The following is a 55543-nucleotide window of genomic DNA, read 5'->3' as shown; positions in this document are numbered from 1 at the left end:
TGTCGGGGCTGTCGCGGCGGCGGTCGGCGCGGCTGTCGGCGCGGTCGCCGACGGGATCAAACCGGTCGTTCGTGGTGTCGCTGTCGACGACAATCTGACGATCCCGCCGGTCGCCGCCGCGGGTATCGCCGTTGCGTTCTGGCTACTCGGCGTCGACACCGGCTTCGATCCGCTGTGGTTCTGAGGGGCGATTGCACACGAAGCGATCACGTAATGGTTTTGTAGCCGCCCACCAACCACGGGATAATGGCAGTCGCCCGTCGCACCGCGCCAGCGTTCGTCGGCGAGCGGCGGCTGCGGCGACTACCGCGAGCGGGGCCGACCGGCGGCCTCGCCTCGTTTCGACGGTCGGGCCGGTAGGCCTCGGTTCTGGTTCGACCGTCGCTGTTTCGTTCCGCGAAACCCTATTTTTAACCGCGTAGAGCCGTCTATCCGGCTATTTTCGGATTTGTAAATCACTGAATTTAAGGCCCACTCCCCGTTTGGTGGGAGTAATGACAAACCGCGTGGCACTGGCGTTCAGCGGCGGACTCGATACGACCGTCTGCGTGCCGGTTCTCGAAGAGGAGTACGACTACGATGAAGTGATCGGCGTCACCGTTGACGTCGGCCAGCCGGCCGACGAGTTCGAGGAAGCCCGAGAAACCGCCGAGGCGCTCGATCTTGACCACCACGTCGTCGACGCCAAAGCGGAGTTCGCCGACCTCTGTTTCGACGCCGTCCGCGCCAACGCCGACTATCAGGGCTATCCGCTGGGCACCGCCCTCGCCCGGCCGGTGATCGCCAAAGCGATCCTCCGCGTCGCCGAGGAGGAGGACTGCGACGGCATCGCCCACGGCTGTACCGGCAAGGGCAACGACCAACTCCGTTTCGAGGCCGTCTGGCGAGCCTCCGATCTCGACGTCATCGCGCCCGTCCGCGAGATGGGGATGACCCGCGACTGGGAGATCGAGTACGCCGCCGAGCGCAACCTCCCGGTCGAGGCCGGCAACGAGGGTACGTGGTCGATCGACACGAACCTCTGGAGCCGCTCCATCGAGGGCGGCGACCTCGAAGAGCCAGATTACGTGCCGGGCGAGGAGATCTACGAGTGGACGACCGCGCCGAGCGGCTTCGGCGAGGAGATCGAACTCGGCTTCGAGAACGGCTATCCCGTCTCGCTGAACGGCGAGGCAATGAAGCCTATCGAACTCATCGAAGAACTCAACGAACTCGCCGGCTCCTACGGCGTCGGCCGTACCGACATGATGGAAGACCGCATGCTCGGGCTCAAAGTGAGAGAAAACTACGAACACCCGGCGGCGACGACGCTGCTCAACGCTCACGAGGGGCTGGAAGCACTCGTCCTCACGAAAGAGGAACGCGACTTCAAACAGCAGGTCGACGCCGAGTGGAGCCAGAAAGGCTACGAGGGCCTCGTCGATGGCCCGCTCGTCGCCGCACTGGAGGGCTTCATCGAGGAGACGCAGACCAAAGTCACCGGCACGGTGACGATCCGCTTCGAAGGTGGCCAAGCCCGCGTCGTCGGCCGCGACAGCGAGTATGCCGTCTACTCCGCCGACGCCGCCTCCTTCAACACCGAGAAAGTCGGCGACATCACCCAAGCCGACGCGACCGGCGTCGCCAAATATCACGGCTATCAGGATCGCATCGCCGCCGAAGCCAAGCGCGCCGCCGACGCGAAACGCAAGGCGAGCGACGGCGACGACGAGAGCGACGAGTAAGCAATCATGGGCGACGACGCGACAGCCGGCAGCGGCGACGACGCGGACGACGAGACGGTCGTCCGCCGTGACCGCTTCAGCGGCGGCCCCGCCCGCGAGTTCTTATCGAGTCTCGCCGGCGACAGTCGGATTTTCGACGCCGACCTTGCGGTCGACCGCGCCCACGTTGTCATGCTCGCCGAACAAGGGATCATCGACGACGACGTAGCCGGCGAGGTTCTGGGCGCGCTCGATGATGTCGAATCGGCCGGGCACGGCGACCTCCCCGATGGCGAGGATGTCCACGAAGCCATCGAGTCAGCTGTCATCGACTGCGTCGGCCCCGACGGCGGGAAGATGCACACCGCTCGCAGCCGCAACGACGAGGTAGCGACCTGTATTCGCTACCGCCTTCGCGCGGATCTGTTGGAGGCCGTCGAGACGACGCTCGCGCTGCGCGAATCGTTGCTGGAAGCAGCCGCCGAGCACAGCGAGACGGTGATGCCCGGCTACACGCATCTCCAGCCGGCCCAACCGACGACGGTCGGCCACTACCTCTCGTCGTATGCGGCCGCCGTCGGGCGCGACACCGCACGCCTGCTCGATGCCTACGACCGCACGAACGAATCGCCGCTCGGCGGCGCGGCCTTCGCGGGCACGCCGTTCGATATCGACCGCGAGCGCACGGCCGAGTTGCTCGGCTTCGGCCGCGTCGTCGAGAACTCGATGGACGCCGCCTCAGCGCGGGACTTCCTCGCGGAAGCGACCGCCGCGCTGGCGATCCACGCGACCACGCTGTCGGGACTCGCCGAGGACATCGTCGTCTTCGCCAACAAGGGGTATCTCGATCTGTCGGACGACTACAGTTCGACCTCCTCGATCATGCCCCAGAAAAAAAATCCCGATACGCTGGAGTTAACCCGCGCAGTTGCCGGCGATGCGACCGGCGAGTTGACGGGGCTGTTGACGACATTGAAGGGGCTGCCGCGGGCGTACAACCGCGACCTCCAGCGCGCGCACCCACACACGTTCCGCGCGGTCGACGCCGTCGTCGAGGCGTCGTCGATCGCGGCGGGCGCAGTGGCGACCGCCGACTGGAACGCCGAGGTGCTGGCGGCGGAAGCCGACGCCGGCTTTGCGACGGCGACCGGTATCGCCGACCTGTTGGCGATGGCCGGCCTGCCGTTCCGCACGGCCCACGAGGTCGTCGCGCTGGCAGCCGAGGAAGCCGAACACAGCGACGACGGCGTGACGGCCGCCGTACTTGACGCAGCCGCCGAAGACGTGCTGGGCGAATCGCTGTTCGAGTACGTCGACGAGAAGAGCGTCGAATCCGCGCTCGATCCCGCCGCAAGCGTAGCGAGCCGCGACTCCCGCGGCGGGCCAGCAGCCGAACAGGTAGAGGCGTCGATCAAGAGTGCACGCGAAGCCCTCGCTGTCGACGGCGACGAACTCGCTGCGCGCCGCGAGCAGGTGGCCGCAGCCGACGACGCATTACAGGAGGCCGTCGAGGCGTATGTCTGAGCCACTGTACCCAGCGCGTCGATACCGGCGGCGGGGCCGACGGCGGCGACCCCCATCCGGGGGCACACCACCAACATGAAATCGATCCGAGTGTTTCACTACGCCGCAAAAACGCCGCAAATCACGCGAAGTGGCGACGCCATTTAGTGTAAAATTTCATACAAGTTCGATGTGTTTAAGTATATACGTCGGGAACTCCTGCGTACACCCATGTCAGAAGCAGATTGTCCGGAATGCGGTGCAGGCGTCGACCTGCACGACGACCTCGAAGTCGGAGAGATCCTCGACTGCGGCACCTGCGGTGCCGAGTTGGAAGTCCTCGCAGCCGACCCGCCGGAACTCGACACGGCCCCGGAACTCGAAGAGGACTGGGGCGAGTAACGTGGCTGCGACGCCCGCGGCCGCAGCGGGGGCGAACGATCCAAACACAGCACAATGAAGATCGGTATCCTCTACTCGCGGATCAGGCAGGACGAGAAGCTGTTGCTCAACGAGCTGCGCGACCGCGACCACGAAATCGAGAAGATCGACGTGCGGAAACACCAGTTCGGCCTTGACGGCACAACTGCCAACGTCGAGGAGCTCGATCTCGTCGTCGACCGCTGTCTGTCGACGAGCCGGTCACTGTACGCGACGCGCTTTATCGATCACTACGACGTGCCCGTTGTCAACAGCCCTGAAACGGCCGACGTGTGTGCCGACAAGGTGAAAAACAGTCTCGCACTCGACGACGCTGGCGTCCCGACGCCGGATACGAAAGTCACCTTCACCGTCGATGCGGCGATGGAGGCCATCGAGTCCTTCGGCTACCCCTGTGTGCTCAAGCCGGTCGTCGGCTCGTGGGGTCGCCTGATGGCGAAGATCGACTCCGAGAGCGCGGCCGAAGCTATTCTGGAGCACAAGAAAGTCCTCGGCCACTACGAGCACAAGGTGTTCTACGTCCAGGAGTTCGTCGATAAGCCCGGCCGCGACATCCGCGTCGTCGCCACCGACGGCGAGCCTGTCGCGGCGATGACCAGAACCTCGGATCACTGGCTGACCAACGCCGCGAAAGGCGGTGACACCGACGCCTTCGAACTCGACGATACCGCCCGCGACCTCGTCGAAAAAGCGAGCGACGCGGTCGGCGGTGGCCTGCTCGGCGTCGATCTAATGGAAGTCGGCGGCGAGGAAAGCGGCGAGTACACCGTTCACGAGATCAACCACACCGTCGAATTCAAAGCCCTCAACGGCTGTGTCGATACCGACGTGCCGGCCACCGTCGTCGATTGGCTGGAAAGGAAAGCCCAGACCCCGGAGGCACCCCAATGAGCGAGACCTACACCGCCAGCGTCGTCGGCGGTACCGGCTTCACCGGCGGCGAGTTGCTCCGCCTGCTCGCCGGCCATCCCAACTTCGAGATCAAGCAGGCGACCAGCCGCTCGAAGGCGAACAAAACGATCGGCTACTCCCACCCCAATCTCCGCGAACTCGACCTGCGATTCAGTTCGCCCGACGACCTCGAATCGGTGGACGTACTGTTCGCGGCAACCCCGCACGGCGTCTCGATGGAACAGATCGACGAATTTTACGAACACGCCGACACTGTCGTCGATCTCTCGGCGGACTTCCGGCTCAACACGGCCGACCAGTACGAGGAGTGGTACGACGGCCACAGCGCGCCCGAATACCTGGATAAGAGCGTCTACGCCCTCCCCGAATTGACCCGCGACCAGTTGCCGGGCGCTGACCTCATCGCCAGCGGCGGCTGCAACGCCGCCTCGACGATCCTGGGCCTGAAACCGCTTTTCGATTCTGGCATCCTCTCCGGTGACGAGCAGATCGTCGCCGACGTGAAGGTCGGCTCCTCGGAGGGTGGCGCGGGCGGCGGCGACGCCTCCAGTCATCCCGAGCGGTCGGGCGTCGTCCGCCCGTACGCCCCGACGGGCCACCGCCACGAGGCCGAGATCGAGCAGTTCCTCGGCGTCTCGCTGTCGTTCACGGTGCATGCGGTCGATATGACCCGTGGCTCGTCGGCGACCTGCCACGTCTTCCCCGGCGAGCCCGTCTCGAAGGGCGACCTCTGGAGTGCCTACCGCGAGAGCTACGAGGACGAACCGTTCGTCCGGCTGGTCGCCGGCGGCGGTGGCGTCTACCGCTACCCCGAACCGAAGGCGGTCGCCGGCACCAACATGGCTGAGGTCGGCTTCGAACTCGATCCCGGCAACAAGCGACTCGTCGCCTTCTCCGCAATCGACAACATGATGAAGGGCTCGGCCGGCCAGGCGATCCACGGCACGAACATCGCCCTCGGCCTCGATGAGACCGCGGGCCTCGACTTTCAGGGGCTCCACCCGGTCGGCGCGCCATAACACGGAGTGGTTGTTTATGACTGAACACGATTCACAGACACGCGCTCGTCGTCGCCAGCATCGAACAGCCGACCGCACGGCACCGCCGAACCCACAGCGGCGACTCCGAGCCGACGGTGGCCAGCCACCAGTTGTCGTCAAGATTGGCGGCGCGAACGCCGTCGACCCCGAAGGCGCGGTCGACGACATCGCCAGCCTCGTCGACGGCGACCGCGAGGTCGTCGTCGTTCACGGCGGCTCGACCGCCGTCGACGACACGCTCGAACGCATGGACATCGAGCCGACGTACGTCGAAACACCGGGCGGCGTCACCGGCCGCTTTACCGACGCGGAGACGATGGAAGTCTTCGCGATGGTGATGGCCGGCAAACTCAACACGGAGTTGACGACGCTGTTCCGCAACGCCGGCGTCGATGCCGTCGGCCTGTCGGGCGTCGATGGCGGCCTGCTGACCGGCCCCCGCAAGTCGGCGGTTCGCGTGCTCGAAGACGGCAAAAAGAAGATCAAGCGCGGCGACCACTCCGGCAAGATTACCGACGTGAACAGCGATCTGTTGACTACGCTGCTCAATGACGGCTACACGCCGGTCGTGAGCGTGCCGATGCTCGGCGAGGACGACGATGAAGTCCTGCCGGTCAACGCCGACGCCGACCGCTCGGCGGCCGCGGTCGCCGGCGCGCTCGGAGCCGAACTCGTCGTGTTGACCGACGTGGCCGGCATCTACGCTGATCCCGACGATCCCGAGACGCTCATCGATTCGGCAGCGACACCCGCGGAGCTGGAGTCGGTGAAAGCCGCCGCGGAGGGGTTCATGACGAAGAAAGTGATGGCTGCAACCGAGGCACTTGAGGGTGGCGCGACGGCGGTTCACGTCGGCGACGCCAACCGCGACGCGCCGGTCAGTAGCGCGCTCGACGGCGCGGGCACGAAAATCGAGGCAAGCGCGCTGGCAGACAACGGAGAGATCACCCAATGAGTGGCTTTGTCTTCTCGGAGAAACCGATCGAGATCGTCGAGGGTGACGGCGCGTACGTCACCGACAGCAACGGCACCGAGTATCTGGACATGGGCGCGAGCTACGCCTGTGTCCCGCTCGGCCACGGCCACGAGGCCGTCCAAGACGCCATCACCGACCAGCTCTCGCGGGTCACCTACGTCCAGGCGTCCTATCCGGTCGACATCAGGACGAAGCTGTACGAACTCCTCGCCGAAACAGCCCCGAAAACCGTCGACAAGGTGTGGCTCTGCAACTCCGGGACGGAGGCCAACGAAGCCGCCCTCAAATTCGCCCGCTCGGCGACAGGCAACTCGAAGATCATCTCGACGAAACGCGGCTTTCACGGCCGGACGATGGGCGCACTGGCGACCACGTGGAAGGACAAGTACAAGAAGCCCTACGAGCCACTGATCGGCGATGTCGAGTTCGTCGCATACGACGACGCCGAGGAGATGGCCGCCGCCATCGACGACGACACCGCCGCGGTGATCGTCGAACCAGTGCAGGGCGAGGGCGGGATCAACCCCGCTCGCAAGGAGTTCCTCCAGCGGGCTCGCGTCGAAACCGCGACCAGCGGCGCGGCACTGATTTTCGACGAGGTACAGACTGGGATGGGCCGTACCGGGACGCTCTGGGCCTCCGAGTGGGCCGACGTGGTGCCGGATATGATCACGAGCGCGAAGGGCCTCGGCAACGGACTCCCGGTCGGCGCGACGCTCTGCCGTGACTGGATCGCCGACAACTACGGCTCGCACGCCTCGACGTTCAGCGGCGGCCCGGTCATCTCCGCGGCCGCACACGCGACCGTCTCGACCATCGTCGACGAGGAGATTCCACAGCATGCTGCCGAGATGGGCGACTATATGATACGCGAAATCGAGGCCGCCGCCGAGGAACACGACCTTGGCGTCCGCGACGTGCGCGGCAACGGGCTGATGGTCGGCGTCGAGGTGAAACGCGGCGCGAACCGCGTGCTGCGCGATCTGGCGATGAACCACCAGATCCTCGCGCTGCCGGCGGGTCGGACAGTCGTCCGATTTTTGCCCCCGCTCACCATTGAGGAGACACACGTCGATACCGTCGTTGACGCACTTACGGAGGCACTGGACTGATGGCCGTCGAATCAACGCATTCCGCCGTCGAACATCCCGCCATCGGAACCGAAGGCCGCCGACTCCTCACCGAGTTGGTCTCGATTCCTTCGGTGTCGGGCGAAGAGACGGAAGCCGCCGAGGCACTGGCAGCTTTCTTCGAACGCCACGACCGCGAGGTGTGGATCGACGACATCGGCAACGTCCGCGCGCCGGGCGACGACAGCGTCCTGCTGACCTCGCACATCGACACCGTCCCCGGCGAGATTCCCGTCGAGATCAAAGACGGCGATGAGGGCCCCGAACTCTGGGGGCGCGGCAGCGTCGACGCCACGGGCTCGCTGGCGTCGATGGCGATTGCGGCGGTCGAAACCGGAGCCTCGTTCGTCGGCGTCGTCGGCGAGGAGTCGACCTCGCGTGGCGCGTGGTACCTGACTGACCACCGCGAAGCACCCGAGTTGATCATCAACGGCGAGCCATCCGGCTGGGACGGTATCACGCTGGGCTACCGTGGTCTCCTTGAGGGAACCTACGTCGCCGCCAGCGAGTCCGGCCATCACTCCCGGCCCGATCTGAACGCAATCCAGCATGCGATGAGCTGGTGGGATCGTGTCGAAGCGATCTTCGAGCCCGACGAGTGGGTGCCCGTCTTCGAGCAGGTGACGACGAAACCCGTCGATATCGAGGGCGGCGTCTCCGTCGACGGCCTCTCGATGGAGGCGACCATGGAGTTCCAGTTGCGCGTCCCGCCCGAGCGCACGCCCGACGAAGTGCGCGAGCTCTCGGATGCCGAACTCGACATCGGGACGGTCAACTGGACGGAGTCGATCCCGCCGGTGATGACCAACCCCCGTACGGAGTTGGCCCGCGTCTTCCGGGCGGCGATCCGCGAGCAGGGCGGCGATCCGCGCCTGCTCCGGAAGACCGGCACCAGCGACATGAACGTCTTCGCCACCCAGTGGGACTGTGAGATGGTGAGCTACGGCCCCGGCGACTCCAGTCTCGACCACACGCCGAACGAACACCTCCCGCTCGACGCCTTCGACAACGCTATCGACGTGTTGATCGACGTGTGTGAGCGACTCGGCGTTGGCGACAACGCGGTGAGCGTCGACAGCGAGGCGACCGACACGGAGGCAGCACAATGAACGCGGACGACTTCCTCGATATCGACGATGTCTCGGCCGACGAACTCGACGCCCTGCTCGCGCTGGCAGCCGACCTGAAAGCTGGCGACAACGACACTAGACTGACCGACCAGACCCTCGGGATGCTCTTCGAGAAGCCGAGTACGCGCACCCGGATCTCATTCGAGACCGGGATGACGCAACTCGGCGGCCACGCGATCTTCATGGGCCCTGACGACATCCAACTCGGCCACGGCGAGCCGCTGAAAGACACCGCTCGCGCGATGGGCCGCTACGTTGACGGGATCATGGCCCGACTCTTCGACCACGAGGACGCCGAAACCCTCGCGGAGTACGCCGACGTGCCCGTCATCAACGGCCTCACCGACGACGCCCATCCCTGTCAGACCCTCGCTGATCTGTTGACGATTCGCGAGCAGTTCGGCGGCCTCGATGACGTGCGGGTCGCCTGGGTCGGCGACGGCAACAACGTCGGTCAGTCCTTCGCCGTTGGCTGCGCGCTCGCGGGGGTCGATCTCGCGGTCGCGACGCCGGCGAACTACGCGATGGACGACGCCGTCATCGACCGCGCCGACGAACTCGGCGAGGCACCCGAGGTCTACACCGACCCCGCAGCCGCCATCGACGGCGCGGACGTGATCTACACCGACGTGTGGGTCAGCATGGGCGAGGAGGACAAACGCGAGGAGAAATTGGCTGCCTTCGACGGCTTCCAACTCAACGACGAGCTGCTGGCCGACACCGACGCGACGGTGATGCACTGCCTGCCGGCCCACCGCGGCGAGGAGATCACCGACAGCGTCATCGAAAGCGACCGCTCGATTGTGTGGGAGCAGGCCGAAAACCGACTGCACGCCCAGAAGGCCCTGCTGGTCGAGTTGCTCGGCTAATCGCCCCTATGTTTTAATCGGTTGCCGCCAAAGGGCCGGTGTGACAGCCGCGGACGACGACCTCCGGTTCTTCCCCTACGAGACGCCGTACCCGAACCAGCGTGAGGCGATCGACCGGATCGCCAACTCGCTGGGGCAGGCCCGCGACGTGCTCTTCGAGGGCGCGCCCGGCACCGGGAAGACCCTCTCCGCGCTCGTGCCCGCACTCGCCTACGCGCGCGAGAACGACAAAACGGTCGTCATCACCACCAACGTCCACCAGCAGATGCGGCAGTTCGTCGACGACGCCCGCGCGATCACGCGCACCGAGCCGATCCGCGCGGTCGTCTTCAAGGGCAAAGCCGAGATGTGCCACATCGACGTGGGGTATCAGGAGTGCCAGACCCTCCGGGATACCACCCGCGAACTCGTCGACACCGAAACCGACCACGAGGAACTCGCCGCCCGACAGGAGGAACTCCTCGAAGCGAGCCAAGAGGGCGAGTCCGGCGCGGCCGAAGCCCGCAGCGCGGTGATGGACGAACTCGACGACCTAGAGGACGAACTCGACGACCTCCGCGGCGGCAACGTCTGCGATTACTACTACAACAACCTCACCGCCGACACCGACGACTTCTTCGGCTGGCTCTTCGACGACGTGCGAACGCCCGAGGAGATCTACGAGTACGCCGACAAACAGCACCTCTGTGGGTACGAACTCCTGAAAGAGGGGATGGAAGGCGTCGACCTCGTCGTCTGTAACTACCACCATCTGCTTGATCCGATGATCCGCGAGCAGTTCTTCCGCTGGCTCGACTGTGAGCCGAGCGACGTGATCACCGTCTTCGACGAAGCCCACAACATCGAGGGCGCGGCCCGCGATCACGCGACCAAGACGCTCACCGAAAATACGCTCGATTCCGCGCTCGAAGAGCTCGCCGGCGTCGAGGACTCCCGCGCCGACCCCGCGCGCAACGTGATCGAAGCGTTTCGGGACGCGCTCATCGTCGCCTACGAGGACGAACTCAGCGACTATGAGCGGGACAATGTCGGCGACCACTGGGAGGATATCTCAGTCGCCAACCCCGACGCCCGCGATGAGATCACCCTCGCCTTCCTCCGGCTCTACGAGGGCCGCGGCATCGACACCGAAACCGAACTCGCGGTGCAGTTGGGCCGGACGCTCGACGAGGAGTACGAACGCGCCTACAAGGAAGGCGAGGCGACGAGCCGCGCGGAGTGTCAGACCCTCCAGGCCGCCCAGTTCATCAGCACCTGGATGTCGGAGGGCGGTGAACTCGGCCAGCATCCGATGGCTGGCGTCCGGCGGAACGACCAGACCGGCGACGTCTACGGCCGGGCCGAACTTTACACCTGTATTCCACGCGAGGTCACCCGCGACCTCTTCGACGACGTGTACGCCAGCGTGTTGATGAGCGCGACGCTGCGGCCGTTCGACGTGACCGAGGACGTCCTCGGGCTGGACTCGCCGGCGACGATGGCCTACGGGCTCGCCTATCCAGAAGACAATCGCCGGACGTACGCGGCGGAGGTACCTGCCCTCTTCGCCAGCGAGCGCGACGACCCTGCGACACAGGAGACGATCAGCCAACTCCTGCGGGACGTGATCCGATTTACACCGGGCAACACCCTGCTATTCTTTCCCTCCTATGCGGAGGCCGAACGTTACTACAGCCGCCTCGGCGGCGACCGCGACAGCAACGACCTCGGGACGTTCATCCGCGACGAGTCGGGCGTGACGACCGAAGACCTCCGCCAGCGGTTCGTCGCCAGCGACGATGCCACGCTGTTCACGTCGCTGTGGGGCACCCTCGCGGAGGGCGTGAGTTTCGACGGCGAGGAAGCCCGCACCGTCGCCGTCATCGGCGTGCCGTACCCGAAACTCTCCGAGCGGATGGAGGCCGTCCAAGATGCGTACAAACGCGCCTACAAAGGAAAACACCAGAAACGCGATGCGGGCTGGGCCTACGCCGTCGAGATTCCGACGATCCGCAAAACCCGGCAGGCCCTCGGCCGCGTCATCCGCTCGCCGGAGGATTTCGGCGTGCGGATTCTTGCCGACAAGCGATACACCGAGGCCGACATGGGGAAATACAGCGTCCGGCGGAGTTTCCCTGTTGAGGAACGTGAGGAACTGGTCGATATCAACCCTGGGAAACTGAAGTTCGCCATGCTGAATTTCTATACCGATCACGACGCCTACGAGGGTGCGCCGCCGGAGCCATGAGCGGCGGTGTGCCTCAACATTGATTCGCTGCCGTAACGCAGCCGTTGGCGAGTGCTTCCGACCGACAGTCCATCGTCTCGGCCGAGCAGTCCCGCGTCGGCTGCTCGTTGATCTCGACAAGCGACTCCAGTGCTCGAAGCCGTGTGGCGATCTCCGTGCCCGTTGGAGTGAGCGAATAGGTCGTTGTCGGCGGTGTCGTCGCTTCGACCGTTCGCTCAATGAGGCCATGGCAGCGAAGCTCCTTGAGCCGCTGGGAGAGGATCGGCGCGGTTAGCCCATCCAGACTGTCCCGAATGGCGTTGAAGCCGTGTGGCTCCTCGGAGAGCAAGCGCAGAATGTGAAACGTCCACTTCGGCCCGAGTATATCGTGCAAGCCATGCCACGTCGCTTGCCACTGTGATTCGCTCATACGTCACAAACAGCCGCTGTAGCAGCATATACGTTCGTAGTCGGCATGCCATCGACCGAGAGGTGGTTTCGGTACGGAAACCCGGTTCGTGTTTGCTAACTGAACAGTATATGCGCCGGGCGGCCGTAGTGACCACCACAATGCAGACCTTCCCAGACAGCACAGCTGTTTCAGTTGTCGAAATGGCGGCTGCGGAGTACGCACGACGGACAGTTACTATCGATTTTCTCTACCTCGACAACGAATCCTGCGAGCGATGTAGCGGAACCCAGGAGGCACTCGAAACCGCACTCACACAGGTCGAACCGATCCTCGAACCGCTGGATGTCGGCGTCGTTGTGCGCGATATCCACGTCGACACGCTGGCGGCAGCGAAAGCGACGCAGCTGGCCGTGTCGCCGACGATCCGCATCAACGGGCGCGATATCCAGCCGGACTACCGCGAGAACAACTGCGAATCGTGTGGCGACCTCTGTGCGTGTCCGGGCGAGATCGACTGTCGGCTCTGGCATTACCGGGGTGAGGAGTATACGACCCCGCCGGTCGAGTTCCTTGTTGCGGCATTGGTGCGGGCTACGGTTCCTGAGCAGTCACCGTCCGAAATCACACGCGAGAAAGCTTCTGAAGGAGCCTCAGCGAATATCGCGTCGTTTTTCGGCGACGCGGACGCCAGCGGCGCGGGCGGGTGTGACTGTTGAGGCGGGCTGTTCTACCGAGCCGGTGGCCTACTCGCTCGGCGGCCAGTCGATCCCGTAGTCGGCCAGCAGTTCGGCGAAATCACGTTCGGTGAGGATCGGCACGCCGTTGTCGTCGGCGTCGTCCTGTTTTCGCTGGCCGGCGTTGTCGCCGGCGACCAGGTAATCCGTGTTGCCGGAGACGCTGCCGGTCGCGTTCGCGCCGTGAGCTTCGACCAGCGACTGGGCGTCGTCCCGCGCGACCGCCAGCGAGCCAGTGAACACGAACGTGAGGCCGTCGAGTTCGTCGCCAGCGTCGGCTCCTTCGACTGGCTGGGGATCGACACCCGCATCGAGCAGCGCGTCGATGGCTGCGCGGTTCTCCGGATTCTCGAAGAATTCCCGGATCGTCTCGGCGACAATGGGGCCCACGTCGTCGACAGCTTCGAGGGCGTCGGTGTCGGCGTCGATCAGGGCCTCAAGGGAGCCGAACTCGCGGGCGAGCGCGGTCGCAGTCGCGCCGCCGACCTCCGGGATAGAGAGCGCGGTGAGGAACGAATCCAGCGGCGGTTCGCTGGCGGCGTCGATCTCGTCGAGGAGGTTCCCCGCGCTCTTTTCGCCCCACCCCTCCAGTGCGGCCAACTCCTCGCGGTCGAGGCGGTAGAGGTCGTCAAGCGAGTCGAGCAGGTCGGCCTCCCGGAGTTGGGCGATGCGCTCGGGCCCCAGTCCCTTGATATCGAGCCCGCCGCGGCTGACGTAGTGCTCGATAGCGCGTTCGCGCTGGGCCGAGCAGCCAAGCCCGCCCGTACAAAAGGCCAGCGGCCCGTCGCGGTCGACGGGGCTGTCGCAGACTGGACAGGTCTCGGGAAACGCGAAGGTCTCGTCGGTGTCGGCCTCGACGACCTCCTCGATGTAGGGGATCACGTCGCCGGCGCGCAGGACACGCACGCGGTCGCCGACATCGACAGCGAGGGATTCGATCTCGCCGGGGTTGTGGAGGGTGGCTCGGGAGACGGTGACGCCACCGACCTGGACGGGATCGAGCAGCGCGACCGGGGTGAGCCGGGCGGTGCGGCCGACCTGCACGACGATATCGGTGACTGTCGTCACCTCGGTGCGGGCGGGGAACTTGTAGGCGAACGCCGAGCGCGTCTCCCGAGCCGTGTTGCCGAGGGCGTCGGCTGCGGCGGTGTCGTCGACTTTGATCACGACGCCGTCGATCTCGTAGTTCAGGTTCTCGCGGTCGTCGAGCAGCGCGTCGCGGTACTCGATTGCGGCCTCGATGCCAGAGACCTGTTCGGCGAGATCGTCGACATGGAAGCCCCACGCCTCAATGGCATCGCGTTCGGCCCACTGGGTTGCTGGGCGGTCGGCGGCGGTAGCGTCGTTGGCGTCGTCAGGCTCGTCGGCATCGTCGCCGACCTCGTAGGCCATAATGTCGTAGACGAAGCAGTCAAGCGGCCGGTCGGCGACGACACCCGGATCGAGTTGCCGGATCGTCCCCGCGGTCGCGTTTCTGGGGTTGGCGAAGGGTTCCTTTCCGTCTTCGACGCGCTGGCGGTTGTGCTCCCGAAAGCCGTCTTTCGGCATGAACACCTCGCCGCGAACTGCTAGTAGTTCGGGTGCGCCACCGCGGAGTCGCTGCGGAATCGCCCGGATGCGGCGGGCTTGGGCGGTCACGTCGTCGCCTTCCGCGCCGTCGCCGCGGGTCGCCGCACGGACGAGGTGGCCGTTTTCGTAGGCGAGTTCGATAGAGATGCCGTCGAATTTGGGTTCGCAGACGTAGCCGATCTCCTCGGGGTCGAATCCGTCATCGTGGAGCATCCGGGCGGTGCGGTCGGCGAACTCCCGCACGTCGTCGGCGTCGCCGCTCTGAGCGATAGACAACATCGGCGCGGTGTGTTCGACCGTGTCGAGGTCGTCGACCGGCTCGCCGCCGACGCGGCTGGTCGGGCTGTCGGGGGTAGCGAGATCGAACTCGGTTTCGAGCGTTTCGAGGCGGTCGAACAGCTGGTCGTAGATTCGGTCGGCGATCAGGGGATCGTTGTCGACGTAGTAGCGATAGTCGTGTTCGCGGATCGCGGCTCTGAGCTGTTCGACCTGCTGTTCGGCCCCCTCCTGTGAGAGCGCGTCGGCGGGCTCGAAGTTTGTCGCTGGATCGCGGAGGTAGGGGTTGTCGCTGTCGGCGTAGGCCGTCTCGCTGTCAGCGTGACTCATTGGTGATGGTTGCAACCCGAGGGTGAAAAATCCGGGCTGGATGGCCGGATCTGCTGTGAGGATGGTTCTGTCTAAAACCGCTAGTCTATTTACATATGCGCCGAGTAATCGATTCCCATGGTTGATGAGGCCCTCCTGAGCCTCACCGTTATCGCCGCCGTCTTCACCGCAGTGGTGGTGAGTGGCGCGCTGGCGGTGTACTCGTTTACCCGGATCAAACACCCCTTATCCGAGTCCTATGCTGTTCTGATGGCCGTCGACAGTCTCTGGGCTGCCGGCTACTTTTGTATGCTGATCGCTGGAGGGACGCTGCTCGCGGATGTTGGGCTCTTTATCAAGGCGTTGTTCTCGGCGCTCGCTGCCTTCGCCTGGCTCCGGTTTGTCAGCGAGTACACCGGCGACAGCGAGTGGCTCCCGTCGTGGCTCTGGTGGGTTGGGGTTGCCGAATCCATCGTCTGGTCGATTCTCGTCGTCAGCAACCCCGGAAACCTCATGCTCGAAGGCGTCGAGGTCGGTGAGTTCGGTGTGGTGACCGCCGCCGTCGAGACCGCCGGACTCGGTGCGGCTATTCAGCTCCTGATCGGGGCTGTGTTGGTCGGGCTCTCGCTGTTTTTGCTTGGGCGATTTTTTGTGCAGACACAAGGGATCTACCGCTATCAGGCGTTGATCATCTTTGCGATCGGTGCGATCGTGCTCATCTCGACGACGCTGTTTATCACCGATTACCGACCTCATCCCTTGGTCGACCCGACACCGATCCTGTTTAATCTGCAAGCGGTGGGTGTCGGGTGGGCACTCTACCGGTATGATTTCCTGCGTGTTGCCCCCGTGATCGTCACCCGGTTTTTCCGGGAGATGGACGATCCGGTGTTGCTCATCAACGGCGACCGCGTTGTCGCCGACTACAACACGGCTGCCGACGCGCTTGTCGATGATCTCCGAACCCAGGTGCCGATCGATGCGGTCGACGATCAGTCCTTCGGTGAGACGCTCACGGCTGCTGTTACCGACGGCGGCACCGCCACCGAGTTCACCGCCGACACCGACAGCCGCCGTCGAACCTACGACATCGAGGTCACCGGGGTGACCGATCAGTTCGATATCACCCAGGGGTATGTGGTCGTCCTCCGCGATATCACCGATCGCAAACAGCGGGAGCGACAGCTCGAAGAGCAAAACGAGCGGCTCGAAGAGTTTGCCGATGTCGTCTCGCATGATCTCCGCAATCCGCTGTCGACCGCGGAGGGGTGGGTCGCGGCGGTTACAGACGCCCTCGACGGCGAGGAGCCGGATATCGACACCGCCCAGATGGGGCTTGACCACATCACCAACTCCCACGACCGGATGGAGGAGCTCATCGAGGTGCTGCTCACGATGGCTCGGCAGGGCCAGACGGTCGCCGATCCCGAACCCGTCTCCCTGGAAGCGTGTGCGACCGAGGCGTGGGCGACCGCCGAGACCGGTGAGATGGAGCTCCGTGTCGACACCGATCGAACCGTCCCCGCCGATCCCGTCCGCCTCCGGCAGGCCTTCGAGAACCTCTTTCGGAACGCCAACGACCACAGCGAGGCCTCGACGGTCACGGTCATCTCGACAGCCGAGGGGTTTGCGATCGAGGACGATGGAACCGGTATTGATCCCGACGACCGTGAGGATCTCTTCGAGTTCGGGTACACAACCGACGAGGAGGGCACCGGCATCGGACTCGCGGTCGTCGAGCGGATCGTCGAGGCTCACGGCTGGCGGATCGCGGTCGGTGAGAGCGACGACGGCGGAGCCTGTTTCGAGATCACCGGCGTTGCGACCTGAGTTTCTGTGAGGTGGTGTCACACCGCAAACCAGACGCTTTTGCCGTAACTCTCACGCATAAAAGCTTAGAGATATATGCATACTGTACATGACTCGGGGCTTCAACACGCGGAGTCTGCATGCCGGGACAGAGCCCGATCCCGACACCGGCGCGCGGGCTCCACCGATCTATCAGACCTCCTCCTACGTCTTCGATGATGCCGACACCGCCGCGGATCTGTACGCCCTCCAAGAAGAAGGCGACGTGTACTCGCGGGTCTCGAACCCCACCGTCCGCCAGCTCGAAGCCCGGCTGGCCGACTTAGAGGGTGGTGTTGGCGCGGTCGCCACCGCCTCCGGGATGGGCGCGTTCGACGCGCTGACGACGGTGCTCGCACAGAGCGGCGACAACGTCGTCGCCAGCAGCGACATGTACGGCGGCACCGGCAGCTACCTCTCGACGCTCGCACCGCGCCGCGGGATCGAGGCCCGCACGGTGCCGACGCTTGAGTACGACGCCTATGCCGACGCTATCGACGACGACACCGCCTACGTCCACGTCGAGACCATCGCCAACCCCTCGCTGGTGACGCCGGATTTCGAGCGGCTGGCCGAGATCGCCCACGACCACGCCGTCCCGCTGGTCGTCGACAACACCTTCGGCACGCCCTGTCTCTGTCGGCCCATCGAACACGGTGCAGACATCGTCTGGGAGTCGACGACCAAATGGATCCACGGCTCGGGGACAACCGTCGGCGGCGTCGTCGTCGACGGCGGCACGTTCCCATGGGATCACCCCGACGCGGACTACCCCGAACTCTCGGGCGACAACCCCGGATTCGGCTTCGACTTCAGTGAGCGGTTCGGCGACCGCGCGCTGACGCTGGCCGCCCGGCATCGGGCAGTGCGGGCCATCGGCAACCAACAGTCCCCCTTCGACGCCTGGCAGACGATGCAAGGCATCGAAACCCTACCGTTGCGCATGGATCGCCACTGCGAGAACGCGGGTGTCGTCGCCGAGTTCCTGCGAGACGATCCCCGCGTCGCGTGGGTCACCTACCCCGGCTTCGACGATCACGCGACCCACGACAATGCCAGCGACTACTTGTCGGGCTACGGCGGCATGGTCACCTTCGGCGTCGAGGGCGGCTTCGAGGCCGCCAAGGCGTTCTGTGAGGCCGTCGAGTTGACGAGCTTTCTGGCTAATATCGGTGACGCGAAGACGTTGGTCATCCACCCGGCGTCGACGACTCACGCCCAACTCAGCGAGGACGAACAGCGCGCGGCGGGCGTCGCCCCCGACATGCTCCGGCTGTCGGTCGGCATCGAGAACAGCGCGGACATCATCGCCGACCTCGACGCCGGACTGGAGGTGGCCGCCGACCAATGAGTCGAACAGACTATGCGCGACGGCGACACAGGAGGGATAACCAATGAGCGCGACCGAAGTCGACCGTGGGGTCGTCGAACTCGGCGATTTCCGCTTCGAGTGCGGCGAGTCGATCCCGAATCTCGAGATTGCCTACGAAGCCTACGGCGAGTTCACCGGCGACAACGCCGTGTTAGTCTGCCATGCTCTCACGGGGAGCCAGAACGTCGCCAGCTACAACACCCCTGGCACCGCCGGCCAGGCCCGCGCGTGGTGGGGCGACATCGTCGGCCCCGGGAAGGCCATCGACACCACCGACTACTACGTCGTCTGCGCGAACGTCCCCGGCTCCTGTTATGGCTCCTCGGGGCCCGCCTCAACGAATCCCGAGACGGGCGAGCCCTACGGCACCGATTTCCCGCCTGTCACCATCGGTGACTGGACACGAGCCCAGCGTCGCCTGCTCGATCATCTCGGCGTCGGTCGCCTCCGACTCATCATCGGCGGCAGCGTCGGCGGGATGAACGTCCTGGAGTGGGCGAAACAGTACCCCGACGACGCGGAGCTGATCGCGCCGGTCGCGGCGGCGGCGACACTCGATCCGCAGTGTCTCGCTATCGACGCCGTCGCCCGGCGGGCGATCCGCAGCGACCCCAACTGGAACGGCGGCGACTACTACGGCACCGGCGATGATGACGCTAGCCCGCCACAGCAGGGCCTCGCTATCGCGCGCCAGCTCGGCCACATTATGTACCTCTCAAAGGCCTCGATGGAGCGCAAGTTCGGCCGCCGGTCGGCGGGCCGCGACAGCGGTATCGAGGGCAGCGACGCCCTGTTCCCGCCGGATAAGGCAGCCGCCTTCTTCCCCTACCGGGAGGTCGAGTCCTACCTCGATTACAACGCCGAGCAGTTCACCGAGCGATACGACGCCAACAGCTACCTCTACCTGACGCGGGCGATGGACGACTACGATCTCGCGGAGGGCCACGGCACCATCGAACGGGCCATCTCGGCCTTCGAGGGCGAGGCCCTACTGCTGTCCTTTACCGCCGACTGGCATTTCACGGTGAGCCAGTCGGAGACGCTGGCCGAGGCGTTCCGCGCGGCCGAGGTGCCCGTCGCCCACCACGTCGTCGACTCCGATCACGGCCACGACGCCTTCCTCGTCGAGCCCGAAAACGTCGGCCCGCCGGTACGTGATTTCCTCAACAACGGACTTGAGGGTCGGGCGATCACGGATACGGCGGCTGACGACGACGAGCACGTCGAGGATGGCGACGAAGATTTCGCCCCCGTCCACAGCAGCCTGTTTTCGGGGTAAGCGCGGTGGTGGTTTCGGTCGAGCGGCGGCGGCCCGACAGTACGCAGATTTAGATACCCACTCTACGTGTGCGTGAGTGTATGTCCGACGAGACACCCGGCTTCGAGACCCGAAGCCTCCACGCTGGTACCGATCCCGACCCTGCGACCGGCTCGCGCGCACCGCCGATCTACCAAACGACCTCCTACGTCTTCGATGACGCCGAGGACGCAGCCAAACAGTTCGCCCTGGAAAAACCGGGCCACATCTACTCGCGGCTGATGAACCCGACTGTCGGCAGTCTTCAAGAACGGCTGGCCTCCCTTGAGGGCGGCGTCGGCGCGGTCGCCACCGCCTCGGGGATGGCCGCTCTCGACGTGGCGACGTTCCTGCTGGCGGAAGCCGGCGACAACATCGTTTCGGCGTCGTCGCTCTACGGCGGCACCTACACCTACCTCACCCACAGCGTCGAACGCCGCGGGATCACGACCCGCTTCGTCGATACCCTCGATTACGATGCCTACGAGGAGGCCATCGACGACGACACCGCCTACGTCCACCTCGAAACCATCGGCAACCCTGCACTGGTCACCCCCGACCTCGAACGCATCGCCGACATCGCCCACGACCACGACACGCCGCTGTTCGTCGACAACACCTTCGCCTCGCCCGCACTCTGCCGACCCCTCGAACACGGCGCGGATCTCGTTTGGGAGTCGACGACGAAGTGGATCCACGGCGCGGGCTCGACGGTCGGCGGCGCGCTGATCGACGGCGGCTCCTTCGACTGGCTTGCTCACGCCGACGACTACCCCGAGATCGGCGCGCCCAACCCCGCCTACCACGGCATCAACTTCGCCGAAACGTTCGGCGACGCCGGCTTCACCTACGCCGCCATCGCCCGCGGGCTCCGCGATCTCGGCAATCAACAGAGCCCCTTCGACGCGTGGGTCACCATGCAAAAGCTCGAAACGCTGCCGATGCGGATGGAGCGACACTGCGAGAACGCCATGGCGGTCGCCGAGTTCCTCGAAGATCACGACGACGTGTCGTGGGTGACCTATCCCGGCCTCGAAAGCCACGAAACCCACGAGATGGCCTCGAAATACCTCGACGGCGGCTACGGCGGCATGATCACCTTCGGGCTGGAAGGCGGCTACGACGCCGCCCGCGGCACCGTCGAATCCACCGAGTTGGCGTCGCTGCTGGCGAACGTCGGCGACGCGAAAACGCTCATCATCCACCCGGCGTCGACGACCCACCAGCAACTCAGCGACGAGGAGAAGCTGTCGGCGGGCGTCACCGACGACCTCGTGCGGCTGTCGGTCGGGATCGAGGATCCGCAGGACATCATCGACGACCTCGATCAGGCGATCACACAATCAAGTTGAAAGTAGGGGTCAGACCCAGTCGTGGGTATCCCAGCCCTCGTAATGTTTGAGCCGGCTTTTGATCTGGAACGGCTCCCACTGGCACTCGTGGTAGAGTACGTCAGCCAGTGTGCCAAACGCACTGTTGTTGAGTTCGATACCCCGGTTCCCCCGATTCGTAATGTAGGACTCGGAACGTAGATCGTCGAAGCTGTCACTGGCAGTGGGGTAATCACTCGTCTCGATGGCAGCGATAGAGAGGAGATTTTCTTCGACGATAGGTGACCCCCAACGATGCTCGGCTACCATCGCGGCGAGGAGCGCACACTTCACCGACGGCTTCCGCATATTTCCCCGTTTCTCGGCTTCTCTGATAAGAATACGTTAATGCAGATTTACGTTCAAGGAAACAGCTTTGTGTAGTAACCGGTAAACCAGTAGCATGAGTGAGTCATCGCCGAAGCACCCGGCAGCGGAGAAAGACACCAAGGAGGCTCGCTTGGAGAATCCGAGCGGTGTCCTCTATCTTTTCCAGCACGAGAGCATCCCGATCCTCATCGACGCCATCCTTACCCTTCCGCCGGGGCGAGAGTTCACCAAGACGGAACTCGCGGATCACGCTGGCGTGACCCGACAGACGGTGAGCAAATACATCGACCGCCTGCTCGATCTCGACATCGTCGAACCGGTGCCGAACACGTCGCCGCGTCGTTATCAAGTCGCCGACAGCGTCGTCGTCGAAGAACTGTTCGCGCTCAACAGCGCGCTGAATGCAGCCGGCGACGACTGAAAGAGCGGCTCAGACGATCTGCTCGCCGTCGTCATCGTAGACCGCGATGGCGTCGACCGGACAGACCCGAGCGGCGAACTTCGCGTCGAGTTCTTCGCCGTCGGGCACGTCGGCGACGAAGATGTTATCGTCGGTTTCCTCACTATCGACGAGGTCGGCTTTGCCGGCGTCCATATCTTTCTCGAAGCCGTCCCACTCGGCGACGCACTGGAACATCCCGATACAGGTATCGCGGTCGAATTCGATCTGCATGGCTCCCTGTTGTGGCGTCGGTTACATAGCCGTGTTGCACGCGAAGGGTCACAGAGAGAAACGAGGAGGACGCCTACAGATCAGCTACGTCTTCGATCGCGTCGGTGAGTTCCTTGATCGACTCAACGGTGTGTTCGCCCATGTGGCCGATGCGGAACGTCTTTTCACCTAATTGCGAGCCGTAGCCGTTCGAGAAGACCATGTCGTACTCCTCGCTGACCTGCTCGATGGTCGCAGCCACGTCGATGTCCTGTGTGTTCTCGATACAGGCGACCGTCTTCGATTCGTACCCCTCCTCGGGGAACATGGCGAAGTGTTCGGCGGCCCAGTCTTGGACGTACTCGGCCATCTCGGTGTGACGCTGAGCGCGGCCCTCATGGGTCTCATCGAGCATGCGTTTCATCTGCTTGCGGTAGGCGAGCATGATCGGGATGGCGGGCGTCGAGTGGGTCTGACCCTTCCGGTCGTAGTAGTCGAGACAGCGCTGGAAGCCGCCGTACCACGAGGCTTCGTCCTTGGCGAGTTCACGCTCGTAGGCCTCGTCGCTGACGACACAGATGGCGAGGCCCGGTGGCATGGCGAAGGCCTTCTGGGTCGAGGCGAAGATCACGTCGATCCCATGCTCATCTATGTCAACGTAGTCGCCGCCGAGACAGGAGACCGCGTCGACGACGAAGTAGGTATCGGGGTACTCGTCGACGACATCGCCGATCTCCTCGACTGGGTTGCGGATGCCGGTCGAACTCTCGTTCATGACCGTGGCGACGACATCGTAGTGTTTGTCGCTGGATTCGAGTTCCTCGCGGATGTCTTCGGGTTTGATGGCCTCGCCCCACTCGTATTCGAGGCGGTCGACGTTCTTGCCGAGACGCTCGGCGACGTTGGCGTGGCGCTCGCTGAAGCTGCCGCAGGTCGGGACGAGGATGTCCTCGTCGACGAGGTTGAGCGTCGAGGATTCCCAGAACTCGGTGCCAGAGCCGGTGAGGATGATGACCTCGTTGTCGGTGCCGAGGAACTCCTTGGTGTCCTCGACGATCGTGGTGTAGAGGTCGGTCATCCGATCCATTCGGTGGCCGAACATCGGCTGGGCCATCTCCTCGATCACGTCCTCCCGTACCTCCGTCGGGCCGGGGATGTACAGCGTCTTCTCGGGGTAATCGTCAGTGTACTCTTGTTTTTTCGTCACGGAATCCACCTTGTACCAGTAGGTCGTCAGCGAGAGGGCATGGTAGTTTTGATACCATCGTGAGAGGGTGGGCCGGCGATCGCAAATCACCCCCATTCACAGCTACCAGAACTGCAGTCCGGTGCCAACGACGAAACTCAGTGTTGCAAGCGCGACCAGCCAGAACAGCCCCCGCCGTTCCCGGTAGTGCGCAACGTTGTCGTCGCCCTCCTGACGTATCGTCCAGAGGGTAGTTCCAACGACGATACCGCCGCCGATGAGCACGAGGAGGTTTGCAGCGGTGGCACCCCCAGCGACAAGTCCATCAACCGCCCACACGGTTGCCGTGACCCCGAACACGAGAGACAACACAACGCCGCCTTTGGCTCGATCCATACCTCTATCTCATCGCAGAATTACATATAGTCGTTTCTGCAGCAGGCCGGTCGATATCCATGACTCCGGAAATTTAAACCCCACCACCAGCCAAGAGACGCTAATGAAGCCAGCCGAGATCCCCAACTTACCGCCGGGTGTCGCCGACCACCTCGCCGGCGAGGGGATCGAGGAGCTGTATCCACCCCAGGCCGAGGCCGTCGAGGCCGGGCTGACCGAGGGCCAAAGCCTCGTCGCCTCCGTGCCGACCGCCAGCGGGAAGACGCTGATCGCCGAACTCGCCATGCTGTCGGCGATCCAACGCGGTGGCACCGCCCTCTACATCGTCCCGCTGCGCGCGCTCGCCAGCGAGAAGAAGACCGAGTTCGAACGCTGGGAGGACGAGGGGTTCTCGGTCGGCGTCTCGACCGGCAACTACGAGGCCAGCGGCGAGTGGCTGGCCAGCCGCGACATCATCGTCGCCACCAGCGAGAAGGTCGACTCGCTCATCCGCAACAACGCGCCGTGGATCGACGACCTCTCCTGTGTCGTCGCTGACGAAGTCCACCTCGTCGACGACAAAAACCGCGGGCCGACGCTGGAAGTGACGCTCGCCAAACTCCGCCGGATCAACCCCGATCTCCAGACCGTCGCGCTGTCGGCGACCGTCGGCAACGCCAACGAAATCGCCGACTGGCTCGACGCCGAACTGGTGCAGTCCGACTGGCGACCCATCGATCTCCGGATGGGCGTCCACTACGGCAACGCGATCAACTTCGACGACGGCAGCCAGCGCGAGGTGCCGGTCGCGGGCAGCCAGCGACAGACCGAAGCCCTCGTCGACGACACTCTCGCGGAGGGTGGCTCGACGCTCGTCTTTGTCAACTCCCGGCGCAACGCGGAGTCCGCGGCGGATCGACAGGCCGGCGTCGTCGAATCTCACCTCACGGGCGAGGAGCGCGCCGATCTCCGCGAGCTCGCAGGCGAGATCCGGCAGGTCTCCGATACGGACGCGAGCGACGACCTCGCCGACTGCGTCGAGGGCGGCGCGGCGTTCCACCACGCTGGACTCGCCGCGGAGCATCGCAGCCTCGTCGAGGACGCCTTTCGTGATCGACTGCTCAAAGTGATCTGTGCGACGCCGACCCTTGCAGCCGGCGTCAACACGCCGAGCCGACGGGTGATCGTCCGCGATTGGCGACGCTACGACGGCGAGTTCGGCGGGATGCAGCCCCTCGACACACTCGAAATTCACCAGATGTGCGGCCGGGCTGGCCGCCCCGGACTCGATCCCTACGGCGAGGCCGTCTTACTCGCCAAGGACACCGAGACGATGGACGAACTCTTCGAGCGGTACGTCTGGGCCGACCCCGACCCTGTCCAGTCGAAACTGGCCGCCGAACCCGCCCTGCGAACGCATCTGTTGGCGACGATCTCCTCGGGGTTTGCCAACAGCCGCGAGGCACTGCTGGAGTTCCTCGACGCGACACTGTATGCGACCCAAACCGGTGATGAGGGCCGGCTGGCGACCGTGACCGACACCGTTCTCGCCTATTTGGAGCGCAACGAGTTCATCGAGCGCGAGGATGACACGATCCGCGCGACCAACATCGGCCACACCGTCTCGCGGCTCTACCTCGATCCGATGAGCGCGGCCGAGATCATCGACGGCCTGCGGTATGCCGAGGAGCACGCCGGCGAGGCGGCAGCGGACGCGACGGACGCGAGCCAACGGGACGACGATCTGGATCGACCGGCCGCCGAGGATGGCTTCGTTGCCGCAAGCGACCTCCAATCGAACGGAGCGGGCGACAGCGACGCCGATGCTGTTGACGACGACGGCACCGACGATAGCGACAGCGGCGACGACACCGACCAGGAGTCAGCGCAACCCACGCCGCTCGGGCTCTATCATCTCGTCAGTCGAACACCGGATATGTACGAACTCTACCTGAAATCCGGGGATCGAGAGACCTACACTGAGCTCTGCTACGAACACGAATCGGAGTTCCTCGGCCGGGTGCCCTCAGAGTACGAGGATGTCGCCTTCGAGGACTGGCTGGCCGCCCTGAAGACGGCGAAGCTGCTGGACGACTGGGCCAGCGAGGTTGACGAGGATCGCATCACGGAACGGTACGGCGTCGGCCCCGGCGACATCCGCGGGAAGGTCGAAACCGCCGAGTGGCTGCTTGGGGCCGCCGAGCAGTTGGCCGGCGAACTCGGGCTCTCCTCGCGCGTTGGGATCCGCGAGGCGAAAAAGCGGATCGAGTACGGGGTGCGGGAGGAACTGCTCGATCTCGCTGGCGTCCGCAACGTCGGCCGGAAGCGCGCCCGCCGGCTCTACGAGGCCGGCGTCGAAAGCCGCGCCGACCTCCGGGAGGCCGACAAAAGCGTCGTGTTGGGCGCGTTGCGCGGCCGCGAGAAGACGGCCGAGACCATCCTCGAAAATGTCGGTCGACAGGAGCCATCGATGGACGACGTGAGCGCGGCTGACACGCCGACGGCGGCGGTCGGCGGTGGCAACGACGAGAGCGGAAGCGACCGCAACGGGACGACAGCTGGCGACGACACCGACGACCAGTCGAGTTTGGGTGATTTCAGATGAAAACCGTCACCGCGACGACGACCATCGACGATCTCGATAGCTTTCTCGCCGACATCGACGCGATCAGCGAGGCGACCGACGCGGCGATCCAGTGTTTCGATACCGACTACATCGCCGGCGAATCCCATCTCCGCCGGGCGGTCGAGTTGGCCGAGCGGGCCCGCGAACAAGGGACGGCGGTCGCCCGCGAGCCCGCGGTCGAGATACTGCTGTATGCGGCTGGCCGCCGACAGATCAACCGGGCACTCGAAATGGGTGTCGATGAGGGCGAAACAGACGTTGTGAGCGTTGTCAGCGGTGGCGACGAAGCGGCAGCCGAACAGCAGGTGCGGGAGCTACTCGGCGCGACCGACGCCAGCAACGACGGCGACGACAGCATACCGCGCGGCGACACGGAAACGATCAGGGCGTTTTTCGATATCGGCGACCGTGAGCTGACCGTCGTCGACGGTGAGCTGGAAGATATCGTTCTCGAACGCGTCGCGCTGCTCGATGTCGAAAAGTAGCCGATTTTAGCTGACCCCCTTTGTTTCAACTGGAGATCAGCTGACGTGTGTCTGACGCACGGCCGACGCGCGTTCGTATCGCGGCAAACCGTCGAAAAAGATCGAACGGCTATATAGTTCCACCAGGATTCGAACCTGGGTCGTTGCCCCCAGAAGGCAACAGGATTGGCCACTACCCCATGGAACTGCGCGTTGGATCGAAGTGGATCGGTTTACAAAACCGTGTCGGTTCCAACGGCAGGGCGGCGGCGACCCCGACGCCGCCAGCGACGTATCAGCAGCTATTTGTCCGCCACGCCGCCTCCACCGAGTATGTACATCGGCCGTTTCATCGTCGTCGGGCCGGGCGTCGGCGCCTACCGCGTCTCCTCGCGGTCGTTCCCGAACCGCCGGATCGCCGACCGCGATGGCCTGTTGACCGTCGAACCGACACCGGATGCCCCCGAGACGGACAACCCCTACGTCTCGTACAACTGTCTCCAGGTGGTGTCGCCACCCGCCAGCGACGAGGAGTGGGTCGTCGTCGGCAACGGCTCTCACGTCGATCCGATCGCCGAAAAGATCGAGTTGGGCTACCCCGCCCGCGACGCGCTCGCCGAGCCACTGCTCGCACTCGACTACGAAAAAGACGACTACAACACGCCCCGGATCGCGGGTGTTGTCACCGCCGACGCGGCACACATCGGCACTGTCCGCGACGACGCACTGTTAGTCAAAGCCGTCGATGAGCCGACGCTGGTGGCGACCTACGAGGAGGACAGCCCCCGGGCGTACGAGTTCGATGTGGCCGACGCAACCGAGGCGGCCCGCGAGGTCTATGACGCCGAGTACGAGCACGCGATCTGTGCGGCCGCCGCGACCGTCGACGACGATGGCGTCAGCTACGCCATCGATAACGGCGAGTAGGACTCAACTCCGAAACGCGGGGCGGAGTACGTCAGGCTGGTCGGTCATCGAACGATTGTCACCGGAACCGGCGCGTTGCGGGCGACGGTCTCGGCGACGTTGCCGAGCAGGAGCCGCGAGGCGAGATTGCTGCTGTGGCTCCCGACCACGACCAGATCAAACCCCTCGGCGTGGTTGATGATCGTTTTCGCCGGCGAGCCGAGTTCGACCTCGGTGGTGATCTCGCGGTCGGCGTCGTCGGCGATCGCTCTGGCGCGCTCGAAGACCGGTTCGGCACGCTCGGCGACCGCGCCGTCGACATCGTCGGCGACCGCGAGGCTCATCGCCTCACCCATGTAGGAGGTTGGCCCGCCGGCGACGTGGAGGACGGTCACCGCCGCCGACGGAAACGTCGACAGCGCGAACCTGAGGGCACCGGCGGCCATCTCGGAGTCGTCCATCGGCACAAGGACACGTGATACCATACCATCCCAACACGGCCCCTCGGCATAAGTACGCCCCTGTCGGGATCGATCTCAGAATCCGAAGACGGGAACGAACCGGAAGACGAGATACGCGCCGACCGTCGAGATCAGCGGGACGACATTCTGCATCAGGATGACCCGCGCGGTCGTCGAGGGGTTGAACAGGTCGGCTGCCGCGGGGATATCCTCGGGATCCTCCTCGCCGATATCCGGGAGCTCCTCGCCCTCGGTGTCGGCGGCCAGCGAGCCAACGGTGACGCGGGCGTCGCCGGCCTGATCGCTGATCGATTCGCGGGAGGCTCGCATCGTTCGGGTCGCCCGCCCCCAGCCGAGGCCGATGATCGACATCGTGGCGATGACGACGAAGCTTGCGGGGATGCCGATCGCCGAAAGGCTGATGACGAGGATCGCCGACACCGTGGCGACGACGATCGCCGCCGTCAACGGCAGCGCGGTGATGTCGTTGCCGAGGGTATCCAGCGTCCGGCGGGCGATCGTGAACGCGCCGATCCCGACGGCGACACAGGCGATGACGATGCCGGTGTTCATCTCCAGAGCCCCGCTGCCGACCAGCGGCGCGATCGCGTTGGCGACGTTGCTGGTGCCGGAGCTAAAGGCCATGATACAGCCGATCGAGACGACGATCGTGGTGCCGACCATCTCCCGTTTGGTCGTTCCCGGACCGAACGTTATCACCGGAAGCAGCCCTGAGCGATCGATCGTCAACAACGGGCCCTCAGTTTGAACGAGGGCGACCCGCTTGTTGAGCGCGGCGTAGAAGTACCGGCCGATGACCGCCGACAGCCAAAAGCCGATCACCGGGGCGACGAGCCACCAGGAGACGATCTCGCCCATGACGGCCCAATCGAGGGCGTTGCTGGCGAGGCCGAGGCCGGCGATCGCGCCGACGGCGGTCATCGAGGTCGAGGCCGGCACGCCGAAGACGTTGCCGACAAACAGCGCGAGGCCGATGAAAAACAGCACCGTAATCGAGGCCGGCAGCGTGAAGATATCCGGGTTGGTAACGAGTTCCCGACCAAGCGTGTCGACGACGCGGCGACCGATCGTCCACGCGCCGATGAAAAAGAAGACGCTCATCAGCGCGGCGGCGACGGTCTTCGAGATCGTTCCCGCACCAACCGCCGGCCCGAAGGCGGGCCCGGTGGTCGATCCACCGATGTTGTAGCCGACAAACATCGCCACGAGCACACCGATGAGTAACAATCCCTCAATCACGTCCCCCACTTTGCTCTCGGGTAGGTTAACTCGTCGGATTATCGTCGGCTGGCTGTTTGGGTTCGGCCACAACGCTTCTGCCGCAACTAGAACCCCACTTTGGTGTGTCGTAGTGGGTGTCGAAAGCGGCCTGCTGCTGGCGTCGCCAGCCCGAACGAAGTGGTTGTAACACCCGTTTGTATCACCCTGGCGATAACCACACCTAAGTTTACGCTCTGTGATAGTATGATATCCCCTTTCGATGAGCGATCACAATATCACTTCTCTCCTTTCTGTGACCGATGGGCTGTTTCTCGTTTTCGATGAAACCGGCGCGCTCGCCGATTGGAACCAGCCGGTCGTCGAGCGAACGCCCATCGACCCCGAGTCGTCGCCGACACTCACCGAGATAGTTGTCGACGACGACGCCGACAAACTGCAGGCTGCCATCGATGCGCTCGACGCGGGTGACAACACCACCATCGAGACCGTGGTGGTGACGACCGGCGGCGACCGACGCCACTACGCGTTTACGTTGCGGCAGCTCACTGATGTGCCCGACGACGGCGATCCCGCCTACGGGGCCGTCGGCCGCGACATCACCGAGCGCAAACGCGCCGAGCAGGAGCGCGAGGCGATCTTCGATCGGATGTCCGATGGTGTCTTCGCCGTCGACACCGACTGGCGGATCACCTACGCCAACTCCTTCGGCACCGAGATCCTTGCCAACGCGATGGGTCGGGATTTGACGCCCGACGAGATCGAAGGGCTCCATCTCTGGGATGAAGTCCCCGAGGCGGTCGACACCACCTTCTACGAGAAGTATCACGAGGCCTTAGAGACACAGGAGCCGGTAACGTTTGAGGAGTATTACGAGCCGCTAGATATCTGGCTCGACGTGCGGGCTTACCCCTCCGATAGTGGCTTGTCGGTGTATCTCTACGACATCACCGATCGCTACCGCCAGCGGGCGGCGGCCGAACGCCGCGAGCGCGTGCTCCGGGAGATGTACGAGATCATCGCCGACCGCGACCGCGCCTTCGAGGAGCAGGTCGAGGATCTGCTCGAACTCGGTCGAACCGAGCTCAACACCCAGTACGGCACGCTCTCGCGGATCGACGGCACCGATTACCATTTCGAGATCGTTGCCGGCGAGGATGACTCGATTCAGTCGGGCGATGTCGGCGATCTCTCGGCGACAAACTGCGAACTCGTCGCCAGCACCGAGGAGGCGGTCGTCCTCGGCGATGTCGCCCGCGACGCGCCCGAACAGACCGACCGCGCCGGCTTCACCGAGTGGGGGATCGCCTGCTACATCGGCGCGCCGGTCTTCGTCGACGACGGCGTCTACGGCACCTTCTGTTTCTATGGCTCAGAGTCGCGCGACGACCAGTTCTCCGGCTGGGAGCAAACCCTCGTCGAGCTCATGAGCCGGTGGGTGAGCTACGAGCTCCAACGCCAGCGTGCGACCGAACAGCTCGAAGCCAAGACCCAGCAGCTGGCGGCCAAAACCGAGCAGTTGGAAGCCAAAAACGAACAGCTGGAAGGGTTCGCCGGGATCGTCTCCCACGATCTCCGGAACCCCCTGGAAGTCCTCGATGGCTGGCTGGAGGCCGCCGAGCAGACGGGCGACAGCGAGGCTTTCGACCGCTGTTTCAACGCGGTCGACCGGATGGAGACCATCGTCGACGACATCCTGACGCTCGCACAGGCCGGGGCCGTCATCGACGACCGCGAGCCCGTCGCCGTGGAGGCGGTCGCAACCGCGGCGTGGGAGACCGTCGACACCCCCGACGCAACCCTTGCTATCGAGACCGATCGCACCGTCGACGCCGACCCGACCCGGCTCCAACAGCTCTTCGAGAATCTGTTCCGAAACAGCATCGAACACGCCGGCGACAGCGTCACCGTGACCGTCGGCGCGCTGCCCGATGGCTTCTATATCGAAGACGACGGCCCCGGGATCCCCGAAGACGAACGCGAGGACGTGTTTGAACACGGCTACTCGACGAACCGCGACGGCACCGGCTTCGGGCTGGCGATCGTCAGCGAGATCGCCGACGCCCACGGGTGGACGTTGACGGTGACCGAGGGGGCCGACGGCGGCGCGCGATTCGAGTGTACCGGGGTATGACCGGATGCGACTCTTCGTCAGCGTCGATCTCCCGTCGTCGCTTTCCGACGGGGTCGCGGACGTGCAAGCCCCCTTTGGGGACTGTGCGGGGCTCCGACCCACCGATCCAACGCAGGCCCACTGCACCCTCAAGTTTCTTGGCGAGACCGACCGGACCCGCGTCGATGAGATCGAGGCCGCCCTCGATACCGCTGTCGACGACGCCGGCGTCGACCCCTTCGACTGCACTGTCGGCGGGCTTGGCGTCTTTCCCTCCCCCGAGTACATCAGCGTCATCTGGGCCGGTGTCCGCGAGGGGGCTGGCGACGCCGAACTCACCGCGCTGGCCGACGCTGTCGAAGCTGAACTGACCGCTCTCGGTTTTGATCCTGCCGATCACGAATTCACCCCACACATTACCCTCGCCCGGATGGATGACGCCCGCGACAAACAGCATGTTCAACAGCTCGTCGCCGAGACCGATCCGACCGTCGGGACGTTTCAGGTCGAGAGCGTTCGACTGATCAAAAGCACGCTGACCGACGAGGGGCCGGTCTACGAGACGGTCAGCGAGATCACGCTGTAATCGATCGGGCTGTGGCTCGCGGTTGCCCTCCCCCTACGCTTCCTCCCGCAGATCGACGCCGGTGAACACAAACCGCGCCCCGCCGTCTGCCCCCTCGGTGGCTGCTACCTCCCAGCCGTGGGCCTCGGCGATCCGCTTGACGATCGCCAGCCCGAAGCCCGTCCCCTCGTGTGTCGAGCTGTGACCGGGCTCGAAGACGCTCTCGCGGTCGCTCTCGGGGATTGGCGGCCCGGTGTTTTCGACATAAAACGCGTCGGGGTCGCGCTGTGCGACACGCACCGTTATGTCGCTGCCGCCGTGTTCGATCGCATTCCGAAACAGGTTCTCGAAGATGTGCTGTAGTCGGCTTCGATCACCCATGATCGTCAGCTCGGTGTCGCAGTCGATCTCGGCGTCGGCTGTCGAGACCGTTGCCCAGCAGGTCGAGACGACCGAATCGAGGTCGACCGGGGTTGGCTCGGCGACCACCTGGCCCTGTCTGGCAAGCGTGAGCGTTTCCGAGACAAGGTCGTCGATCCGATCCAAGGCGCGGCTGATCGGCGGGATGTGCTCGCTGTCGTGGTCGTCGGCAAGCAGGTCGAGTCGACCCTGTGCCACCCCAAGCGGGTTGCGGATGTCGTGGGCGACGACCCCGGCAAACGAATCGAGCTGTTCCTTCTGGCTTCGGAGCTGTCGCTCACGGACGACGCGGTCGGTGATGTTGCGGGTGACGCCGATGATCTCGCTTACCTCACCACCGGTGACAACGGGTGTCAGACTCGTCTGCCAGTATCGCGCGCCGGTGTCGACGGGCACCTCCTCCTGATACTGGAGTGAGGCGCGCTCGTCGGCACACTCCCGGTAGTTTGCCACCATCTTCTCGCCGAGTTCAGCACCGAAGATGGCTCTCGGTGATCGGCCACGGATCTTGCCGGCGGGGATCCCCGTGATCTCCTCGAAGGCGTCGTTGACACGGGTGAACTGAAAGTTATACTCGGAGCCCTCGGCGTCAACATCGAGAAAGAACAGGCCATCGTCGACGGTCGACAGCAGCGTTCGGTACTCCTCTGCGAGGGCGCGAAACCGGTGGTCGCGGGCTTTTCGCGTCGAGATATCGCGGGTGTTGATGACGTACCGCCCCTCCGATGTCGGCGTCGACGATGCGACCGATTCCACCCAGAGGTAGTCGTCGCCGGCCACCTGATGGCGGTATTCGATGTTTTTGACCTGGTGATCTGTCGCCGCCTGTAGCGTCTGAAAGGCGTCCATCACACGCTCGCGGTCGTCGGGGTGAATGTAGTCGGCAACCGGCTCGCCGATCAGTGCCGCCTGTTCGTAGCCGTAGAGCGGTTCGATCGCCGGGCTCTCATAGCGGATCGTCCCGTCGGCATCAAGTACGGTCAGGAGATCCGCGGAGTGTGTCGGCAGCGTCTCCAGCCCTGCGATCGATGGCTCCGCCTCGGTCAGCTCCGATGGCGGCGTCTGTTCGTCCATGGGTTTTCTCGGAGCCGGGCACAAATGACGTTACTGGTTGACACAGTCGATCTCGGCTGCGACGTCTGGCTGGCACAGTCGCTGTCGACTGCGGTGGTTGGTCGGCACAGTCGTTGCCGGTCGCTGTGTCTGGCTGGCACAGACGCTGTCGGGAGCCCCCGGAACCCTTTTGCGGCCGACTGGCCTATCGGCGTTCAACATGGGAACAGGCTCCGATATGTATCGCCAGCAGATCCTCGATCACTACAAGAGCCCCCGAAACTACGGGGAACTTGAGGATCCGGATTTCAGCCATACCGGCGAAAACCCTTCCTGTGGCGATACGATCCAGATGGACGTGAAGCTCGGCGAGGACAACGAGGAGATCGAATACGTCAGCTTCACCGGCGACGGCTGTGCGATCTCACAGGCCTCCGCAAGCATGCTCTCCGAACGGCTTGTCGGGATGACACTGGCGGAACTGGAAGAGCTGGAGACCGACGATATCACCGACATGCTTGGCGTGACGATCTCGCCGATGCGGATCCCCTGTGCGGTCTTGGGCAATCAGGTCGCCAAAGACGGCGCGAAGATCTACCAGGGCGAGCTCAATCCCGAGGATTACGGCGAGACGATCACCGAGGAGTGAGCGGCTGCTCGCTGCGGTCGGAGATCCGCTGTCGACGAGAACTGTGGTCGACTATGTGTGATACGACGACTCACAGCTCGCCGAACAGAAGTGTTTGTACGATACTTTGCCGTCGTCGCCGGTCGTCGCAATGACGCGGTGAGTCGGCAGCTGGGTGATTCGGTTGCCGCAGACCGAACATTCCGGCGCGTTTTCTTCGGAGATTGTTGATTCGCTCATGCAGTAATAGCTACACCGGGTGTGTGCATAACGCTACCGCGGCTATGCTGTGTGTTCGCACAGCCCAAATCGCTACGCTGTATCCCGATTTTTGCTCACGAACCGGTTACAGCCGCTCGGCGATATCCTCGGCGAAGTAGGTCAAGATCAGATCCGCGCCCGCCCGCTTGATGCTCAGCAGCGACTCATACGCTGTCGCTTCGAGATCCAGCCACCCCTTCTCGGCGGCGGCGTGGATCATCGCATACTCCCCGGAAACGTTGTAGGCGGCGACCGGTTTGTCGGAGTTCTCGCGGACATCACGGACGATATCGAGATACGGCAGAGCGGGTTTCACCATCAACACGTCCGCGCCCTCCTCGGCGTCGAGAGCAACCTCGCGTTTGGCCTCCCGGCGATTTGCGGGATCCATCTGGTAGTGTCGGCGGTCGCCGAAGGCTGGCGCGCCGTCGGCGGCCTCCCGGAACGGGCCGTAGAAGGCGGATTCGTATTTTGCGGCGTAGCTCATGATCGGGATATGCTCGAAGCCCGCCTCGTCCAACCCCTCGCGGATCGCCCCGACCATCCCGTCGGTCATACTGGATGGCGCGACCATGTCCGCGCCGGCCTCGGCTTGGGAGACGGCGATATCGGCCAACAGATCCAGGGTCTCGTCGTTTTTCACCGTCAGCGTCGGGTCGTCGTGGGCGTGGGGTTCGAGGACGCCGCAGTGGCCGTGGTCGGTGTACTCACAGAGACAAACGTCGCCGATGACGTAGGCGTCGGTGTTGTCAGTGATCTCGCTGATCCCGCGCTGGACAACACCATCTGCGGCGTAGGCCTCGCTGCCAACGTCGTCTTTTGTCTCGGGGATGCCGAAGACGATGACGGCCTCGACGCCCGTTTCGCGGATCTCCTCGACGCGGGCGGCGGCCTCGTTGACAGGGACGCGCTCGTGGCCGGGCATCGAGCTGATCGGCACGCGCTCGTCGGTGGTTTCATCGACGAAGACGGGCGCGATGAGATCCTGTGCGTCGACGCTCGTCTCGCTGACGAGCGGTCGGATCCCGTCGGTACGGAGACGGCGTGGCCGGTCAGTCGGCGTAAACGACATATCGGGAGATCGACCGCACCGCCCAAAGACGTATCGCTCTCAAAACAGCCGTCGTGGGTGGAAACCGCGTCGCTCGGCTACTCGGTGCGGTTGACGTCAAGTTGGTCTTCGAGGTCGGCGAGCTCGGCGGAGTCGGTGAGCTCCTCCATCCGCTCCCGGAAATGATCCGTACAGAGCCCGACCTTCAGCCCGTCTTTCTCCGCCGCAAACGCCGCCTCCTCCTCGCAGTAATGACAGCGCATACCACTCTCTACGTCTGCACCGTGTTTAACTCACCGCTTTTCGAGCTGGTGTCGAAACTGTGAAACGATCGCCGCCGGCGGCCCCGCCCGCCCCAGCGTCCGGTCGTGGGCGTCGCTCCCGCCGGTCGCCAGCAGGTCGTGGGTCTTGATAGTGTCGTCGACGACGGTGTGGTCGACCGCGCGGTCATAGGGGTAGTAGCGTTCGACCGCATCGAGCGCGGCCGCGTGATCGAGTGCGCCGGTGGGATCGTCATACCGCAACGGGTGGGCCAACGCAACGATCGGACAGGCCTCGGTTAGCAGGTCGACCCCGCGATCAAACGACGTGATCTCGCGGGCGACGTAGCACGGGCAGTCGTTGCCGATGAGATCGTCGAAGGCTTCCTGATAGCCGTCGGCGGCGTCGCTTTCGGCGATCGCTCTGGCGATGTGTGGCCGACCGATCCCCGGCTGTGGGTCGAGATCAAGATCGACGCCGAGCCGGGACTCGACGCAGTCGATGATCTCGCGGGCGCGATCGATCCGATCCTGTTGGAGGCGATCACATTCGGCGACGAGCGCGTCGGTCGGCTCGACCCCATACCCCAGCAGATCGAGTCGCTGATCGCCGGTTTCGACGCGGAGTTCGATCCCGCGAACGATGGTGATCCCGTCGCGGTCGGTGACCGGGGCGTCGAGCTCGGGATGGATCCGGTCGTGATCGGTGACGGCGACCCACTCGACACCGGCCCGCGTGGCGGCCGCAGGGAGCTCGTCGATAGTCAGCGTGCCGTCCGAGACGGTCGTGTGGACGTGGAGATCCGCGGCCGGCTGTTCCATATGTGTCGTCGCCGCCACGGCTCAAAGAGCGTGTCGACCCCCACATGATCACGTCACCCCTCTCTCATACCCCAATCACGTCGCTACGCCCTCGCCGATATTTCGGGTGGCAAACTGATCGATCGATCCAACCCAGCACTGTTTTCCGCTTCCCAGCCAACATCTCGCTATGGCGAATCCAACCGCGACCCTGCAGACGAACCACGGCGACATCACCGTCGAGCTCTTCGAGGAGCGCGCGCCCAACACCGTCGGCAACTTCATCGGGCTGGCGACCGGCTCCAAGGAGTGGACCGACCCCGAAACCGGCGACACCGTCAAAAACGAGCCGCTGTACGACGATGTGCTCTTCCACCGCGTCATTGACGACTTCATGATCCAAGGCGGCGACCCGACTGGCACCGGCCGCGGCGGCCCCGGCTACGAGTTCGACGACGAGTTCCACGACGAACTCACCCACGACAAGGCAGGCATCCTTAGTATGGCGAACTCCGGGCCGAACACCAACGGCTCGCAGTTTTTCATCACCCTCGACGCGACGCCGCATCTTGACGGCAAACACTCCGTCTTCGGCGAGGTCACCGACGGGATGGATGTCGTCGAGGAGATCGGCTCGGTTCCGACGGGTCGCAACGACGAACCGCGCGAGGATGTTGTCCTCGAATCGGTCGACGTCGAGTGGCACTGATCGGCGGCGCGATACACCCACTGTTGGTGGCGGCTTTGGTACAACCTCGTGATTTTGCGCTGATATTCAGGTTTTCACCGATTGAGTGTCGATCCGGCGGTCTGATTGCGGTTAGGGATAAAAGCTGGCGACAACGCTTATGTTGTGGTACGGCATACCATGACATGAATCGAATGTTCGAACCATTTTCCGACGGCTACTACCTCGGCGAACTGTACGTCGAACCGCACGACGGCGACCGCGCCGTCATCCAACAGGCCGACCACGAGGCCGTCAACAAACAGCTGTATGCCGACAACGAGGGTGTCGAACGGCTGGACGCGCCGCTGGTGATGAAGCTCGACACCGCCCACTTCCCGGTCGGCGGCGACGAAGGCGTTCCCTCCGGCACGCTGGCGGTGCCATCGGAACTCCTTGATGAGCAGACCGCGAGTGCACGCGAGGTGTTCCTCGCCGACCGCGAGCGCGCGATGGAGCTGTTGCGGTATGCGGGCTGGGAGCCGGCGGCCGGTACCTGACGGGTCGACGACCCCACGTTTCAAGTCCGCCGGCTGCGGTCATCCGGCATGCTCGATAAGCTGCTCGGACGCGCCGAACTCAAGGCCCGTATCGAGGAGTTGGAGGACGAAAACCACCATCTGGAGCGACAGCTGGAGGCCGAATCCGACCGCCGTGCCGACGCTGTCAGCGACAAGCAGGATGCCGAGGAGCGGGTCAACCGACTGGAAGACCGGATCGCCGAGCTCGAAGACCGCGTCGAACGCAGCCAGGAACGCGACGAGCGCGATCGGGAGCCACGGCGCGCCGAATCGCTCCGCGGTGATCGCCTCGCAAGCGTTCTCGACCGCCTCGAATCGGTCACGACAGGGCCGGAGGGCGCGCTCAGCGCGGCGATCACCGATGACAACACGTTGCCAGACGCTGTCACAACCGCCGCCGGCGACGACTCAGCCGGCGTCATTCGCGGAGCCGCGCCGACGCTGTACTACACCGACGACGCCGGGATCGTCTCGGTCGCGCTCCGGCCGCCGATCCTGCCCGATGCCTTCACCGCGTGGGACAACACGTTCGACATCGACCGTGAGTGGTTCCAGCCCGTCGGGCGATTGGTGTTTGCGGTCGTTCGCGCCGACGTGTGTGCGGTCGGCGTCTATGAGGGCGGCGAGCGTGTCGACTTCGAGGGGTTCGAAAGCTCGGTCAAATCCGAGCACTCGAAGGGCGGCTTCTCTCAGAGCCGCTTCGAGCGCATCCGCGACGAGCAGATCGACGAACATCTCGATGAATCGGCCGAGTTGATCGAGACACTGATCGAGGATAGCGATCCCGACCGGGTCGTGCTCACCGGCGAGCAGGCCATCGTCGGCGAGCTCGCGGAGCTGGCCGACCACACCGCCAGCACCGACGCCGGCGGGAAGCCAGCGGACGCGATCGAACATGCCTTCGCCGACTTCTGGACGACGCGGCTGGTCGCGGTCTGAGCGATCGCAGTGAAGACCAGCGGGCTACCGGACGACCGTTACCGGCACCGGCGACCGCCGCACAACCGTCTCGGAGACGCTGCCGAGCAGCAGGCGCGCGGCCCCATCGCGGCCGTGACTTCCCATCACGATCTGGTCGATGTCGTGCTCCGCAACACAGCCGACGAGCTCGGTGGCGGGGCGGCCGGCCAGCAGTTCGCGTTCGGTCACTCGGTCATCGCCGGCGGTCGCCTCTGCCTCCTCGAACAGTTCCTCGGCGCGTTCGCGTTGATCGTTGACGACGCCGGCCGGATTGCCGAGCAGGCCGTCAGCACCGACACCCCCATCGACCGGTGTGAGGACGTGGACGAGCACGATCGTTGCCTCCGGGAAGGTATCCAGCGCGTAACGCAGTGCCTCCTGTGACGGCGGCGAGCCATCCAGGGGTACGAGGATTCGGCGAGCCATACCCGACCCTTTCGCCGACAGGCGTAAAGTATCACGGCCGACCGGCTCACTATCCGTGTCGACTCGATCAAACCCGTCACCCAACCGGGGGTGTGCCGACAGCGCACGACGGCCGGTGGTACACACTCCGTTGGAGCCACCATTCGCTGTCGCACACCCAGCAATCCTCGTTCTGGCAGGCACCGAATCGAACGCCGCCGTCTGTGACTTCCATGCGAGCGCGTTCGCTGTCGACGACGACTACGAGATCATCACGTTTTGAGGCGGCTCGGCGATATCGCTTCTCGGTGTGGCTGTTTTATCCACGCCGAATCCCGGCGATCAGTGTTCTGTCGATCTCGTCGTAGCTGACCGTCCGGCCGTTGTATTCGCTGCTAAACTGTGCTGCGTCGTCGCTGTCGGAAAACGGGAGGAGCACCGCTCCCATCCCACCCCGTGCGTCGCTGTCGGCGACGTAGGTGAGCTCCGTTGCGTCGGCGAACGTTTCCGGAGCTGTCGGAGCCGGCATCGTCATCGATTCGGGCGACAGCTCCCACTCAATCGCCGAATAGTCGGTCACATAGATCGCGGTCGCTTCGGCCCCGTTGTCACGCATCTCGAAATGGTAGGGAAACAGTCCGTAGACCAGCGTATGAAACCACGCAACGTTGTCAGGGACATCATCCGCAACACGGGCACCCTGCCGCGGTTGTGGCTCGGTGTCCGCATAGAAGATCTGGCCGTTAGGGCCGCCATGATCGCCGATCACCATCCCGCCTTGGAAGTCCGTCTTTTGGCCTGAGAGATCAATTGGATCCGGTGTTTGCCCGCCAGCTCCGCCTTGCATACAGCCAGCGATTGTGAGCACGCCAGCGGCGGCCGCGCCACTCATAAATCGGCGTCTGCTTCTCATACCAGTAGAGAACCGCTGAACGTCGAAAACCGTTTGCAAAACACACGCTCGCTTGTGCTGCTGTCTCTGTCACCCAGCGATAGCGGTGGTTGAGCAGCGTTGCCGAGAGCCGTGTGGCGACGAACAACCCCCATCGAAACGCTGTGGGCGTTTCCGGTAACCACTCACCCGGTGTAGTCGAACTGAACCGCGAGATGGCCGTCGGGAACACCCCAGTAGGCAAACCGGTAGCGACCCGGCTGGAGATCGGGACAGATCGTGAGGTCGTCCTCGTGGGGGTGGCCCGCGAGTAGCCCGTCCTCGGTGAGTTCAAACGACCACGTGAACCCCTCGCCGGGGCGTTGTCCGATCCCGATGTCGGTATAGAGGAGGCGGTCGGCATCCCCAGTTGTCCCGCGAATCTCCTCCCAGCCCGCTTCGGTTTGCAGCTGTAGATTGTACTTGTGTTTGTTGCCCGTCGTCAGATACTCGCTCGATACGTTGACAAGCCGGAACTCGATCTCGTCGCCCTGCCCGACGGTGAGGTCGTCGCCAGCGTCACCGGGGGTGTGGGCCCGAAGCGCGAACGTCGGGTTTCCACTGTCGTTGGTGACCGTACCGTACGCGACGCTGTCGTCGACGTACTCGGGGTGGCGTTCGAAGCCGTCGGTCGCACAATCGAGAGCAGCCGGCACCGCCGGCGGGTCGCCGTCGGGCTGGATGCCGCCAGCCAGGCTGTCGGGGTCGATAACTGGCGTGTCAGCGTCGACCTCGGCGGTCGTCCCCCAGCCGTTGGTGAGTGTGACCCGCGTTGCCGCCGGGAGATCCTCGCCGGTGACGCGAACGAACGCCGAGGGGTAGGTGATCGCCTGCGTACACATGATTCCCTCCTCGCTGGTGTCGACCGCGCTGGCGGTCGCGGTGATCGCGTCGTCGTCGATGGTGACATCTTCGACGGCGAGTTCGCGGTAACAGCCGTTGGGGCCGACCGACTGGAGATAGAGGATGGCCGCCGAATCAAAGTCGGTTGCATCGAGAAAATCGACCACAGCCTCGGGTGTCGACTCGCGGTCGTCGACGAGCCAGCGGAGCGCGTCGCGGCTCTCAAAGCGCGCGACGACGCCAACCGAGTCGGTCGGAATCGCGGTGGTGGCCCACCGCGGCTCGCTGAAGCCGGTTCCGAGCTGGAGCACATCGTCCATGGCTGATCGGTCGTCGACTGCGTTGCCGGGGTCGGTCGGCGCGCCGGCACAGCCGGCGAGGGTTGCGGCTCCCACGCCGAGGCCGGCGAGATAGGAACGGCGGTGCATACAGATTCGTCAGCCGACCGGCGTAAGTGTCTTCGGTCGGCTTCGATCGCTGTTTGAGTGCGTTTCGGTACCTATTTCGATTCGTCGTCGCGGAGCTCGTCGAGTTCGGCTTCCACCTCGGCGTCGTTGACCTCGGCCTCAAGATCCGCCAGCTCGTCGTCGGCGTCGGCCGTGCTGGTCTCGACATCCGGCTCCGCGTCGAGATCGGCGTCATCGACATCGATCTCGTCGGCGTCGGCCTCGGCCGACCCCCCATCGCCGTCACTCATCTCGGCTTTCAGCGTGTCGAGCTCGGAGTCGACGGTTTTGCTCGTCGACAGCGATTCGAGCTCGCGGTCGATCTCGTCGCCATCCGAGAGGGCGTCGTCGAACGCGCCGGTTTCCTCCAGTTCGTTCATCGCCTCGGCGCGGGCTTCCATCTCCTCGGTGCGCTCCTCGGCGCGCTCGATCGAGCGGGCGACATCGCCCATCTCGTCGCCGACGCCGCTGAGTGCCTCCGAAACTTGGGAGGAGGCCTCGGCGGCCTCGTATTTCGCCTTCATCGTCTCCTTTTTCGTGCGGAACTCCTCGATGCGGCCCTGGAGTTTGTCCTTCTTGTCGACGAGATCGTCCTGTGTCGCCTGCAGGTCGGCGATTTGGTCGTTGAGCTCCTCGATCTGGTTCATCTTCGATTGCTTCTTTTCGAGGGCCTTGCGGGCGAGGTCGTCCCGATCCTGCCGGACGGCTTCTCGGGCCTGCTCGTTGTGTTTGTCGACGTTTTCCTCCAGTCGGCGTTTCTGAATCTCCAACCGTTTCTTCTGGGTCGTCAGATCGGCGATCCCCTGTTTCACGTCCTGGAGTTCGTCCCGCATCTTCTCGTAGGAGTAATCCAGCGTCTCGGTGGGGTCTTCCGATCGGTTGAGGAGGGCGTTAAGCTTCGACCGGATAACGTAGGAGGTGCGCGAGAGGATTCCCATACCCCCCGTTGGGCCACGCAATGCTTAAAACCTGAGATCCCCGGGTCTACCGCCGGTCTGCACCGATCTGGGCTCGGTTCGGCTCCCGTCGAGACGGCAGGCGATCCGCGAGCTACTCATCCGGTTCCCAATACTGATAGGGCTGATCGCGTCAGCCTCCCTATCAGCATAGCGGCCACAGCTACACGCGGGGCGGTCATCCACACAGCCAGTCTGGTGGAGAGCAACTAAATGTCAGCAAACAAAACAGCAGGTGGACGCACACGACTCGCCGGGCGCGCTACCCCTCTACGACGACCGACTGTCAGCCCGTCGGCTACACCGATGCTGCCGCCCCGGGAGCGACACCGATGATCACAGCCATGGACGACCGCCACAGCGATCCGAGCGAGCCGCCGTTGTTTGCGGCCGTTGAGCGGCTCGTCGGTGTCGGCGGCTGGGTGTACGACAGTGACAGCGAGACCCTGTCGGCGACCGATGAAGCCGCCCGAATCAGTGGCTGTGCGTCGCCGGCTGCGATGACTCTCGACGCCGTTATTGACTGTTTCCACCCCGACGACCAGCCGGCGGTGCGGGCGGCCATCGCAGACGCCATCGAGACCGGGGCGGCTTTTGAGAGCGAGTGGCGTCTCGACAGCGACGAACCACGGTGGGTGCGGGTCTACGGTGAACCCGTCGACGGCGAGGGGTCATCCCGGCTCAGTGGGGCGATCGAGGAGATCACCGATCAGCGACGCCACGAGGGGCGGCTGAACGCACTATTCGAGACAAACCGCCGGCTGCTTGACGCCGAGACGCCGCCGGCGGTTGCCGAGGTCGCCGTCACCGCCGCCGCGGACGTGCTCGGCCTGTCGCTCAACGGTGTCCACCTCTACGATCCGACCGCCGACGCGCTTGAACCGGCGGCGATGAGCGACGCCGCACGGGAGGCCTTCGGCGAGCCGCCAACCTTCGCGGCCGGCGAGGGGATCGCATGGACGGTCTTCAAGACCGGTGAAGCCCGCGTCTTCGACGATGTTCGAGCCGCCGACGCGGTGTACAACGATGACACCGCGGTTCGCAGCGAGATCGCCGTTCCGCTGGGCGACCACGGCGTCTTTCTTGCGGCTGCATCGACGCCGAACGCCTTCGACGAGCGAACCGTCTCGCTGGCGAAGCTGTTGGGGACGGCCGTCGAGACCGCACTCGACCAGCTGGAACAAAAACGCCGGCTGCGACGACAAAACGACCGACTGGAAGCCTTCGCCGGTATCGTCTCTCACGACCTCCGCAACCCGCTGTCGGTGGCGACCGCCGGGATCGAAGTCGCCCGCACCCAGGGGGCTGAGGCCGACGCGCTCGATCGGGTCGAAACCGCCCACGAGCGGATGGAAACGCTGATCGACGATCTGCTGGCGTTGGCCGAAACCGGACAGGATCTCAACCCGGACGCACTCGGGCCGGTCTCGCTGTCGCGGGTCGCCGAGGATGCGTGGGCGACGATCGCGGCCGACCAGGCGTCGCTTGTCGTTGACGACGACAGCCACCTGATCGCTGACGCCTCCCGGCTCCAGCAACTGCTGGAAAATCTCTGTGCGAACAGTATCGAACACAGCGAGGGCCCTGTGACGGTTCGGATCGGCACGCTCCCCGACGGCTTCTACGTCGCCGACGACGGCCCCGGCATCAATCCAGCCGACCGCGAGGCTGTCTTCGAGACGGGGTACTCCACCGCCGACGAGGGAACGGGGCTCGGCCTGCGGATCGTCCGCACCGTCGCCGAGGCCCACGGCTGGACGGCCACACTCACCGAATCGGCGACCGGCGGCGCGCGCTTCGAGATCACCGGCGTCGACCACGCCACCGATCACAGTTAAGCCGATCCGGTTCCTACCCCCGACGATGCGTCGTCCATTCGAGCGACTCCCGCCGGCGTCGGTGACGATCCGGGTCGATCCGTCGGCATCGGTCGCCCCTCTTCAGGACGCGCTCTCGCGCCTGTTCGACGACCAGCAGGTGTCGGTGACGACGGCCGAGGGCCAGCCCGACGGCCAGCCCGACGGGCAGGCCGCCGACGATACCGACGAGGTCGCGGTCGTCCGCGATGGCGAGGTCGTCGCCACCTCTTCGGCATCGGCGATGATGCGGTCGCTGCTGTTGGTCAACTCGGATGTGTACATCACCGGCAGCCGCGGGCTCGACGAGGCCGCCCTGCCGCCGACGGTGCAGGCCCTCCACGACCTGCAGTTTCGGCTGGCAGGGTATCCTGAATCCGACTCCGAGAAGCTGCTGTTGATCGCGCTCTCGCGGGCGATCGAACGCCGCGCGCTCGATGCGGGACAGGGGACGCTTCGGGTCGGCTTTCAGCGGCTCTCCCGCCTTGTCGACGAAGCCGGCACCCGCCGTGTCTACGAGCGACTCACCGAGACCGATCTCGCTGTCCACGCCTACGGTGTCGGCGACACCGCGTTGCCGGACTCGCTTTCGGTCACCGCCCACACCGGCACCACCGAGTTCCACCGCCGCGGCTGGTTTGTCGTCTTCGAGCCGCCCGCCGCAAGCGACGCCGAGCCGGCCGCGCTGTATGCCATCGAGGTTGGCGACAACCGCTGGGACGGGTTTTGGACGTACACCCCCGAGCGGGTCGATGGGATCACCGAGGTCATCACCGATCTCGTGATGCCGCCATCGGAACCGGGATGAATCGCCCGATAGCGAAATCGGGGGGGCCACCCGGTCGCGGAACCGCCGATGGCAGCGGGTGGATTTAAGCGATGGCAGGCCCGACATGTGGGAACGACACCGTGAGCGACGGGCCATCACGCGACCCGGCGAAGGCAACAGCCGACGACAGCGACGCGATTCGCACCCTGCTCGTCGACGACGATCAGGATTTCGTCGCCCTGGCCTCGACGCTGTTGGAGGCCGAAAGCGACCGTATCGAAACCACCACGGAAACGCGGCCCGCCGACGCCCTCGATCGGGTCGATCTCGACGCCATCGACTGCATCGTCAGCGACTACCGGATGCCGGAGATGGACGGCATCGAGTTTCTCGAAACCGTCCGGGCCGACTACCCGGAGCTCCCGTTTATTCTCTTTACGGGCAAGGGCGACGAGGAGGTCGCCAAACAGGCGATCTCGGCGGATGTGAGCGACTACATGGTGAAGGATGGCTCCGCCGAGCAGTACGCCATCTCGGCGACCCGGATCGAAAACCTCGTCGACCAGTATCGCACCCAACAACGGAGCCACCACCGCCAGCGGCTTGACGCGCTCAGCCAGCGCGTTCTCGAAGCCGTGCTGACCGAGCCGACGCCAGAGGCCATCGAACGGGCTGTCTGTGACTGTCTCATCGACGATCTCTACGGCGCGGCGTGGATCGGCCGGCGTGATCCCCGCGACGGAACGTTTGCATCGGGCGCGAGTGCCGGCGCGACCGCGCTATTCGAGGCCCTGTCGATCACGACCGACCGCGAGCCCGACGCCGTCGAGGAACACGCGATCGCCGACGGCGAGCAACATGTCGCCGAGGGGTTGGCAACGCGGGACAGCGAGTGGGCGCGAACCGCCGCTGACCACGGCTTTGGGGCCGCCGTCGGCGTGCCGATCATCGCCGAGGGGGTGCCATACGGCGTTCTCGGCGTCTACACCCGCCGCTCGGCGATCGACGACATCGAGGCCGAAACGCTCTCGCGGCTGGCGGATCTGACGGCCTTCGCCATCGGGGCCAGCAAGCGACGCCGCGGCGACACCAGCGGGCAAGTGGTCGAACTCACCGTCGACGCCTCCGCCGCCGACCTCCCGTTTGTTCGGCTGGCCGACGCGCTGGGTGTCGGTGTCGAACTCGTCGAAACGAGCCACCGCCGCGACGGGACGCCGTTGACGCTGTACCGCGTCGATACCGACGGCGATCTCGATGCGAGTGACCTCACGGCGGCGCGGGAGACGCTGGCCGCCGAGACGGTCGAGGCTGTCGACGGCGATGGGGCCGCAGATCTCGCGGTCGCGGCCGCCAACCCGTGGTGGGAGCGGTTGGTCGACGGCTACGGCGCGAACGTTCGGACGGCCACCGCCGGCGACAGCGCGACGCTGGTAGTCGAACTCCCGCCGAGCGTGACCGTCCGGAGCGTTGTCGACCACCTTGGGGAGCACCATCCGGGGCTGGAACTGGTCGGCCGGCGGGGGCTCCACCGTGAGGGCCAGTCGGTCGAGACGGTCGCCGCCGCGGTGACCGAGACACTGACCGACCGCCAACAGGAGGTCGTCGAGACGGCCTACCGGGCGGGCTACTACGAGTGGCCCCACGAGGCCTCAAGCGAGGCTGTCGCCGAGCTGCTGGGGATCACTCAGCCCACCTTCGCCGAACACTTCTGGACGGCCCAACGCCGGATCATCGAAACGCTGCTCGATCCCGACGAGAGATCGACCACCGACTGAGTTCTCGCACCCAACTCGGGGTTGTGGGTGATCGCTGTCGGGTGATTGGTCGCTGTCTAAACCCTGGCCCTATACTGATAGGTTCCCTCTCAGCTGCGTCCCCCTATCTACATAGCGGGTACGGTTAGGTGTGTTTCCACCAACACATGAAGTGATGATCGACACCATCACCGACCTCCTGTCCGACGACGACAGCGCGACCGATGACAACTCTGAAATCGACCCGACCGGCGAGACCGACACCGCCGACGATGGTGTCGAAGCCACCGAGGGCGACACCGCCGACGATGGTGTCGAAACCACCGAGGCTGACACCGCCGCTGATGGTATCGAAGCCACCGAGGCTGACACCGCCGACGATGGTATCGAGGCTGCCGATACTGACACCACCGTCGACGATGGTACCAAGGCTGCCGATGATACTGAGACAACTGACCCTGCCCGCGAGACGGGGACTGAAGCGTCTCCCGAGCCGGCTGTCGACCGACAGGACGCGACCGACAGCCCAGCGACGACAGCCGCAGCCGACGCCGAGCAGACGATGGCCGCCGACGGCGGCGTTCAGTCACAGCCCGCACCCCAGAGCTCGAACGGCGAGGGGACAGTTGAGCCCGCAACACCCGAGATCGATCCGGTCGAGGCCGTGGAGGCCAGAGACGACGTGGTCGTCCTCGAAGCCGACCGCCTCGAAGAGATGCAGACCTCGATGCAGGAGCTTGCGGCGGCGGCCGCCCAGATCACCGAAAGCACCGAGGAGGTCAACGGCGTTGCCAGCGAACAGGCCGACAATATGTCGCAGGTCTCCAACGAGGCCTCCGACCTGTCGGCGACCATCGAGGAGATCGCCTCCAGCGCGGATCAGGTGCGCGCCGAAAGCGACAAAGCCCGCCAGCTGGCCGACGAGAGCCAGGCGGCCGCCAACGACGCCATCGACGCGATGGATACCGTCGACGAGGCCGCCAGCGAGGTCGCCGACGATATCACCGATCTTCGGGAGCGCGTCGAGAACATCGACGAGATCGTCGCCGTGATTCAGGATATCGCCGAGCAGACGAACCTGCTGGCACTCAATGCCTCGATCGAGGCCGCCCGCGCAGGCGACGCTGGTGACGGGTTCGCGGTCGTCGCCGACGAGATCAAAACGCTCGCCGAGGAGACCCAAGAGCAGGCCGTCGACATCGAGGAGATGGCCAACCGGATCAAGGACAACACCGACGAAACGGTCGACAGCATCGATGAGGCCAACAAGCAGATCGACGACGGGCTCGGACAGGTCGACACCGCCATCGAGAGCCTCGAACGGATCGGTGACGCGGTCGGCGAGATCAACGACGGCATCAAGGAGGTCGCCGACGCGACCGACGAGCAGGCCGCCAGCACCGAGGAGATCGCCGCGATGACCGACGACGCAAACGACAACGCCCGGCTGCTGGCCCAGGAGATGGACGAGCTCGCCGCGGCCAGCCAAGAACAGACCAGCATGGTCAGCGAGATCGCCACCCACGTCGAGGCGGTCAGCGAGGAGTACACCGTCGACTTCGAGGCCAGCCGCAACTAAGGAGGCTGCTATGAGCGACACCACACAGGTACTCACGTTCACGCTGGGCGAGGAGGAGTACTGCGTCCCGATCGACTACGTCGCCGAGATCGTCGGCGGCGACACGGTGCGATCGGTGCCGAACACCGAGGCCCACGTCGAAGGCGTCACCGACCTTCGCGGGGAGACGACAACGATCGTCGACCCGAGCACGCTGCTGGAGGTCGACACCGGGCAGCTGCTGACCGACGGCGGCGAGGCGACCGAGCGGATCATCGTCCTCGATGAGGACGCCCTCGGCACCGAGTCACCGGTCGGCTGGCTTGTCGAGGAGGTACGGGAGGTCAGCGAGGTCGCCGGCGACGCACTCGACGCCGGTAGCGTCACCGATAGCCCGTTTCTCCGGGGCTTCCTGAAGGACGACGAGGATGACAGCTTCACCCTGTGGCTCGATCCACACGAACTGACCGCCTGAGACGACCCGACCTGCGGATACCGCGATTCACCACACTCCCTTTCACTCATACTCATGAACGCGACCACACGCCAACCGACCGAGAACTGGGCCGGCGCGTCGGCGACGACCGACGCCACAACGCCCGCACACGACGCGGATTCACTCGCGGACTCGCTGGCGACCGCCGAGCGAGCACGCGACACCGATCCCTCGACATCGAGCGCGGAATCGACGACAACTGCGACGACTGCGGCGACATCGACTGAGGCACCAACAACCGAGACACCAACAGTCGGGTCGACAACGGCCGACTCAGCGACTGACGAGGTGTCAGTTCCGACCCGACTCCCCGAACCGGAGACGACGATCTACCGGGATTCGACGACCGTGATCCGACTGCTACAGACCGAGACGATGACGGATGCGGTCGAGGTGAGACTGTATCGTGCTGCCGACGCCGGCACCGATTCGGTGTCGACCACGATGGCGACTGACGGCGGCCGGCGGGAGTCCGTTGACGTGCTGTCGGCACCGACACGACAGCGATTCGAGACCGCTGTCGACGCCGTCGCCGATCGGTTCGATCTCGCGGTCGCCGACGACGGCCGACTCCGGGCGCGCCGCGACGACCATGGCCGGGCTGGCATCCTCGAATTTGCCGCCCGGCTCACCGATCGCTAGGAAATTAACTCGATTTGTACTTCCAGTAAATTTATACCCCTGTCGCCGCAATGTGCTGGTGATGCCCCAGATCACTGTCTCCGATGACCTGTACCGACAGCTCGAAGCTGAATCGCTCGACACGGACATCAGCGAAACGCTCTGGAAGATGGTTGGTTCCTACCGGCGCGCAAACAATCCTGAGTCGGATACGGCCTGATCGGCTCGGTTCCGTTCCTTGTAGTCCCCGCTGACCGCGAACAGTTTTGCTGTCGCAGCCGAATGTGATAGTGTGGCAGAGAGCCTGCTACTGACAGTCGTTGCCATCTTCGCGGTCGGGATCGCCGGCCAGCTGCTCGGCGGTCGGCTGCGCGTGCCGAGTGTCATCTTCTATCTGGGTGGCGGGCTGCTCCTCGGCGAGGTCGGGATCGGGCTGATCAGCCTCGACACCTTCGGGGCCGGGCTGACAACGGTCGTCGGCCTCAGCGTGGCGGTCATCGTCTTTGACGGGGCCTTCGCGCTCCGGCTCGACCGCATCCGCGCCGCGGAAACCGCCTCCCTGCGCTTGGTGACGGTCGGCGCGCTCATCACGCTGGTCGGGACGGCCGTCGCCGTCCGCCTGCTGACCGGCACGGCGTGGGATCTCGCCTTCCTCATCGGCGCGCTGCTCGTTGCGACCGGCCCGACAGTCATCACGCCGATCGTCACCGTCGTCCGCCTCCGACCGCACGTCTCGGCGGCCCTCGAAACCGAGGGGATCGTCAACGACGTGACCGCGGCGATCGCGGCTGTCGTCATCTTCGAGGAGATCCTCCTGCGGGAGGCCTTCGGGCCGAACACGCTACTCGCGTTTGCCGAACGGCTCGGGGTCGGCGTCGCCAGCGGGCTGCTGGCTGCCGGGGCAACGTACTACCTGCTCCGCGAGGAGCTGCTGCCGGGCGACGGCACCCGGTCGGCGCGGTTTACCGTCCTGCTGGCAGCCATCGGTGCCTACGGCGTCGCCGACACAGTCTCCGCCGAAGCCGGGGTCGCGGCGGTCGCAACCGCCGGGCTCGTCCTCGCCAACGTCGACATCCCCCACCGCGAAACCATCGAGTCGTTCACCGAGGATATGACGCTGCTGTTGCTCGCCTTTGTCTTCGTCTCGCTGGCGGCGTTGGTCGATGTCGAGGCCGTGCTGGGCCTCGGGGTCGCCGGGATCGCTCTCGTGGCGGTGCTTATGTTGGTGATCCGGCCGGTGGTCGCGCTCATCTCGACGGCCGGCATCGAGCAGTTCACCTGGTCGGAGCGGCTGTTCCTGTCGGCAGTCGGGCCGCGCGGGATCATCCCGGCGAGCGTGGCGACGCTGTTTGCGATCGAGCTGGCCGCCGGCGGCGATGACGCCGCGGCGGCGACGCTGCTCGGGGCCGTCTTCATCGTCATCTTTGCGACCGATGCCATCGAGGCGGGCTTTGCCCGACAGATCGGCGACGCACTCGGAGTGACACCAATGCGCATGATAATCGTCGGCGGCGGCCGGGTCGGCCGGTCGCTCGCCACCCAACTGGAGAACAGAAACGAGTTCGTTGTCATCGTCGACAACGACCCAGAGCAGTGTGAGAAAACCCGTGAAGCCGGCTTCCAGGTCGTCACCGGCGACGGCACCGAAGCCGCCACCCTCAGCAAGGCCGGGATCGACGAGGCGAAAGGGCTGGTCGCGGTCACAGCCGACGACGATATCAATCTGCTCATCTGCCAGACGGCGATGACGAAGTTCGATCTCGACGACGTGTATGCTCGGGTCAACAACACCGAAAACGTCGAGAAGTTCGAGTCGCTTGGCGTGATCGCTGTCGACGAACCGCAGGCGGCCGCCTACGCCTTGGACAATCAGATCGAGCGGCCGGCACTGGCCCGCTGGATGAACGATCTCGGCGACGGCCACGACATCATCGAGATCGAGATGACCGCCGAACACATCGCCGGCAAATCGATCCGAGAGCTCACCGACGAGATCCCGGGCGGCTGTCTCATCGCCGAGATCGGCCGCGGCGACGACGCCCACGTGCCCGATGCTGACGAAACGATCGAGTACGGCGACCGGATTACGTTCCTCGGCGATTCCGCTGCGGTGAAGAAAGCGGTTGGTCGGTTTCATCCCCACGACTGAGGCGGGATCGATTTAGCGTGACCACCAGCCGTCAGTGCTCGGGGTCGTCTTGATCCATCATCTCAACGACCTCTGCACGGGAGACGAGTTCGGCGTCACCGGATCGGAGGTCATGTTCGCTCGCCGCGATCTGTTTCCACCCTTCCCGCGAGAAGGCAGGGTGTTTCACCGCATCGCGGGCGGCATACCGGAGGAACTCGCTTCTGGAGTTGAATCCCTCCTCTTTCCACGTCGTGTCGATGTCGTCGAGAAACGCCTTACTGAGCCGGAGATTGATCTGTACGGTTTCGGGGTCGTCGGCTCCGTCCGGAGAATCTGCTTCTGACATATACGTATGCTTTACGTGGCTATATGCGTAAACTTTGGCTTGGATCGATCATCGTCTCCAACGACCTGTACCAACAGCTGAAGCCGAATCGCTTGACAATGACAGCAGCAAGACGCTCTGGAAACTGGTTGGTTCCTACTGGCGTGCGAATAATCCCGAGTTGGATACGGTCTGATCTGCTCTGTTGAATAGCGGTGGTCGGAGAGGGAGACAGAAATTGAGTCGGCGTGTGAGTAGTTGAGAGTCGTGGCCTCAACCCCGGTTCCGATTTAGCATCGCTCAGAAGACGCTATTCAACACAGCAGAATGGTCAGGGCTTGGCCGTCCACCCAACTCGTCAGGCTGGAACTCACGATGGCTCATTGGTGAGCCACTCAACAGCTTCGTCAAACTTCGCAAAATACTGACGCTCAATATCGTCAGCCGTTGATTGTTCTGTGACGGTATCAAGTGTCATTTTGGTGGCCACATGCTGGGTAGCCAAGGCCGCGATTTGGTTAACCCCAGCAAGCTCGGCCTTTGGGCCCCAACTTTCGGCACTCCAACGCATTTCGGATTCCGGCAACGGTGGGTGATCCCGTGTATCGGCCAACACATTTTGACAGCCCGTCTCATTGACTGCAGTAATGATGCTGTCCATGTACTTCCGGAATTGATTTTCTCCAGGGTAGTCGGTCATCTTAGCAATAACGACATTGATTTCATCATGGTATTCAACGGTCGCGAAATCACCATCAAAATATCGGGTGGACATATTTTTACTCTTAATTATGCGGGTTTGCAATAACTCTATGGGACACATCATACTCAATATTAACAAGTGAACAATTTGCTCTTGTCAAGAATTAGGCTTTTGCCGAAGATAGTGAAATAATCCTATATGATTTCTGTCAGGATGCACGATGCAAGATGTACAGCGCGAATCGCTCAAAGGGCCTCTTTTGAATCGCTCAGTACAGGAGTAATAATGCACATGTCTCTGGATGCGAATTTATTCCGTGCGAATGGCATAGCCTGTTATACCGAGCCCTATTGAGGAGAGAACCGTGAGCGAGGCAAACCCAATCGTCAAAATCCCCGAAAAGAGGATTGTACCCACAGTGCCAGTAAGGAATGCAGATACAAACACGAACCCCATACCGACAAGAGGTTTATTGATATCTACTGTATGACCTAGTTTGTAAAATAACTATCGGGTAAGCATACGCTTCGTCTCGGCTGATTCGTGATTTGGATTAAAAAACAACGCAGTTCTCGTGCTGATTAGACCCTTACCTCTTGCACAGCAAATGGGGACGTATCAGCAGCTATGTGTTTTTACCAATTAGCTGAGAACTCCAAGTGATTGTCTCGCTGCGATATTAATTATAATCCCGCCAGCGATACCCGCACTCCTTGCATTTAAAGAATCTAGTCGGCGGTTCGTCGGCCGCGCCGGTCTGTTTGATCGTGTACCACGCTTCGCCGTGGCCGCACTCATCGCATTTCACGTCGTCAGCGGTCGGTTTCCCCTCGAACTGGTCGTTTTCGGCGGTTTCGATGAGTTCGTCGCCGCTCTGTTCGGTCGTCGAGACAAACTGGTCGGCGCGCTCGTCGTCGCGGTCGGCGGTCGCCCCACAGTCGTCGTTGGTGCAGACCATCGCGCCGTCCTCTGTGACCATCATCGTGCCGCACTCGTCGCAAAACTGCATACCCGCGCTACTGGCCGGGATGGTTTAGTCCCGTTGGCCGCGGTCGAAGACCGGCCCGTCGGCGGTGACGACCGGGCAGTTGGCGACGTGAAACCGGCCGTCGTGTAGCGGTTCGAGAATGGTAGTGTCCGCGTTGGCGCACTCGCCCGCCGAGTCGTCGAACTGCGGACACTGCTCACAGTAGACCGCCGGCTCGATGACGGCTGTCGTCCCGGCGATCACCTCGGTCGGTTTGGTGTCGCTCGCTGGCGGCGGGGTATCGATTTCGCCCGCCGCGCTGTCGGTGACATCCCGCCACGGTACCTCGCTGTCGGTCGCCGATGCCGTGTCTCCCCCAGTTTCGGCATCAGCGGCCCGCTCGTCGGCTGACTCGTTGTTCGCCATGTGGCAACGCAACACACACCTAGTAGTTAATATTTCGGACATACTAGGCTGTTGACCACTCCAAAAGGGAGGCTTAGTGGATCTTCCGGACGTTGCTCAGGTCGTAGCCCCGATCGTGAAGCTCGCTTTCGAAGGCGGCGATCTCGTCTCGATCCAGCCGATCGAGCGCGCTGGGGAGCTCCCGGATCGACAGCAGGCGGGCGCGCTGGGAGCCGCCGGTCTCCCACGCAAACGACAGCGTTCCGGTCGTCGCCGCCGAGAGGCTGCCCAGCTGGGGGTCGGTCACCGCCTCCGCGTCGGCGACGACGAGCACCAGCCCACCGCGGGCGGTGACCAACCGCGTCAGCCCGCGAAGCAGGCGGACGACAGCATCCCACGCCACCGTCTCCTCGGGGAGATCATCGAGATCGGTGATCGCGTCGATCACAACGAGGTTCCCGCCGACGGCGTCGTCCAGCGACGCCCGCAACGCCGAGAGGATCCCAGATGTGTCGGTCGCGCCGTGACCTTCGGTGTCTGTCATCGCGGCTGTGTCACTCGCTGTTTCGGCATCGCTGTCAGCAGCCTCGGGTATCCCCTCGCGCTCGCCGTCAGCAGCGTCCGGTCTTCCCTCACCCTCATCCTCGCCCTCGCCTTCGCCCTCGCTGTCGTCTGTGATCGCCCCCACATCCTCGGCGTACTCGAACGGATCTGTCGCGTCGATCTCCTCGACAGCGTCGTCGTCGGTGTCGACACCGGGCAGCGTCGACGCCGGGTCGTCGTGTTGGTACCACGCGTCCGGCACGTCGGTCGCCTCGAAGTAGGTCTCGGAGAGATCGTGGTGGCTGATCCCGTCGGTCGCCTGGGCGGCGATCTCGCTGCTGACGGTCTCGGTCAGCGTCGCCTCCAGAGAGCCGGCTGTCGCGGCCACCGAGAGATAGTGGACGCTCGCGGGGACGATCACCCCCTCGTGGTCGATCCCGCGGTAGTGGTGTTCGAAGGCGGCGTTGTTGGTTGTCGCCAGGGCGTTGATCGCCGCGCTGGTGTGGGCGAACTTCCGGCCGCCTGCCCCGGGTTCGGTCGCCAGCAGTACGACGCTGCCCGTGGGGACACCCCCATCGAGCATCGAATCCAGCCGGGAGACGCCGAACGGCATATCGACCATAGAAGCTGATTCGGCTACGACCGTTTAGCCGTTACGTCGATCGGGTCGCCAGCAACGCGCGCGCCGTGGTTTCGCCCCGCAACGACCTGTACGTCGCCGTCGATCCCGGCCACCTCAAGCGCCGTCCGGCCGGCGTCGCGGGCCGCCTCGGCGTGGCCGGCGTCGGTGATCCCGTAGACGGTCGGCCCCCACGAGGATTGCCCCGCCCCGTAGATCGCCGGCGACCCCGACAGCGCGTCGACGAGTTCGCCGACCGGCGGCCGGTAGACGCCGCCCTGTTCGTCGGCGTACCACGCGCCGTTGAGCCGGCCGATCTCGGCGACCGCCTTCCCAAAGCGGTCGGCGTCGCCGGCGGCGATCGCGGGCAACACCCGCCGAGTGAGCAGCCCCGAGATCCGGTCGGCGATCGCCGGCTCGGCGCGCTCGATGGCCGCCCGGATGCTGTCGTCCTCAACGTCGCCGCTGCGACCCGGCTCGCTGTCGGGGACAACGAGCAGAAATCGCCAGTCGTCGGGA

Annotated in this window: 58 protein-coding genes and 1 tRNA gene (2 of these 59 running past the window's edge); 35 read left to right on the top strand and 24 right to left on the bottom strand. The window is 64.4% G+C overall.

All coding sequences use genetic code 11. The features are described from left to right. The 11 genes from EWF95_RS09000 to EWF95_RS08950 form a co-directional block, all read left to right on the top strand. Positions 1-184 carry the end of a dolichol kinase gene (locus EWF95_RS09000; RefSeq protein WP_142443723.1) on the top strand. The gene continues 434 nt to the left of window position 1, outside the view, so 184 of the gene's 618 nt are visible here — the last part of the coding sequence; the start codon falls outside the window, past its left edge; its stop codon occupies positions 182-184. 310 nt (positions 185-494) lie between these two features. Further along, positions 495-1724, top strand: a complete 1230-nt coding sequence (locus EWF95_RS08995; RefSeq protein WP_142443722.1) for an argininosuccinate synthase — start codon at positions 495-497, stop codon at positions 1722-1724. 6 nt (positions 1725-1730) lie between these two features. Continuing rightward, entirely contained in the window at positions 1731-3227 is a 1497-nt protein-coding gene (gene argH / locus EWF95_RS08990; RefSeq protein WP_142443721.1) for an argininosuccinate lyase, read from the top strand. A gap of 210 nt (positions 3228-3437) precedes the next feature. Beyond that, positions 3438-3608, top strand: coding sequence for a lysine biosynthesis protein LysW (lysW, locus tag EWF95_RS08985; RefSeq protein WP_142443720.1), 171 nt, complete (start codon positions 3438-3440; stop codon positions 3606-3608). A 54-nt stretch (positions 3609-3662) separates the two neighbouring features. Next, positions 3663-4538 carry a lysine biosynthesis protein LysX gene (lysX, locus tag EWF95_RS08980; protein WP_142443719.1) on the top strand — a complete coding sequence of 292 codons (876 nt, stop codon included), beginning with the start codon at positions 3663-3665 and terminating at the stop codon, positions 4536-4538. Beyond that, positions 4535-5578 carry an N-acetyl-gamma-glutamyl-phosphate reductase gene (gene argC, locus EWF95_RS08975; protein ID WP_142443718.1) on the top strand — a complete coding sequence of 348 codons (1044 nt, stop codon included), beginning with the start codon at positions 4535-4537 and terminating at the stop codon, positions 5576-5578. The genes lysX and argC overlap by 4 nt, the downstream gene beginning before the upstream one ends. A 16-nt stretch (positions 5579-5594) precedes the next feature. Next, positions 5595-6554 carry an acetylglutamate/acetylaminoadipate kinase gene (locus EWF95_RS08970; RefSeq protein WP_142443717.1) on the top strand — a complete coding sequence of 320 codons (960 nt, stop codon included), beginning with the start codon at positions 5595-5597 and terminating at the stop codon, positions 6552-6554. Then, positions 6551-7687, top strand: a complete 1137-nt coding sequence (locus EWF95_RS08965; RefSeq protein WP_142443716.1) for an aspartate aminotransferase family protein — start codon at positions 6551-6553, stop codon at positions 7685-7687. The genes EWF95_RS08970 and EWF95_RS08965 overlap by 4 nt, the downstream gene beginning before the upstream one ends. After that, the gene (locus EWF95_RS08960; RefSeq protein ID WP_142443715.1) at positions 7687-8814 is read left to right on the top strand and encodes a [LysW]-lysine hydrolase; all 1128 of its coding nucleotides are present in this window, start codon (positions 7687-7689) and stop codon (positions 8812-8814) included. The genes EWF95_RS08965 and EWF95_RS08960 overlap by 1 nt, the downstream gene beginning before the upstream one ends. Beyond that, positions 8811-9704 (top strand): ornithine carbamoyltransferase, encoded by an 894-nt coding sequence (gene argF, locus EWF95_RS08955; RefSeq protein WP_142443714.1) that lies wholly within the window; start codon positions 8811-8813, stop codon positions 9702-9704. Before EWF95_RS08960 ends, argF begins: the two co-directional genes overlap by 4 nt. A gap of 40 nt (positions 9705-9744) precedes the next feature. Beyond that, on the top strand, positions 9745-11931 hold the full coding sequence (locus EWF95_RS08950; protein ID WP_142443713.1) for an ATP-dependent DNA helicase: 2187 nt from the start codon (positions 9745-9747) through the stop codon (positions 11929-11931). A 13-nt stretch (positions 11932-11944) separates the two neighbouring features. On the opposite strand, the gene EWF95_RS08945 is transcribed toward EWF95_RS08950, so the two are convergent. Next, positions 11945-12340, bottom strand: a complete 396-nt coding sequence (locus tag EWF95_RS08945; RefSeq protein WP_142443712.1) for a winged helix-turn-helix transcriptional regulator — start codon at positions 12338-12340, stop codon at positions 11945-11947. A gap of 140 nt (positions 12341-12480) precedes the next feature. Here EWF95_RS08945 and EWF95_RS08940 point away from each other — a divergent pair, with 140 nt between their 5' ends. Beyond that, positions 12481-13038: a DUF2703 domain-containing protein gene (locus EWF95_RS08940; RefSeq protein ID WP_185911751.1), complete on the top strand. Its 558-nt coding sequence runs from the start codon at positions 12481-12483 to the stop codon at positions 13036-13038. Positions 13039-13065: 27 nt separating this feature from the next. Here EWF95_RS08940 and ligA read toward each other — a convergent pair whose 3' ends face one another. Beyond that, entirely contained in the window at positions 13066-15231 is a 2166-nt protein-coding gene (ligA, locus tag EWF95_RS08935; RefSeq protein WP_142443710.1) for an NAD-dependent DNA ligase LigA, read from the bottom strand. Between the two features lie 117 nt (positions 15232-15348). Here ligA and EWF95_RS08930 point away from each other — a divergent pair, with 117 nt between their 5' ends. The 4 genes from EWF95_RS08930 (at position 15349) to EWF95_RS08915 (ending at position 21079) form a co-directional block, all read left to right on the top strand. Beyond that, on the top strand, positions 15349-17040 hold the full coding sequence (locus EWF95_RS08930; protein WP_142443709.1) for a sensor histidine kinase: 1692 nt from the start codon (positions 15349-15351) through the stop codon (positions 17038-17040). Positions 17041-17128: 88 nt separating this feature from the next. Continuing rightward, complete coding sequence (locus EWF95_RS08925; RefSeq protein ID WP_142443708.1) at positions 17129-18409, top strand: O-acetylhomoserine aminocarboxypropyltransferase/cysteine synthase family protein; 1281 nt, start codon at positions 17129-17131, stop codon at positions 18407-18409. Positions 18410-18452: 43 nt separating this feature from the next. Beyond that, positions 18453-19709, top strand: a complete 1257-nt coding sequence (gene metX / locus EWF95_RS08920) for a homoserine O-acetyltransferase MetX (protein ID WP_142443707.1) — start codon at positions 18453-18455, stop codon at positions 19707-19709. 80 nt (positions 19710-19789) lie between these two features. After that, positions 19790-21079, top strand: coding sequence for an O-acetylhomoserine aminocarboxypropyltransferase/cysteine synthase family protein (locus EWF95_RS08915; RefSeq protein ID WP_142443706.1), 1290 nt, complete (start codon positions 19790-19792; stop codon positions 21077-21079). A gap of 9 nt (positions 21080-21088) precedes the next feature. Here EWF95_RS08915 and EWF95_RS08910 read toward each other — a convergent pair whose 3' ends face one another. Continuing rightward, positions 21089-21406 (bottom strand): hypothetical protein, encoded by a 318-nt coding sequence (locus EWF95_RS08910; RefSeq protein ID WP_142443705.1) that lies wholly within the window; start codon positions 21404-21406, stop codon positions 21089-21091. 94 nt (positions 21407-21500) lie between these two features. Between EWF95_RS08910 and EWF95_RS08905 the strand changes: the two genes are divergently transcribed. Continuing rightward, positions 21501-21848 carry a MarR family transcriptional regulator gene (locus EWF95_RS08905; RefSeq protein WP_142443704.1) on the top strand — a complete coding sequence of 116 codons (348 nt, stop codon included), beginning with the start codon at positions 21501-21503 and terminating at the stop codon, positions 21846-21848. 9 nt (positions 21849-21857) lie between these two features. On the opposite strand, the gene EWF95_RS08900 is transcribed toward EWF95_RS08905, so the two are convergent. From EWF95_RS08900 to EWF95_RS08890, 3 genes are all read right to left on the bottom strand, one after another. Beyond that, on the bottom strand, positions 21858-22100 hold the full coding sequence (locus EWF95_RS08900; RefSeq protein WP_142443703.1) for a ferredoxin: 243 nt from the start codon (positions 22098-22100) through the stop codon (positions 21858-21860). Positions 22101-22173: 73 nt separating this feature from the next. Further along, the gene (locus EWF95_RS08895; RefSeq protein WP_142443702.1) at positions 22174-23286 is read right to left on the bottom strand and encodes a pyridoxal-phosphate-dependent aminotransferase family protein; all 1113 of its coding nucleotides are present in this window, start codon (positions 23284-23286) and stop codon (positions 22174-22176) included. Between the two features lie 102 nt (positions 23287-23388). Beyond that, entirely contained in the window at positions 23389-23661 is a 273-nt protein-coding gene (locus EWF95_RS08890; RefSeq protein ID WP_142443701.1) for a hypothetical protein, read from the bottom strand. A 103-nt stretch (positions 23662-23764) separates the two neighbouring features. On the opposite strand from EWF95_RS08890, the gene EWF95_RS08885 reads away from it, so the two are divergent. After that, positions 23765-26245 carry an ATP-dependent DNA helicase gene (locus EWF95_RS08885; RefSeq protein WP_142443700.1) on the top strand — a complete coding sequence of 827 codons (2481 nt, stop codon included), beginning with the start codon at positions 23765-23767 and terminating at the stop codon, positions 26243-26245. Then, on the top strand, positions 26242-26751 hold the full coding sequence (cgi121, locus tag EWF95_RS08880; RefSeq protein WP_142443699.1) for a KEOPS complex subunit Cgi121: 510 nt from the start codon (positions 26242-26244) through the stop codon (positions 26749-26751). The genes EWF95_RS08885 and cgi121 overlap by 4 nt, the downstream gene beginning before the upstream one ends. A 114-nt stretch (positions 26752-26865) precedes the next feature. On the opposite strand, the gene EWF95_RS08875 is transcribed toward cgi121, so the two are convergent. Further along, positions 26866-26938: transfer RNA gene (locus tag EWF95_RS08875), tRNA-Gln, on the bottom strand. Between the two features lie 125 nt (positions 26939-27063). Here EWF95_RS08875 and EWF95_RS08870 point away from each other — a divergent pair. Continuing rightward, on the top strand, positions 27064-27657 hold the full coding sequence (locus EWF95_RS08870) for an IMP cyclohydrolase (protein ID WP_142443698.1): 594 nt from the start codon (positions 27064-27066) through the stop codon (positions 27655-27657). A gap of 44 nt (positions 27658-27701) precedes the next feature. Here EWF95_RS08870 and EWF95_RS08865 read toward each other — a convergent pair whose 3' ends face one another. Both EWF95_RS08865 and EWF95_RS08860 read right to left on the bottom strand, forming a co-directional pair. Continuing rightward, on the bottom strand, positions 27702-28121 hold the full coding sequence (locus tag EWF95_RS08865; RefSeq protein ID WP_142443697.1) for a universal stress protein: 420 nt from the start codon (positions 28119-28121) through the stop codon (positions 27702-27704). Positions 28122-28172: 51 nt separating this feature from the next. Beyond that, positions 28173-29357 carry an inorganic phosphate transporter gene (locus tag EWF95_RS08860; protein ID WP_142443696.1) on the bottom strand — a complete coding sequence of 395 codons (1185 nt, stop codon included), beginning with the start codon at positions 29355-29357 and terminating at the stop codon, positions 28173-28175. Between the two features lie 241 nt (positions 29358-29598). Between EWF95_RS08860 and EWF95_RS08855 the strand changes: the two genes are divergently transcribed. Together EWF95_RS08855 and thpR are read left to right on the top strand one after the other, a co-directional pair. After that, entirely contained in the window at positions 29599-31470 is a 1872-nt protein-coding gene (locus EWF95_RS08855; protein ID WP_142443695.1) for a sensor histidine kinase, read from the top strand. Positions 31471-31474: 4 nt separating this feature from the next. Further along, on the top strand, positions 31475-32035 hold the full coding sequence (gene thpR / locus EWF95_RS08850) for an RNA 2',3'-cyclic phosphodiesterase (RefSeq protein WP_142443694.1): 561 nt from the start codon (positions 31475-31477) through the stop codon (positions 32033-32035). A 33-nt stretch (positions 32036-32068) separates the two neighbouring features. On the opposite strand, the gene EWF95_RS08845 is transcribed toward thpR, so the two are convergent. Further along, a complete protein-coding gene (locus EWF95_RS08845; RefSeq protein WP_142443693.1) occupies positions 32069-33508 on the bottom strand; it encodes a PAS domain-containing sensor histidine kinase in 1440 nt (479 codons plus the stop codon). Between the two features lie 199 nt (positions 33509-33707). On the opposite strand from EWF95_RS08845, the gene sufU reads away from it, so the two are divergent. Then, the gene (gene sufU / locus EWF95_RS08840) at positions 33708-34136 is read left to right on the top strand and encodes a Fe-S cluster assembly sulfur transfer protein SufU (RefSeq protein WP_142443692.1); all 429 of its coding nucleotides are present in this window, start codon (positions 33708-33710) and stop codon (positions 34134-34136) included. A gap of 51 nt (positions 34137-34187) precedes the next feature. Here sufU and EWF95_RS13570 read toward each other — a convergent pair whose 3' ends face one another. The 4 genes from EWF95_RS13570 to EWF95_RS08830 all read right to left on the bottom strand — a co-directional run bounded on the left by EWF95_RS13570 (position 34188) and on the right by EWF95_RS08830 (position 36509). Beyond that, on the bottom strand, positions 34188-34355 hold the full coding sequence (locus EWF95_RS13570) for a DUF7576 family protein (RefSeq protein WP_185911750.1): 168 nt from the start codon (positions 34353-34355) through the stop codon (positions 34188-34190). Between the two features lie 106 nt (positions 34356-34461). Then, a complete protein-coding gene (hemB, locus tag EWF95_RS08835; RefSeq protein WP_142443691.1) occupies positions 34462-35448 on the bottom strand; it encodes a porphobilinogen synthase in 987 nt (328 codons plus the stop codon). Between the two features lie 77 nt (positions 35449-35525). After that, positions 35526-35690, bottom strand: a complete 165-nt coding sequence (locus EWF95_RS13565; protein ID WP_185911749.1) for a DUF6757 family protein — start codon at positions 35688-35690, stop codon at positions 35526-35528. A gap of 30 nt (positions 35691-35720) precedes the next feature. After that, on the bottom strand, positions 35721-36509 hold the full coding sequence (locus tag EWF95_RS08830; RefSeq protein WP_142443690.1) for a PHP domain-containing protein: 789 nt from the start codon (positions 36507-36509) through the stop codon (positions 35721-35723). Between the two features lie 169 nt (positions 36510-36678). Between EWF95_RS08830 and EWF95_RS08825 the strand changes: the two genes are divergently transcribed. The 3 genes from EWF95_RS08825 to EWF95_RS08815 all read left to right on the top strand — a co-directional run bounded on the left by EWF95_RS08825 (position 36679) and on the right by EWF95_RS08815 (position 38675). Next, on the top strand, positions 36679-37197 hold the full coding sequence (locus EWF95_RS08825; protein ID WP_142443689.1) for a peptidylprolyl isomerase: 519 nt from the start codon (positions 36679-36681) through the stop codon (positions 37195-37197). A 173-nt stretch (positions 37198-37370) separates the two neighbouring features. Beyond that, complete coding sequence (locus tag EWF95_RS08820; RefSeq protein ID WP_142443934.1) at positions 37371-37715, top strand: DUF5802 family protein; 345 nt, start codon at positions 37371-37373, stop codon at positions 37713-37715. Positions 37716-37763: 48 nt separating this feature from the next. Then, the gene (locus tag EWF95_RS08815) at positions 37764-38675 is read left to right on the top strand and encodes a Vms1/Ankzf1 family peptidyl-tRNA hydrolase (RefSeq protein WP_142443688.1); all 912 of its coding nucleotides are present in this window, start codon (positions 37764-37766) and stop codon (positions 38673-38675) included. 24 nt (positions 38676-38699) lie between these two features. Here EWF95_RS08815 and EWF95_RS08810 read toward each other — a convergent pair whose 3' ends face one another. Further along, a complete protein-coding gene (locus EWF95_RS08810; protein ID WP_142443687.1) occupies positions 38700-39122 on the bottom strand; it encodes a universal stress protein in 423 nt (140 codons plus the stop codon). A gap of 115 nt (positions 39123-39237) precedes the next feature. Here EWF95_RS08810 and EWF95_RS13560 point away from each other — a divergent pair, with 115 nt between their 5' ends. Continuing rightward, positions 39238-39384, top strand: coding sequence for a hypothetical protein (locus EWF95_RS13560; protein ID WP_185911748.1), 147 nt, complete (start codon positions 39238-39240; stop codon positions 39382-39384). Between the two features lie 36 nt (positions 39385-39420). Here EWF95_RS13560 and EWF95_RS08805 read toward each other — a convergent pair whose 3' ends face one another. The 3 genes from EWF95_RS08805 to EWF95_RS08795 form a co-directional block, all read right to left on the bottom strand. Beyond that, complete coding sequence (locus tag EWF95_RS08805; protein WP_142443686.1) at positions 39421-40014, bottom strand: nitrous oxide reductase accessory protein NosL; 594 nt, start codon at positions 40012-40014, stop codon at positions 39421-39423. 164 nt (positions 40015-40178) lie between these two features. After that, entirely contained in the window at positions 40179-41303 is a 1125-nt protein-coding gene (locus EWF95_RS08800; RefSeq protein ID WP_142443685.1) for a hypothetical protein, read from the bottom strand. Positions 41304-41374: 71 nt separating this feature from the next. Further along, positions 41375-42259 (bottom strand): PspA/IM30 family protein, encoded by an 885-nt coding sequence (locus EWF95_RS08795; RefSeq protein WP_142443684.1) that lies wholly within the window; start codon positions 42257-42259, stop codon positions 41375-41377. Between the two features lie 350 nt (positions 42260-42609). On the opposite strand from EWF95_RS08795, the gene EWF95_RS08790 reads away from it, so the two are divergent. The 8 genes from EWF95_RS08790 (at position 42610) to EWF95_RS08760 (ending at position 51480) form a co-directional block, all read left to right on the top strand. Beyond that, positions 42610-44115: a sensor histidine kinase gene (locus tag EWF95_RS08790; protein WP_142443683.1), complete on the top strand. Its 1506-nt coding sequence runs from the start codon at positions 42610-42612 to the stop codon at positions 44113-44115. Positions 44116-44140: 25 nt separating this feature from the next. Then, positions 44141-44941: a DICT sensory domain-containing protein gene (locus EWF95_RS08785; RefSeq protein ID WP_142443682.1), complete on the top strand. Its 801-nt coding sequence runs from the start codon at positions 44141-44143 to the stop codon at positions 44939-44941. A gap of 71 nt (positions 44942-45012) precedes the next feature. Beyond that, positions 45013-46677 (top strand): response regulator, encoded by a 1665-nt coding sequence (locus EWF95_RS08780; RefSeq protein ID WP_142443681.1) that lies wholly within the window; start codon positions 45013-45015, stop codon positions 46675-46677. Positions 46678-46831: 154 nt separating this feature from the next. Continuing rightward, entirely contained in the window at positions 46832-48235 is a 1404-nt protein-coding gene (locus EWF95_RS08775) for a methyl-accepting chemotaxis protein (RefSeq protein WP_142443680.1), read from the top strand. Positions 48236-48245: 10 nt separating this feature from the next. After that, positions 48246-48689: a chemotaxis protein CheW gene (locus EWF95_RS08770; protein WP_142443679.1), complete on the top strand. Its 444-nt coding sequence runs from the start codon at positions 48246-48248 to the stop codon at positions 48687-48689. A 54-nt stretch (positions 48690-48743) separates the two neighbouring features. Next, entirely contained in the window at positions 48744-49352 is a 609-nt protein-coding gene (locus tag EWF95_RS08765) for a hypothetical protein (protein WP_142443678.1), read from the top strand. A 61-nt stretch (positions 49353-49413) separates the two neighbouring features. Next, positions 49414-49551 carry a hypothetical protein gene (locus EWF95_RS13555; protein ID WP_165853305.1) on the top strand — a complete coding sequence of 46 codons (138 nt, stop codon included), beginning with the start codon at positions 49414-49416 and terminating at the stop codon, positions 49549-49551. Between the two features lie 72 nt (positions 49552-49623). Next, positions 49624-51480 carry an NAD-binding protein gene (locus EWF95_RS08760; RefSeq protein WP_221886635.1) on the top strand — a complete coding sequence of 619 codons (1857 nt, stop codon included), beginning with the start codon at positions 49624-49626 and terminating at the stop codon, positions 51478-51480. Positions 51481-51511: 31 nt separating this feature from the next. Here EWF95_RS08760 and EWF95_RS08755 read toward each other — a convergent pair whose 3' ends face one another. The 6 genes from EWF95_RS08755 to EWF95_RS08730 form a co-directional block, all read right to left on the bottom strand. Beyond that, positions 51512-51808, bottom strand: a complete 297-nt coding sequence (locus EWF95_RS08755; protein ID WP_142443677.1) for a ribbon-helix-helix domain-containing protein — start codon at positions 51806-51808, stop codon at positions 51512-51514. Positions 51809-52157: 349 nt separating this feature from the next. After that, positions 52158-52562, bottom strand: coding sequence for a hypothetical protein (locus EWF95_RS08750; protein WP_142443676.1), 405 nt, complete (start codon positions 52560-52562; stop codon positions 52158-52160). Between the two features lie 607 nt (positions 52563-53169). Next, a complete protein-coding gene (locus EWF95_RS08745; RefSeq protein ID WP_142443675.1) occupies positions 53170-53499 on the bottom strand; it encodes a transcription factor S in 330 nt (109 codons plus the stop codon). Positions 53500-53523: 24 nt separating this feature from the next. Then, entirely contained in the window at positions 53524-53883 is a 360-nt protein-coding gene (locus EWF95_RS08740) for a hypothetical protein (RefSeq protein WP_142443674.1), read from the bottom strand. 73 nt (positions 53884-53956) lie between these two features. Next, positions 53957-55027 (bottom strand): hypothetical protein, encoded by a 1071-nt coding sequence (locus tag EWF95_RS08735; protein ID WP_142443673.1) that lies wholly within the window; start codon positions 55025-55027, stop codon positions 53957-53959. Between the two features lie 14 nt (positions 55028-55041). Continuing rightward, positions 55042-55543, bottom strand: the 3' portion of a protein-coding gene (locus tag EWF95_RS08730; RefSeq protein ID WP_142443672.1) for a beta-ribofuranosylaminobenzene 5'-phosphate synthase family protein. Its footprint extends 491 nt past the window's final position; 502 of the gene's 993 nt are visible here — the last part of the coding sequence; the start codon falls outside the window, past its right edge; it ends in the stop codon at positions 55042-55044.

It is taken from the genome of Halonotius roseus (assembly GCF_006861655.1).
Classification (GTDB): Archaea; Halobacteriota; Halobacteria; order Halobacteriales; family Haloferacaceae; genus Halonotius; species Halonotius roseus.
This window is presented reverse-complemented; position numbering and strand designations above follow the sequence as displayed.

What these genes read in the sequence shown, in the direction of transcription:
- EWF95_RS08930 (WP_142443709.1), top strand. Translation starts at nt 15,349, where the DNA reads ATGGTTGATGAGGCCCTCCTGAGCCTCACCGTTATCGCCGCCGTCTTC.
- argF (WP_142443714.1), top strand. Translation starts at nt 8,811, where the DNA reads ATGAACGCGGACGACTTCCTCGATATCGACGATGTCTCGGCCGACGAA.
- EWF95_RS08780 (WP_142443681.1), top strand. Translation starts at nt 45,013, where the DNA reads ATGGCAGGCCCGACATGTGGGAACGACACCGTGAGCGACGGGCCATCA.
- EWF95_RS08910 (WP_142443705.1), bottom strand. Translation starts at nt 21,406, where the DNA reads ATGCGGAAGCCGTCGGTGAAGTGTGCGCTCCTCGCCGCGATGGTAGCC.
- EWF95_RS08855 (WP_142443695.1), top strand. Translation starts at nt 29,599, where the DNA reads ATGAGCGATCACAATATCACTTCTCTCCTTTCTGTGACCGATGGGCTG.
- EWF95_RS08735 (WP_142443673.1), bottom strand. Translation starts at nt 55,027, where the DNA reads ATGGTCGATATGCCGTTCGGCGTCTCCCGGCTGGATTCGATGCTCGAT.
- EWF95_RS13570 (WP_185911750.1), bottom strand. Translation starts at nt 34,355, where the DNA reads ATGAGCGAATCAACAATCTCCGAAGAAAACGCGCCGGAATGTTCGGTC.
- EWF95_RS08830 (WP_142443690.1), bottom strand. Translation starts at nt 36,509, where the DNA reads ATGGAACAGCCGGCCGCGGATCTCCACGTCCACACGACCGTCTCGGAC.
- EWF95_RS08940 (WP_185911751.1), top strand. Translation starts at nt 12,481, where the DNA reads ATGCAGACCTTCCCAGACAGCACAGCTGTTTCAGTTGTCGAAATGGCG.
- EWF95_RS08785 (WP_142443682.1), top strand. Translation starts at nt 44,141, where the DNA reads ATGCGTCGTCCATTCGAGCGACTCCCGCCGGCGTCGGTGACGATCCGG.
- EWF95_RS08775 (WP_142443680.1), top strand. Translation starts at nt 46,832, where the DNA reads ATGATCGACACCATCACCGACCTCCTGTCCGACGACGACAGCGCGACC.
- argH (WP_142443721.1), top strand. Translation starts at nt 1,731, where the DNA reads ATGGGCGACGACGCGACAGCCGGCAGCGGCGACGACGCGGACGACGAG.
- hemB (WP_142443691.1), bottom strand. Translation starts at nt 35,448, where the DNA reads ATGTCGTTTACGCCGACTGACCGGCCACGCCGTCTCCGTACCGACGGG.
- argC (WP_142443718.1), top strand. Translation starts at nt 4,535, where the DNA reads ATGAGCGAGACCTACACCGCCAGCGTCGTCGGCGGTACCGGCTTCACC.
- EWF95_RS13555 (WP_165853305.1), top strand. Translation starts at nt 49,414, where the DNA reads ATGCCCCAGATCACTGTCTCCGATGACCTGTACCGACAGCTCGAAGCT.
- EWF95_RS08750 (WP_142443676.1), bottom strand. Translation starts at nt 52,562, where the DNA reads ATGTCCACCCGATATTTTGATGGTGATTTCGCGACCGTTGAATACCAT.
- EWF95_RS13565 (WP_185911749.1), bottom strand. Translation starts at nt 35,690, where the DNA reads ATGCGCTGTCATTACTGCGAGGAGGAGGCGGCGTTTGCGGCGGAGAAA.
- EWF95_RS08970 (WP_142443717.1), top strand. Translation starts at nt 5,595, where the DNA reads ATGACTGAACACGATTCACAGACACGCGCTCGTCGTCGCCAGCATCGA.
- EWF95_RS08755 (WP_142443677.1), bottom strand. Translation starts at nt 51,808, where the DNA reads ATGTCAGAAGCAGATTCTCCGGACGGAGCCGACGACCCCGAAACCGTA.
- EWF95_RS08820 (WP_142443934.1), top strand. Translation starts at nt 37,371, where the DNA reads ATGTTCGAACCATTTTCCGACGGCTACTACCTCGGCGAACTGTACGTC.
- EWF95_RS08765 (WP_142443678.1), top strand. Translation starts at nt 48,744, where the DNA reads ATGAACGCGACCACACGCCAACCGACCGAGAACTGGGCCGGCGCGTCG.
- EWF95_RS08965 (WP_142443716.1), top strand. Translation starts at nt 6,551, where the DNA reads ATGAGTGGCTTTGTCTTCTCGGAGAAACCGATCGAGATCGTCGAGGGT.
- lysW (WP_142443720.1), top strand. Translation starts at nt 3,438, where the DNA reads ATGTCAGAAGCAGATTGTCCGGAATGCGGTGCAGGCGTCGACCTGCAC.
- EWF95_RS08885 (WP_142443700.1), top strand. Translation starts at nt 23,765, where the DNA reads ATGAAGCCAGCCGAGATCCCCAACTTACCGCCGGGTGTCGCCGACCAC.
- EWF95_RS08800 (WP_142443685.1), bottom strand. Translation starts at nt 41,303, where the DNA reads ATGCACCGCCGTTCCTATCTCGCCGGCCTCGGCGTGGGAGCCGCAACC.
- EWF95_RS08905 (WP_142443704.1), top strand. Translation starts at nt 21,501, where the DNA reads ATGAGTGAGTCATCGCCGAAGCACCCGGCAGCGGAGAAAGACACCAAG.
- ligA (WP_142443710.1), bottom strand. Translation starts at nt 15,231, where the DNA reads ATGAGTCACGCTGACAGCGAGACGGCCTACGCCGACAGCGACAACCCC.
- EWF95_RS08865 (WP_142443697.1), bottom strand. Translation starts at nt 28,121, where the DNA reads ATGGTATCACGTGTCCTTGTGCCGATGGACGACTCCGAGATGGCCGCC.
- EWF95_RS08890 (WP_142443701.1), bottom strand. Translation starts at nt 23,661, where the DNA reads ATGGATCGAGCCAAAGGCGGCGTTGTGTTGTCTCTCGTGTTCGGGGTC.
- sufU (WP_142443692.1), top strand. Translation starts at nt 33,708, where the DNA reads ATGGGAACAGGCTCCGATATGTATCGCCAGCAGATCCTCGATCACTAC.
- EWF95_RS08925 (WP_142443708.1), top strand. Translation starts at nt 17,129, where the DNA reads ATGACTCGGGGCTTCAACACGCGGAGTCTGCATGCCGGGACAGAGCCC.
- EWF95_RS08745 (WP_142443675.1), bottom strand. Translation starts at nt 53,499, where the DNA reads ATGCAGTTTTGCGACGAGTGCGGCACGATGATGGTCACAGAGGACGGC.
- EWF95_RS08805 (WP_142443686.1), bottom strand. Translation starts at nt 40,014, where the DNA reads ATGAGAAGCAGACGCCGATTTATGAGTGGCGCGGCCGCCGCTGGCGTG.
- EWF95_RS08825 (WP_142443689.1), top strand. Translation starts at nt 36,679, where the DNA reads ATGGCGAATCCAACCGCGACCCTGCAGACGAACCACGGCGACATCACC.
- EWF95_RS08810 (WP_142443687.1), bottom strand. Translation starts at nt 39,122, where the DNA reads ATGGCTCGCCGAATCCTCGTACCCCTGGATGGCTCGCCGCCGTCACAG.
- EWF95_RS08870 (WP_142443698.1), top strand. Translation starts at nt 27,064, where the DNA reads ATGTACATCGGCCGTTTCATCGTCGTCGGGCCGGGCGTCGGCGCCTAC.
- thpR (WP_142443694.1), top strand. Translation starts at nt 31,475, where the DNA reads ATGCGACTCTTCGTCAGCGTCGATCTCCCGTCGTCGCTTTCCGACGGG.
- cgi121 (WP_142443699.1), top strand. Translation starts at nt 26,242, where the DNA reads ATGAAAACCGTCACCGCGACGACGACCATCGACGATCTCGATAGCTTT.
- EWF95_RS08915 (WP_142443706.1), top strand. Translation starts at nt 19,790, where the DNA reads ATGTCCGACGAGACACCCGGCTTCGAGACCCGAAGCCTCCACGCTGGT.
- EWF95_RS08945 (WP_142443712.1), bottom strand. Translation starts at nt 12,340, where the DNA reads ATGAGCGAATCACAGTGGCAAGCGACGTGGCATGGCTTGCACGATATA.
- metX (WP_142443707.1), top strand. Translation starts at nt 18,453, where the DNA reads ATGAGCGCGACCGAAGTCGACCGTGGGGTCGTCGAACTCGGCGATTTC.
- EWF95_RS08995 (WP_142443722.1), top strand. Translation starts at nt 495, where the DNA reads ATGACAAACCGCGTGGCACTGGCGTTCAGCGGCGGACTCGATACGACC.
- EWF95_RS08795 (WP_142443684.1), bottom strand. Translation starts at nt 42,259, where the DNA reads ATGGGAATCCTCTCGCGCACCTCCTACGTTATCCGGTCGAAGCTTAAC.
- EWF95_RS08770 (WP_142443679.1), top strand. Translation starts at nt 48,246, where the DNA reads ATGAGCGACACCACACAGGTACTCACGTTCACGCTGGGCGAGGAGGAG.
- EWF95_RS08960 (WP_142443715.1), top strand. Translation starts at nt 7,687, where the DNA reads ATGGCCGTCGAATCAACGCATTCCGCCGTCGAACATCCCGCCATCGGA.
- lysX (WP_142443719.1), top strand. Translation starts at nt 3,663, where the DNA reads ATGAAGATCGGTATCCTCTACTCGCGGATCAGGCAGGACGAGAAGCTG.
- EWF95_RS08790 (WP_142443683.1), top strand. Translation starts at nt 42,610, where the DNA reads ATGATCACAGCCATGGACGACCGCCACAGCGATCCGAGCGAGCCGCCG.
- EWF95_RS08740 (WP_142443674.1), bottom strand. Translation starts at nt 53,883, where the DNA reads ATGGCGAACAACGAGTCAGCCGACGAGCGGGCCGCTGATGCCGAAACT.
- EWF95_RS08845 (WP_142443693.1), bottom strand. Translation starts at nt 33,508, where the DNA reads ATGGACGAACAGACGCCGCCATCGGAGCTGACCGAGGCGGAGCCATCG.
- EWF95_RS08900 (WP_142443703.1), bottom strand. Translation starts at nt 22,100, where the DNA reads ATGCAGATCGAATTCGACCGCGATACCTGTATCGGGATGTTCCAGTGC.
- EWF95_RS08815 (WP_142443688.1), top strand. Translation starts at nt 37,764, where the DNA reads ATGCTCGATAAGCTGCTCGGACGCGCCGAACTCAAGGCCCGTATCGAG.